The 56,245-nt window shown below is 71.5% G+C and carries 50 protein-coding genes and 2 pseudogenes (1 of these 52 cut by a window edge); 23 read left to right on the top strand and 29 right to left on the bottom strand.

All coding sequences use genetic code 11. The annotated features are described in order from the left end of the window. Positions 1-995, top strand: the 3' portion of a protein-coding gene (locus ACFVX6_RS04470) for a beta-galactosidase family protein (RefSeq protein WP_389687850.1). It extends 769 nt beyond the left edge of the window; only the last 995 of its 1,764 coding nucleotides appear in the window; the start codon falls outside the window, past its left edge; its stop codon occupies positions 993-995. Between the two features lie 120 nt (positions 996-1,115). Here the strand turns inward: ACFVX6_RS04470 and ACFVX6_RS04465 are convergent, their stop codons facing one another. The 3 genes from ACFVX6_RS04465 to ACFVX6_RS04455 form a co-directional block, all read right to left on the bottom strand. After that, positions 1,116-2,300, bottom strand: a complete 1,185-nt coding sequence (locus ACFVX6_RS04465) for a cytochrome P450 (protein ID WP_389687848.1) — start codon at positions 2,298-2,300, stop codon at positions 1,116-1,118. Then, a complete protein-coding gene (locus ACFVX6_RS04460) occupies positions 2,290-2,997 on the bottom strand; it encodes a tRNA-dependent cyclodipeptide synthase (RefSeq protein ID WP_389687846.1) in 708 nt (235 codons plus the stop codon). Before ACFVX6_RS04460 ends, ACFVX6_RS04465 begins: the two co-directional genes overlap by 11 nt. 262 nt (positions 2,998-3,259) lie before the next feature. After that, on the bottom strand, positions 3,260-4,888 hold the full coding sequence (locus ACFVX6_RS04455) for a carboxylesterase/lipase family protein (protein WP_389687844.1): 1,629 nt from the start codon (positions 4,886-4,888) through the stop codon (positions 3,260-3,262). Between the two features lie 296 nt (positions 4,889-5,184). Between ACFVX6_RS04455 and ACFVX6_RS04450 the strand changes: the two genes are divergently transcribed. The 5 genes from ACFVX6_RS04450 to ACFVX6_RS04430 all read left to right on the top strand — a co-directional run bounded on the left by ACFVX6_RS04450 (position 5,185) and on the right by ACFVX6_RS04430 (position 9,757). Then, positions 5,185-6,357 (top strand): ABC transporter substrate-binding protein, encoded by a 1,173-nt coding sequence (locus tag ACFVX6_RS04450; protein WP_389687842.1) that lies wholly within the window; start codon positions 5,185-5,187, stop codon positions 6,355-6,357. Position 6,358: 1 nt separating this feature from the next. Further along, entirely contained in the window at positions 6,359-7,237 is an 879-nt protein-coding gene (locus ACFVX6_RS04445; RefSeq protein ID WP_389687840.1) for a branched-chain amino acid ABC transporter permease, read from the top strand. Positions 7,238-7,365: 128 nt separating this feature from the next. Next, entirely contained in the window at positions 7,366-8,289 is a 924-nt protein-coding gene (locus ACFVX6_RS04440) for a branched-chain amino acid ABC transporter permease (RefSeq protein WP_389687838.1), read from the top strand. After that, positions 8,286-9,053, top strand: coding sequence for an ABC transporter ATP-binding protein (locus ACFVX6_RS04435; protein ID WP_389687836.1), 768 nt, complete (start codon positions 8,286-8,288; stop codon positions 9,051-9,053). Before ACFVX6_RS04440 ends, ACFVX6_RS04435 begins: the two co-directional genes overlap by 4 nt. Further along, complete coding sequence (locus tag ACFVX6_RS04430; protein ID WP_389687834.1) at positions 9,050-9,757, top strand: ABC transporter ATP-binding protein; 708 nt, start codon at positions 9,050-9,052, stop codon at positions 9,755-9,757. Before ACFVX6_RS04435 ends, ACFVX6_RS04430 begins: the two co-directional genes overlap by 4 nt. A gap of 90 nt (positions 9,758-9,847) precedes the next feature. Here the strand turns inward: ACFVX6_RS04430 and ACFVX6_RS04425 are convergent. The 13 genes and pseudogenes from ACFVX6_RS04425 to ACFVX6_RS04365 all read right to left on the bottom strand — a co-directional run bounded on the left by ACFVX6_RS04425 (position 9,848) and on the right by ACFVX6_RS04365 (position 23,778). Beyond that, a pseudogene (locus ACFVX6_RS04425) lies at positions 9,848-10,971 on the bottom strand (pectate lyase). A gap of 23 nt (positions 10,972-10,994) precedes the next feature. Further along, positions 10,995-12,125, bottom strand: a complete 1,131-nt coding sequence (locus ACFVX6_RS04420) for a pectinesterase family protein (RefSeq protein ID WP_389687832.1) — start codon at positions 12,123-12,125, stop codon at positions 10,995-10,997. Between the two features lie 52 nt (positions 12,126-12,177). Further along, positions 12,178-13,467: a polysaccharide lyase family 1 protein gene (locus ACFVX6_RS04415; protein ID WP_389687829.1), complete on the bottom strand. Its 1,290-nt coding sequence runs from the start codon at positions 13,465-13,467 to the stop codon at positions 12,178-12,180. 2 nt (positions 13,468-13,469) lie between these two features. Continuing rightward, positions 13,470-14,291: a rhamnogalacturonan acetylesterase gene (locus ACFVX6_RS04410; protein ID WP_389687825.1), complete on the bottom strand. Its 822-nt coding sequence runs from the start codon at positions 14,289-14,291 to the stop codon at positions 13,470-13,472. Beyond that, positions 14,288-15,628: an ABC transporter substrate-binding protein gene (locus ACFVX6_RS04405; protein ID WP_389687823.1), complete on the bottom strand. Its 1,341-nt coding sequence runs from the start codon at positions 15,626-15,628 to the stop codon at positions 14,288-14,290. The genes ACFVX6_RS04410 and ACFVX6_RS04405 overlap by 4 nt, the downstream gene beginning before the upstream one ends. A gap of 93 nt (positions 15,629-15,721) precedes the next feature. Then, complete coding sequence (locus ACFVX6_RS04400) at positions 15,722-16,561, bottom strand: PmoA family protein (RefSeq protein WP_389687821.1); 840 nt, start codon at positions 16,559-16,561, stop codon at positions 15,722-15,724. Continuing rightward, positions 16,558-17,733, bottom strand: coding sequence for a Gfo/Idh/MocA family protein (locus tag ACFVX6_RS04395; RefSeq protein ID WP_389687819.1), 1,176 nt, complete (start codon positions 17,731-17,733; stop codon positions 16,558-16,560). The genes ACFVX6_RS04400 and ACFVX6_RS04395 overlap by 4 nt, the downstream gene beginning before the upstream one ends. Next, a complete protein-coding gene (locus tag ACFVX6_RS04390) occupies positions 17,730-18,557 on the bottom strand; it encodes a carbohydrate ABC transporter permease (RefSeq protein WP_389687817.1) in 828 nt (275 codons plus the stop codon). Before ACFVX6_RS04390 ends, ACFVX6_RS04395 begins: the two co-directional genes overlap by 4 nt. Beyond that, positions 18,554-19,459 (bottom strand): carbohydrate ABC transporter permease, encoded by a 906-nt coding sequence (locus ACFVX6_RS04385; RefSeq protein ID WP_389687815.1) that lies wholly within the window; start codon positions 19,457-19,459, stop codon positions 18,554-18,556. Before ACFVX6_RS04385 ends, ACFVX6_RS04390 begins: the two co-directional genes overlap by 4 nt. A gap of 76 nt (positions 19,460-19,535) precedes the next feature. After that, a complete protein-coding gene (gene araD / locus ACFVX6_RS04380) occupies positions 19,536-21,257 on the bottom strand; it encodes an L-arabinonate dehydratase (protein ID WP_389687813.1) in 1,722 nt (573 codons plus the stop codon). Further along, complete coding sequence (locus ACFVX6_RS04375; protein WP_389687811.1) at positions 21,254-22,156, bottom strand: dihydrodipicolinate synthase family protein; 903 nt, start codon at positions 22,154-22,156, stop codon at positions 21,254-21,256. Before ACFVX6_RS04375 ends, araD begins: the two co-directional genes overlap by 4 nt. Before the next feature lie 2 nt (positions 22,157-22,158). Continuing rightward, positions 22,159-22,815: a GntR family transcriptional regulator gene (locus tag ACFVX6_RS04370; protein WP_389687809.1), complete on the bottom strand. Its 657-nt coding sequence runs from the start codon at positions 22,813-22,815 to the stop codon at positions 22,159-22,161. Between the two features lie 138 nt (positions 22,816-22,953). Further along, positions 22,954-23,778 (bottom strand): NAD-dependent epimerase/dehydratase family protein, encoded by an 825-nt coding sequence (locus ACFVX6_RS04365; RefSeq protein ID WP_389687807.1) that lies wholly within the window; start codon positions 23,776-23,778, stop codon positions 22,954-22,956. Between the two features lie 190 nt (positions 23,779-23,968). Here ACFVX6_RS04365 and ACFVX6_RS04360 point away from each other — a divergent pair, with 190 nt between their 5' ends. The 5 genes from ACFVX6_RS04360 (at position 23,969) to ACFVX6_RS04340 (ending at position 28,679) form a co-directional block, all read left to right on the top strand. Next, positions 23,969-25,150, top strand: coding sequence for a hypothetical protein (locus ACFVX6_RS04360; protein WP_389687805.1), 1,182 nt, complete (start codon positions 23,969-23,971; stop codon positions 25,148-25,150). Positions 25,151-25,535: 385 nt separating this feature from the next. Then, positions 25,536-27,119: a carbohydrate-binding protein gene (locus tag ACFVX6_RS04355; protein ID WP_389687803.1), complete on the top strand. Its 1,584-nt coding sequence runs from the start codon at positions 25,536-25,538 to the stop codon at positions 27,117-27,119. Positions 27,120-27,247: 128 nt separating this feature from the next. Further along, positions 27,248-27,667, top strand: coding sequence for an aspartate 1-decarboxylase (gene panD / locus ACFVX6_RS04350; protein WP_389687801.1), 420 nt, complete (start codon positions 27,248-27,250; stop codon positions 27,665-27,667). Between the two features lie 14 nt (positions 27,668-27,681). Continuing rightward, the gene (locus ACFVX6_RS04345) at positions 27,682-28,044 is read left to right on the top strand and encodes a GNAT family N-acetyltransferase (protein WP_389687799.1); all 363 of its coding nucleotides are present in this window, start codon (positions 27,682-27,684) and stop codon (positions 28,042-28,044) included. 8 nt (positions 28,045-28,052) lie between these two features. Then, complete coding sequence (locus tag ACFVX6_RS04340) at positions 28,053-28,679, top strand: aspartate/glutamate racemase family protein (protein WP_389687797.1); 627 nt, start codon at positions 28,053-28,055, stop codon at positions 28,677-28,679. A 307-nt stretch (positions 28,680-28,986) separates the two neighbouring features. Here the strand turns inward: ACFVX6_RS04340 and gndA are convergent, their stop codons facing one another. Further along, the gene (gene gndA / locus ACFVX6_RS04335; protein WP_389687795.1) at positions 28,987-30,432 is read right to left on the bottom strand and encodes an NADP-dependent phosphogluconate dehydrogenase; all 1,446 of its coding nucleotides are present in this window, start codon (positions 30,430-30,432) and stop codon (positions 28,987-28,989) included. Between the two features lie 206 nt (positions 30,433-30,638). On the opposite strand from gndA, the gene ACFVX6_RS04330 reads away from it, so the two are divergent. Next, on the top strand, positions 30,639-31,892 hold the full coding sequence (locus tag ACFVX6_RS04330) for a transglycosylase family protein (RefSeq protein ID WP_389687790.1): 1,254 nt from the start codon (positions 30,639-30,641) through the stop codon (positions 31,890-31,892). Positions 31,893-32,030: 138 nt separating this feature from the next. On the opposite strand, the pseudogene ACFVX6_RS04325 reads toward ACFVX6_RS04330, so the two are convergent. Next, a pseudogene (locus tag ACFVX6_RS04325) lies at positions 32,031-32,804 on the bottom strand (DMT family transporter); the annotation flags it as partial. A 201-nt stretch (positions 32,805-33,005) separates the two neighbouring features. Here ACFVX6_RS04325 and ACFVX6_RS04320 point away from each other — a divergent pair. Further along, entirely contained in the window at positions 33,006-34,493 is a 1,488-nt protein-coding gene (locus ACFVX6_RS04320; protein ID WP_389687785.1) for an SDR family NAD(P)-dependent oxidoreductase, read from the top strand. A gap of 80 nt (positions 34,494-34,573) precedes the next feature. Here ACFVX6_RS04320 and ACFVX6_RS04315 read toward each other — a convergent pair whose 3' ends face one another. Then, complete coding sequence (locus ACFVX6_RS04315; protein ID WP_389688007.1) at positions 34,574-34,936, bottom strand: hypothetical protein; 363 nt, start codon at positions 34,934-34,936, stop codon at positions 34,574-34,576. A gap of 312 nt (positions 34,937-35,248) precedes the next feature. Here ACFVX6_RS04315 and ACFVX6_RS04310 point away from each other — a divergent pair, with 312 nt between their 5' ends. Then, positions 35,249-35,425, top strand: coding sequence for a hypothetical protein (locus tag ACFVX6_RS04310; protein WP_250741880.1), 177 nt, complete (start codon positions 35,249-35,251; stop codon positions 35,423-35,425). Positions 35,426-35,700: 275 nt separating this feature from the next. Beyond that, positions 35,701-36,684 (top strand): NAD-dependent epimerase/dehydratase family protein, encoded by a 984-nt coding sequence (locus tag ACFVX6_RS04305; RefSeq protein ID WP_389687784.1) that lies wholly within the window; start codon positions 35,701-35,703, stop codon positions 36,682-36,684. Positions 36,685-36,812: 128 nt separating this feature from the next. Here the strand turns inward: ACFVX6_RS04305 and ACFVX6_RS04300 are convergent, their stop codons facing one another. The 3 genes from ACFVX6_RS04300 to ACFVX6_RS04290 are packed head-to-tail and all read right to left on the bottom strand — an operon-like array spanning position 36,813 to position 39,771. Further along, positions 36,813-38,249, bottom strand: a complete 1,437-nt coding sequence (locus ACFVX6_RS04300; RefSeq protein WP_389687782.1) for a lipase maturation factor family protein — start codon at positions 38,247-38,249, stop codon at positions 36,813-36,815. Then, positions 38,207-38,803: a DUF1990 family protein gene (locus ACFVX6_RS04295; RefSeq protein ID WP_389687780.1), complete on the bottom strand. Its 597-nt coding sequence runs from the start codon at positions 38,801-38,803 to the stop codon at positions 38,207-38,209. Before ACFVX6_RS04295 ends, ACFVX6_RS04300 begins: the two co-directional genes overlap by 43 nt. Beyond that, positions 38,800-39,771: a YndJ family protein gene (locus tag ACFVX6_RS04290; RefSeq protein ID WP_389687778.1), complete on the bottom strand. Its 972-nt coding sequence runs from the start codon at positions 39,769-39,771 to the stop codon at positions 38,800-38,802. The genes ACFVX6_RS04295 and ACFVX6_RS04290 overlap by 4 nt, the downstream gene beginning before the upstream one ends. Positions 39,772-39,944: 173 nt before the next feature. Between ACFVX6_RS04290 and ACFVX6_RS04285 the strand changes: the two genes are divergently transcribed. Both ACFVX6_RS04285 and ACFVX6_RS04280 read left to right on the top strand, forming a co-directional pair. After that, positions 39,945-41,246: a DUF6777 domain-containing protein gene (locus tag ACFVX6_RS04285; protein ID WP_389687776.1), complete on the top strand. Its 1,302-nt coding sequence runs from the start codon at positions 39,945-39,947 to the stop codon at positions 41,244-41,246. A gap of 7 nt (positions 41,247-41,253) precedes the next feature. Then, positions 41,254-43,317, top strand: a complete 2,064-nt coding sequence (locus ACFVX6_RS04280; protein ID WP_389687774.1) for a SpoIIE family protein phosphatase — start codon at positions 41,254-41,256, stop codon at positions 43,315-43,317. A 33-nt stretch (positions 43,318-43,350) separates the two neighbouring features. Here the strand turns inward: ACFVX6_RS04280 and ACFVX6_RS04275 are convergent, their stop codons facing one another. Beyond that, on the bottom strand, positions 43,351-43,704 hold the full coding sequence (locus ACFVX6_RS04275) for a hypothetical protein (RefSeq protein ID WP_389687772.1): 354 nt from the start codon (positions 43,702-43,704) through the stop codon (positions 43,351-43,353). Between the two features lie 147 nt (positions 43,705-43,851). Here ACFVX6_RS04275 and ACFVX6_RS04270 point away from each other — a divergent pair, with 147 nt between their 5' ends. Next, entirely contained in the window at positions 43,852-44,712 is an 861-nt protein-coding gene (locus ACFVX6_RS04270) for an Fpg/Nei family DNA glycosylase (RefSeq protein ID WP_389687771.1), read from the top strand. Between the two features lie 58 nt (positions 44,713-44,770). Further along, entirely contained in the window at positions 44,771-45,175 is a 405-nt protein-coding gene (locus ACFVX6_RS04265) for a hypothetical protein (protein WP_389687769.1), read from the top strand. A 59-nt stretch (positions 45,176-45,234) separates the two neighbouring features. Here ACFVX6_RS04265 and ACFVX6_RS04260 read toward each other — a convergent pair whose 3' ends face one another. The 3 genes from ACFVX6_RS04260 to ACFVX6_RS04250 all read right to left on the bottom strand — a co-directional run bounded on the left by ACFVX6_RS04260 (position 45,235) and on the right by ACFVX6_RS04250 (position 47,268). Then, the gene (locus tag ACFVX6_RS04260) at positions 45,235-45,699 is read right to left on the bottom strand and encodes a hypothetical protein (RefSeq protein ID WP_243341408.1); all 465 of its coding nucleotides are present in this window, start codon (positions 45,697-45,699) and stop codon (positions 45,235-45,237) included. 260 nt (positions 45,700-45,959) lie between these two features. Then, entirely contained in the window at positions 45,960-46,622 is a 663-nt protein-coding gene (locus ACFVX6_RS04255) for a class I SAM-dependent methyltransferase (RefSeq protein WP_389687767.1), read from the bottom strand. Between the two features lie 106 nt (positions 46,623-46,728). After that, entirely contained in the window at positions 46,729-47,268 is a 540-nt protein-coding gene (locus ACFVX6_RS04250; RefSeq protein WP_389687765.1) for a sigma-70 family RNA polymerase sigma factor, read from the bottom strand. Between the two features lie 294 nt (positions 47,269-47,562). On the opposite strand from ACFVX6_RS04250, the gene ACFVX6_RS04245 reads away from it, so the two are divergent. After that, complete coding sequence (locus ACFVX6_RS04245; RefSeq protein WP_389687763.1) at positions 47,563-48,780, top strand: CapA family protein; 1,218 nt, start codon at positions 47,563-47,565, stop codon at positions 48,778-48,780. A gap of 30 nt (positions 48,781-48,810) precedes the next feature. On the opposite strand, the gene ACFVX6_RS04240 is transcribed toward ACFVX6_RS04245, so the two are convergent. Next, the gene (locus ACFVX6_RS04240; RefSeq protein ID WP_389687761.1) at positions 48,811-49,530 is read right to left on the bottom strand and encodes a DUF4328 domain-containing protein; all 720 of its coding nucleotides are present in this window, start codon (positions 49,528-49,530) and stop codon (positions 48,811-48,813) included. 184 nt (positions 49,531-49,714) lie between these two features. Continuing rightward, a complete protein-coding gene (locus ACFVX6_RS04235; RefSeq protein WP_266902794.1) occupies positions 49,715-50,176 on the bottom strand; it encodes a universal stress protein in 462 nt (153 codons plus the stop codon). Between the two features lie 61 nt (positions 50,177-50,237). On the opposite strand from ACFVX6_RS04235, the gene lysX reads away from it, so the two are divergent. Together lysX and ACFVX6_RS04225 are read left to right on the top strand one after the other, a co-directional pair. Beyond that, complete coding sequence (gene lysX, locus ACFVX6_RS04230) at positions 50,238-53,552, top strand: bifunctional lysylphosphatidylglycerol synthetase/lysine--tRNA ligase LysX (RefSeq protein WP_389687759.1); 3,315 nt, start codon at positions 50,238-50,240, stop codon at positions 53,550-53,552. Between the two features lie 88 nt (positions 53,553-53,640). Then, positions 53,641-54,552: a polysaccharide deacetylase family protein gene (locus ACFVX6_RS04225; RefSeq protein WP_389687757.1), complete on the top strand. Its 912-nt coding sequence runs from the start codon at positions 53,641-53,643 to the stop codon at positions 54,550-54,552. A 55-nt stretch (positions 54,553-54,607) separates the two neighbouring features. Here the strand turns inward: ACFVX6_RS04225 and ACFVX6_RS04220 are convergent, their stop codons facing one another. Continuing rightward, a complete protein-coding gene (locus ACFVX6_RS04220; protein WP_274550628.1) occupies positions 54,608-55,297 on the bottom strand; it encodes a class F sortase in 690 nt (229 codons plus the stop codon). 352 nt (positions 55,298-55,649) lie between these two features. Here ACFVX6_RS04220 and ACFVX6_RS04215 point away from each other — a divergent pair, with 352 nt between their 5' ends. Next, on the top strand, positions 55,650-56,165 hold the full coding sequence (locus ACFVX6_RS04215; RefSeq protein WP_385368089.1) for a hypothetical protein: 516 nt from the start codon (positions 55,650-55,652) through the stop codon (positions 56,163-56,165). Positions 56,166-56,245: the final 80 nt, after the last annotated feature.

Here is a 56,245-nt window from a genome sequence, read left to right as displayed (position 1 = left end):
TCGACCGGCTGCTCGCCGCCGGTGCATCCGTGAACATCTACATGTTCCACGGCGGAACGAACTTCGGCTTCACCAACGGCGCGAACGACAAGGGAACGTACCGGCCCACGGTCACCTCGTACGACTACGACGCGCTCCTGGACGAGGCCGGCGATCCCACGGCCAAGTACGCGGCCTTCCGGGATGTCCTGGCGAAGTACGGCCCCGTCCCCGACGGTCCGGTGCCCGCACCCGGCGCGAAGCTCGACCACGGTCCCATCGAGCTCACCCACTGCGCACCCTTGTTGGAGTGCGCGGACCTCCTCGGTGGACCGGTGGAGGGCGACCGGCCGCTCACGATGGAGCAACTCGGCCAGGACTTCGGCTTCGTCCTGTACGAGACCCGGCTGGAGGCCCGCGGCCCGGCCGTCCTGTACGTCGAGGACGTGCGCGACCGCGCTCAGGTCTTCGTGGACGGAGAGCCCGTCGGCGTACTCGAACGCGAGAGCCACGAGCACGCCCTCGCCTTCACCGTGCCCCGCCCCGGAGCCCGGCTGTCCGTACTCGTCGAGAACCAGGGACGGGTCAACTACGGGCCGGGCATCCACGACCGCAAGGGACTCCTCGGCCGCGTCCTGCTCAACGGCCTGGCCACGGAACGGTGGACCAGCCGGGCCCTGCCCCTGGACGATCCCGCCGACCTCGCGGGTCTTCCCTTCGGGACCTTCGATCCGGCGGCGCCGCCGGTGGGCCCCGCCTTCCACCGCGGGTACGCCTCCATCGATGAGCCGGCCGACGGCTTCCTCGCCCTGCCCGGCTGGACCAAGGGCAGCGTATGGATCAACGGCTTCGCCCTCGGCCGGTACTGGTCCCGCGGCGCACAGGCCACCCTGTACGTCCCCGCCCCGGTGCTCCGGGCGGGCCGCAACGAGATCACCGTCCTGGAACTGCACGCCTCGGCCACCCGCACGGTGGAGCTGCGCGGCCGCCCCGAGCTGGGCCGCACCGAGGACTGACCGGCCGTCCGGTCCGCCGGCCGCCGGTCTGTCGGGATGGCGGGGTGTCGGTGTGTCGGTGCGCAGGGACGAGGGGCCCGCCCGGAAGGTCCGGCCGTGGCCCCTCGTCCCACCGCCCGGCTACCAGAGGACGGGGAGCCGCTCGGGGAGGCGCTTCATGAACCGGGTGCGCCAGACGAGCTGGTCGACCGGTACGGCGAGCTGGAGGCGGGGCATCTTCTCCAGGAGCACTTCGAGGGCGATCTCGGTGTGCCGCTTGCCGAGGGCGGTGGCGGGGCAGTAGTGCTGGCCGCCGCCGAAGGAGAGGTGGGTGGCCGCGTTCTGCCGGTCGATGTCGACGACGTGGGGATCGCCGAACACGGTCGGGTCCGTGTTGGCGGCCTCGACCAGGACGAGGAGGAGCTCCCCCTTCTTCACCTCGACGTCCCCGAGGGTGAGGTCCTCGAGGGCGAGGCGGGGCAGGCCGTCACCGATCGAGAGGTTGACCCGCAGGAGTTCGTCCACGGCGGCCGGGATCTTCTCCGGCGCCTTCCGCAACTGCTCCCACACGTCCGGGTTCTGGAGGAGGGAGAGGACCGCCATGGTCAGGAAGCCCATGGTGGAGATGACGCCGGCGCCGAACAGGGTGACCCCCACCGTGGCGAGCATCTCGTCGGTGAGGTGGGCGTATTCGGGGTCCGGGCGCAGGGCCGCCAGCTCGGCGACGAGCCCGGTGGTGGCGGGGTCGTCGAGGCGCTCGACCATGTAGGCGATGTCCCGGTCCCAGTTGAGCTTGGCACCGGTGATCGGGCAGGCCGAGTTCATGAACGCGATGTCGAGGCTGGACGCCAGGCGTGGGGCGTCGGCCTGCGGGATGCCGATGATGCGGCAGTGCAGGTTCTCGGCGTACGGGTTCGTGAACTGGCTGCGGAGGTCGACCGGCGCCCCGTGGGTCAGGAGGCCGTCGACGAGGGTGGAGGCGTGACCGCGCATCCAGTCGGTGAGGCCGTCGGTCTTGGGGTTGATCGCCTTCAGGACGGCCTTGCGCAGCCCGGCGCCGGTGATGTTGCCCATGTTGTTGACGACCTCGGGCGGGATCGTCAGTGCGTACTGGCGGGGCACCCCGGGAGCGGAGGTGTCCTTCAGGCTGAACCTGGGATCCTCGAGGACCTGCTTGCACAGCTCGTAGGAGGAGACGAGCCAGGCTTCGTCCCCGGCGATCGTGCGGACCCGCTTGACCGGCTCGTCACGCAACTCCTCCACCTGGTGGGGGAGCTGGTCGCCGCGCGCGGAGAACGGGAAGTCGAGGAGGGTCTCAGTGGACATCGGGGGCTCCTTCGGCGGGGGTGATGACGGCATGGCCCTGGTTGCGCGAGGCGCGCAGTCCGGAGCCGCGCGAATAGAGCAGTTCCGCCATCGGCAGGAGCTGGTGGTAGCAGTTGAGGGAGGACGGCACCCCGAGGATCGCGGGGGTGTCGAGGAAGAGCGGCGCTTCGGCGCAGACGTACTTCAGGCAGACGTCGCGCTGCCGGGTGGTGGCGGTCTTCCCGCCGAGCACTTTGGACGAGAGGAACGCGTCGACCAGGGAGTTGCAGGTGCTGCGGAATTCCGGGTCGGTGTCGAGCAGGTTGTACAGGTGGGCGTGGAGCGCGCGGTACGCGGGGATGTCGGTGAGGGCCGACATGGGCCGGGAGCGTAAACGCGTGCCGGTGGGATCGGCTTCGGCCGCCGCGTTGTTGACCTTGGCGCGGACGCCCCGGAGGTTCTTGACCGCCTTGCGCCGGGCTTCGTCGGGGTCGTAGCCCAGGGCCTCGTACATCTCGGCCACGTGCAGGTCGGTGTAGATGAGATCGACCTGCGCGAAGTTGCGCATGCCCCACAGAGCGAGGTCGATGACCCGCTGGGCGGAGAAGTAGCTGTTTCCCGGCGAGATGCCGATCACAGCGTGGTCGCCTTCGGTGTGGATCACCTGGCAGTGCGGGGTGTACGGCCGGACTGTGAAGACTTCGGTCAATGTCGTCAACAGGTGTAGGGTCCTTCGCGCCGCAAGTCCCATGGGGCCCTGTGCTCCGGGTGTGGCGGCGACGTGACGGAAAGGTACCGGAGCGGTGCGCACCGTCCTATGCCTTCCGGCCAGTAACTCACCTGCTGGACAGCACCGTTGCCCGGGGCTACGAGCAGGGAACGGACCTTCCGTCGGCTGGACGAGGTCCCGGCCCTCCCGGGCCGGTGGTACGTACGGGGGTCACCTCCCTCACCGAGGCGACCCCCGGGGAGATGACCGGTTACCGCCCTGCCGGATGGTGCAGGCGACGCCAGTAACCCGCGAGGTCGCCGACCGAGGTGGTGACCGAGTCGAGGGCCATCGTCGTGCGGGTGTCCTGGTCGTAGCGGCCCCATCGCGGCATGGGGTGGTGATTCGGGTCGCCGGTGCGGATGAAGGAGATCCACGCCGTGTGCATCGTCGAGGCGAGACCGTCGCGGACCCGGGGGTTCAGCCCCGCGAGGAAGGGCGCCTGCGACCACTTGTCGAAGTTGTCGAACACGAACGGCAGTTCCAGGCAGTGTGCGGCCGCAAGTCGACCGCCGTGCGCGGGCGTCGGAAGGTTGAACTGGTACGCCCAGACCGGACGTCCGCGGGCCGCGCGCCGTTCGGCCAGCGCCACGGCGGGCATGCGGAACAGGTCGTCGGTGATCAGGTCCATCAGTACGTCCACGGGGCGGGCGCCCGGCCGGGCCTCTGCGTACGCGGTGTACGCCTGCTCCGCCCGGTTCCCGAAGGTGTCCCGCGCCCGGGCCACCACCTGCTCCTTGGTCGCGGCGCCGTACGGCTCGCTCAGTGCGAAGGCGAAGTTGGCCTCCTCCCTGGTCCAGCCGATCAGGACGTCGATGTCCGCCCCGGCTCCGCCGAGCAGCAGGTCGGCGGGGTCGCGGTCCAGCGTGACCCCGTCGAGCACCGGCAGGAACGGGGTCGACCAGTAGCCCCACCGTCCGGTGCGCCCGAACATCTCGAAGGTGGCGGCGATCAGGCGCGGCCAGGGCACGGCCCGCAGTTCCGTCACGTTCTTGGCACCGAGGATGTCCAGGAAGGCGGCGGTGCGCTCGAGGGATTCGGTACGGGTGGGGATCTTCAGCCCGAGCGGTGGGCTCTGCAGGATGGCGCGCCGGAACAACGGGCGACCCTTGGGCCGGGCACCGGCCAGCGCCGCGACCGACAGTGCGCCGCCGGACTGGCCGGCGAGGGTGATGTCGTCGGGGTCCCCGCCGAACGCGGCGATGTTGTCGCGTACCCAGCGCAGCGCGGCGAGTTGATCGGTGAGCCAGAAGTTTCCGCCGGCGCCGTCCTCGCCGAAGTAGAGGTAACCCAGCGGCCCCAGGCGGTAGTTGACGGTCACGACGACGAGGTCACCGTTGCGTGAGAAGGTTTCGCCGGAGTAGTTGGGCATCGAGCCGGACCCGGAGATGAAGCCGCCGCCGTGGATCCACACCATCACCGGCCGCTTGGCGTCGTCGGTTCCGGGCGTCCAGACGTTGAGCGTGAGGCAGTCCTCGTCGAAGGGGGGCGAGCCGTGGGTGCCGAGCACCTGGTCGCCTCCCTCTCGGTAGGGCTGCGGGGCGCTCGGGCCGAAGGCGGTCGCGTCGCGCGTGCCCTGCCAGCCGGGGTGGGGCTGAGCCGGCCGCCATCGGAGGGCGCCGACCGGCGGCGCCGCGTAAGGCACGCCCTTGAACACGGCGAGACCGCCTTCCGTGGTCCCGCGCAGTCGGCCCGAGGGCAGTTCCACGACGGGCGAGGACTCGGCCGCCGCGCGCGGGGAGGCCTGCGCCGCGTGCCCGCCCGCCCCGGAGAGCAGTGCGGCGCCTGCCAACACCCCGCTGTTCTTGAGGACTTTGCGCCGTGATGGATCGTCGGTCATGGTGCTTCACTCCCTGACTGATCGTGGGCCCGTAGCCGGAATGTCTATAGCGCGAATTTGACGAGGGTCAGTATTGCGCCATGCGCAGGGCGTGGGTCAAGGGGTCCGGGGTGGGTGCGGGCACTTATCTTGCGCACTCTTGACGAGCGTCGTAAAAGCGCGATAGACACGTGTCACTTCGACCGGAGGCCAGGCCTGGACCTGAGCGCCGGATCTTCCGCGCCTGGGACTCTCCACGGCGGCCTCATCAGCAACATCCCGCCCTTCAGGGTCGGTTGACAACGTACGGAGTTCCCATGGCAGGTCGGTTTCGTCCCGTTGGTCTGGCCGTCGCATCGACGGCGCTCTTGCTGACCACCGCATGTGGTGGTGCGAGCCTCGGGACCGGTGAGGACAAGCAGAGCGGGCCCGTGAAGATCGGGCTCCTCGTCCCGCAGTCGGGGACCTACAAGGCGCTGGGCGACGACATGAAGCAGGGCTTCGAGCTCTATGTCGCGCAGCACGGCGGCAAGCTCGGCGGCCGTGAGGTGGAGATCGTCGTCGCGGACGAGGGGGAGACGGCGGACTCGGGCAAGGCCGCAGCAGAGAAGCTGGTCAAGCAGGACCGGGTGCTCGCGGTGAGCGGGGTGGTCAGCTCGGCCACCATCAACGGGGTCAAGGACCTGTTCGAGACCGGCAAGGTCCCGCTCGTCGGCTCGAACGCCTCGCCCACGACGCTCACCGGAACCAAGTACATCTGGCGCACCTCGTACGTCAACGACGAACCGGGCAAGGCACTCGGCAAGCACGTGGCCGAGCGGGCCGGCGGCCCGGTCTACCTGATCGCCGCGGGATACCAGGCGGGCAAGGACGAGGTGGAGGGCTTCAAGTCCACCTTCCTGCCGGCGGGCGGCACGATCGCGGGCGAGGAGGTCTACACGCCGTTCCCGGGGACCAAGAACTTCCAGCCGTACCTCGCGCAGATCGAGAAGTCCGGCGCGAAGGCCGTCTTCTGCTTCTACGCCGGCGGCGCGGCCGTCGACTTCGTCAAGCAGTACCGGGACTTCGGACTGGCCGGCAAGATCCCGCTCTACGCACCCGGCTTCCTCACCGAGGGCGGTGTGCTCAAGGGACAGGGAGACGCGGCCAACGGCATCCTCACGGCGCTCAACTACAGCGCGGACCTGGACAATCCCGCCAACAAGCAGTTCGCACCGGCGTACACGGCCGCCCACGGTACGGCCCCGACCACGTACGCGATGGCGTCATGGGACGCGGCGCAGGTCCTCGACAAGGCGATCAAGGCGGCCGGATCCACGGTGACCTCCGAGTCGGTCAACGCCGCCATCGCCCGGGTGGGGGACATCGACAGCCCGCGCGGCACCTGGCGGTTCAACAGCGGCGGGACGCCCGTCCAGCCCTGGTACCTGCGCGAGGTCAAGCAGGGTGCCAACACCGTCAGTTCCGAGCTCGGCAGACTGGGCGGCTGACATGTCCGGATGGTTGGACGGCAACTTCGTCAGCGTCATCGACGGGGTCGCCTTCGGTCTGCTGCTGTTCACGATCGCGGTCGGACTCTCCCTGGTCTTCGGCATGATGGACGTGCTCAACCTCGCGCACGGCACGCTCTACCTGGCCGGAGCCTACGTCGCCTACGCCCTGTCCGACGGCAGCCTGTCGGGGCTCCTCCTCGCACTGCTGGCGGGCGTCCTGGTGGGCACCATGGGCGGGGCCGCGCTCACCTTCCTCACCCAACCCCTGGCTCGCCGCGGACACCTGGACCAAGCCGTGCTGACGCTCGGCATCAGCTTCATCGTGGCGGACCTCCTCGCCGCGTCCTTCGGCGGAGACGTGCTGCCCACCGACCCGCCCACGGCCCTGCGCGGGACGGTCGACCTCCTCGGCCACTCCTATCCGGTCTACCGGCTGGTGTTCATCGCCGTCGCGGCCGGCCTCGCGCTCCTCGTGTACCTCGTCTTCGAGCGCAGTTCCCTCGGCGCCCTCGTCCGGGCCACCGTCGCCGACCGGGACATGGTCCGCGCGCTGGGTGTCGACATCCGCAAGGTGCTCTACGGAGTCTTCGCTTCCGGCGCCGCCCTTGCGGTGGTCGGCGGAGTCCTCGGAGCGCCGATCCTCGGCCCCGGGCCGGGCGTCGACGAGACCGTGCTCGTCCTCTCCCTCGTCGTCGTGGTCGTGGGGGGTCTCGGATCGGTGCGCGGCGCACTCGCCGGAGCGCTCCTGATCGGCCAGGTGCAGACGCTCGGGGTGGCGCTGCTCCCGGAGTACGCCCCCTTCCTCCTCTTCGGCACCATGCTGCTCGTCCTCGTGGTCCGCCCGCACGGCCTCGTCGCCTCGGCGGTGCGCGCATGAGCCCGTCCGCATCCACCGGTTCCGCATCCGCCGGTTCCCCATCCACCCGTTCCGCACCTGCCGGTTCGCCACCCGCCGACTCCGCATCCACCGGCTCCGCGACACGGCGGCGGCTGTGGGCAACCGCCGTGGCCGGCACGCTCGCCCTGGCCCCCTTCGTGCTCGGCCCTTACGCCGTCGGCACCCTGTCGCGGATCCTGGTGTTCGCCCTCCTCGTGCTGAGCGTGAACCTGCTCACCGGACTGACCGGGCTGCCGACCCTCGGCCAGTCCGCCTACTTCGGCGTCGGCGCCTATACGGCGGCGATCGTGGCGACGCGGCTCACCGACATCGGCCCCCTCCAACTCCTCATCGCCGCAGCCGTCTCCGCACTGGTGGCGGCAGGGACCGGATGGCTGGCCGTGAGAGCCCGGGGCGTGGTGTTCCTGATGCTCACGCTGGCCATCGGCGAGATCGTCTACAGCGCCGCCGTCAACTGGAAGTCCCTGACGAACGGCACCGACGGCATGTCGGGCATCCCGCCCGTCGTACCGCTACCCGGCATGCCCGCCCTGGAGCTCGACGGGCTGGTCTACTTCTACGTCCTGGCCGTGTTCCTGCTGCTCTACGCGGCGGTCTCCCGCCTGGGCTCGACCTCGTTCGCCCTTGCCCTGCGCGGCATCCGCGACAACGAGCCCCGCATGCGGGCGATCGGCTACCCCACCCAGCGGTACGCCCTGACCGTCTACTGCGGCGCCGGGGCGTTGGCCGGAGCCGCCGGGGCCCTGTGGGTCTCGGTCCAGCGGTTCGTCTCGCCCGGCGATGCCGGCTTCGAGATCGCCGCGCTGGCCCTACTGGCCGTCGTCATCGGAGGCTCCGGCTCGATGTGGGGGGCCTGCGCCGGCGCCGCACTGGTCTGGCTCACCCGCGACTACCTCGGAAACCTCGAAGCCGTCGCAGGCCGCGGACCGCTGTTGCTCGGATTGCTCTTCGTCATCGCCGTCTACACGCTGCCCCGAGGACTGGCCGGCGTACGCATCCCGCACAGGCTCACCCGGAAGAGGACGGCGTGACAGATCGCGACCTACTGGAACTGCGCCGGGTATCACGGCACTTCGGCTCCTTCCGAGCCCTGGACGAGGTCGACCTGACGGTGCGGGCAGGTGCCCGGCACGCGATCATCGGCCCGAACGGTGCGGGCAAGTCCACGCTGTTCGGCCTGATCTCGGGAACCTTGCCGACCACGGCCGGAACCATCCTCGTCGACGGACGGGACGTGACCCGGCTGCCCGTACACCGCAGGGTCGGGCTCGGCGTCGCGGCGACGTTCCAGCACTCCAGCCTCTTCCTGCGCGAGACCGTCCTGGAGAACGTGCTGCTCGCCGTGGTACGCCGCACCGGTTCCCGGGCCGGTTCCCGCGTCGGTTCCCGGGCTGCCTCCCGGGACGCGGCGATCGCGCAGGCGCACGAACTGCTCGACCGGGTGGGCCTGCCCACCCGGCACGGCCTCACGGCCGCCGAGCTCTCGCACGGCGAGCGGCGCCAACTGGAGGTCGCCGTGGCGCTGGGGACCGAACCCCGGCTGCTGCTCCTGGACGAGCCGGCCGCCGGCATGTCGCCGGCGGAGACGGCGCGGCTCACCGAACTGATAGCCGCCCTGCCCCGGGAGGTCACCGTCCTTCTCATCGAGCACGACCTCGACATGGTCTTCGAACTCGCCGACACGGTGACGGTCATGCACCTCGGCAAACACCTGAAGACCGGCTCCCCGGACGAGGTGCGCGCCTCCGCCGAAGTCCAGACCGCCTACCTGGGCACCATGGAGGTCACCTCGTGAACCCGCTCCTGCGCTTGCGCGGACTGCGCTCCGGCTACGCCGGGGGCGTCGTCCTCGGCGGTGTCGACCTCGACCTCGAGGAGGGCGGGACCGTCGCCCTCCTCGGCCGGAACGGAGTCGGGAAGACCACCCTCATCTCGACCGTCATGGGACTCGTCCGCCCCTACGAAGGCAGCGTCGTCCTCGACGGCCGGGAGCTGGCCGGAGCCCGTGTCGACGTGATCGCCCGGGCAGGGGTCGGCGTGGTCCCCCAGGGCCGCAGGGTGTTCGCCCCGCTGACCGTGGACGAACACCTGACGATCGCCTCGCGGAGCCCGGCGCGCGGCCCCTGGACCAGGGCCCGCATCCTCGACCTGCTGCCGCGGCTGGAGGAGCGGCTCGGTCACCGTGGCGACCAGCTTTCCGGAGGGGAGCAGCAGATGCTCGCGATCGCCCGGGCCCTGCTGGGCAATCCGCGCCTGCTGCTCCTCGACGAGCCGTCCGACGGCCTCGCGCCGGCGATCGTCTCCCAAGTGGGCCAGGTGATCCGCGAGGTGAGCGCGCAGGGCATGTCGGTCGTCCTCGTCGAACAGAACCTGGGGCTGGCCCTCTCCGTCGCACGGAGCGTGGCGGTGATGCAGAAGGGCGTCATCGTCCACCAGTCGGCGGCCGCGGAACTCGCGTCCCGTCCCGAGGACCTGCGGCGCCTGCTGGGCGTCGACTGACGCGGCCGGCTCCTCGTCCGCATGGCGGGGGAGGAGCCGGCCGCGGTGGTCCTGCCCACGGAGCCGGCCCGCTGCGAAGCGGCGCGGCCTTCAGTTCATGGTGGAGCCGATCGTCGTCGAACCGGTCGCCAGAACGTCGTCGCCGGGAGCGAACCGTCGGACTTCCTGGCACCGTACGCGCTGGTGGCGTCCGTGCCGAGGAAGGGCGGGGTCGCGACCCCCGAGTCCCAGTTGTTGGCCGCCGAGACGACCGAAGGGCCCCGCGTGGCGAGCCCCGAACCGTTGCTCACGGCGAGGTTCCGGGCCATCCGCGCCGCCCCGGTCGCGAAGTAGTATCCCCACTTCCCGTTGGCGTACGAGGTCGTACGGTTGAGGACGATGGCTCCCTTGTTGCTGTTCTCGGTGAACCCGTTTCCCGCGTTGCCCCAGGCCGCCGAGTTGTTGACGACATGGGCGACGACCTCGCCGTCGCCACCCAGCTTGTAGCCGTTGCCGTCTCCCGCGAAGGCGGAGTCGGACCACCGGTTCTTGCCGTTCCCGTATGACCAGGTGTGTTCGATCGTCACGGGGCTGGACCAGGACCACAGGTCGATGCCGTCGTCGGAGTTGTTGAAGAGTCGTGCCCCGGTGATCAGGTTTCCGGTGCCCGAACCGAATTTCACGGCGAGCCCGTCGGCGTTCTCACCGTGATTGGCGGCGTCGTAATGACCGTACGAGTCAAGGTTCCTGACGGTGTTGTTGTTCGTGTCGTCGCCGGTGAGCGTGAAGCCGGAGTCGCCGCCGTTGATCGTCCTGATGTCCGACCACTCGGTGCCGGTGCAGGAGGTGCAGACGACGGCGCTGTCGGGGGAGTTCTGGAACGTGATGCCGGAGACGGTCCAGTAGTCGGCGGTCAGTTTGAAGATCCAGGACCCGGCGGGCAGGTTCGAGCCGTCGATCTTCACCGTCTCGGAGCCGTAGGGCTGGAGCCGGATGCGGCTGCCGGCGGTGCCATTGGCGGTGGACTGGAGAACGGCCGTCGGGTAGTAGGTGCCGCCGCGGACCTGGATGACCGTGCCGGGCGTGGCGTTCTTGACCGCGGCGGCCAGCGCGGTCGAGGTGGCGACGACGACGGTGGCGGCATGGGCGGGGGCCGCCAGCGCTCCGAGGCCGGCGGTGGTGGTGAGGAGGGACAGGGCGATTGAAGCGCTGCGCTTGGTTCCGTTGCGAGACATGACGTGCGGGTCCTCTCGTGTGTTCAGGAACAGGCGGGCACGGGACGCCAGTCGGCCAGATAGCACTCGCGCGTCGCCGACTCGGCCTCCAACGAGGTGAGTTGAGGACGGTTCTGTGGAATCTCGGTCTGCGCACCCGGACCGGTGTTGCGGTACTCGGCGAAGCGCTGGGCCTGCCACGGATGGGCGTCGCGCATGTTCGCGTACGGTGCGGTGGAGTCGATGCCCGGACCGAGCACGCTGCCGCGGACGACGAGCGACGGCCAGGCGGTCGGGTCCGAGCCCGGAACCCAGGGCCGGGCCAGCTTGTAGAAGCCGTCCGGTGCCTCACTGGTCACCCGGCAGCGGACGGCCAGCAGACCGTACGGGTTGACGCGGGTGGTGGAGGGGGCGAAGACGAAGCCGTACGGGGCGCCCGCCAGATCGGCGCGCAGCAGAGTACGGAAGTGGCAGTGTTCGAACACGGCGCGGGCCCTGCCGAAGACGAAGTCGACGTCGCCCTCGACGTAACAGTGGGCGAAGTACTGGCGGGCGACGGTGGCCAACGCCATCGAGTCGGTGTAGAGGGTGTCCTGATGTCCGAGGAACCGGCAGTGGAAGAAGGCGGACCGGTCGCCCTGGACCTTGATCGCGACTGCCTGCGTCCCGGGATTCCCGGGGAGGTCGGTGCGCAGGAAGTCGTTCGCGAAGGTGATCCACTGTGCCGTGAATCCGTCCGCCTGGACGGTTGTGGTCGCCGAACCGGTCGTGCCGTACGTGCCGCCGTCGGGCCGTGCCGTGCCGGCCGCGTTGTCGTACACGACGACGACGTCACGGGGGATCTCGCTCGCGCCGATCCAGGTCATGGCGGTGCGGGCCGGGCTGACGGCGACGGTCTCCCGGTACGTGCCGGGTGCGAGGACCAGCGTCCAGCCGGGACCGTCCGCCGCGTTCACCGCGGCCTGGACGGTGGTGTGGTCTCCGAGGCCGCCCGGGTGGACGTACAGGGTGCGCTCGGTGAGCCGGGCAGCGGGCGAACCGAACCGGCCGAACGGGCCGCCCCCGGGGAGGGCTGCGGCGCGGCCGCCGGCCAGGGCGAGCGCGAACGCCGCTCCGGCACCGGCGGAGAGCAGGGAACGGCGGCCGAGAACGGCCCGTGAGTGGTGCGAGGGCATGGGGAAGCTCCTTCGCTGCAAAAAGGGGGGAGAGGAAGAGGCGTCCGGAACGTCAGCAGAGTCGGCCCGCGCCGGCGCGGCGGTCGACGAGGGCGGGCACGGCCTGCGGCACGTCGACCCGGGTGCGCAGGGACGGCGTCCAGCCCGCGTCGGCGCGCAGGATCTCTCCGGGGAACTGGGCGTTGTGGACCGCGAGGAGGTCGAGCGGCGCACCGTTGACGAGGTTGCCCGCAGTGGTGACCGGGGCGTCCTTCCACTTCTTGAGGATCGTGCCGGCCTGGACGCCCTCGGCGAGCGTGAAGGAGTTCTTCTCGGCGACGAGCTGGGACTCGATTCCGATGCCCAGGCTGTAGGCGTAGTCCGCACCGGGCACCACGAAGTGGTTGTTGTAGGCGTCGACCTTGCCGAAGCGGACCCGCGGCGCCCGTTCGACGACGTTCTTGAAGAGATTGTGGTGGAGGGTGGTACGCAGTTTGCCGCGGTCGGTGGCACCCGCGCTGTCGCTGTTGCCGATCATCAGGGTCTTGTCGTGGTCGGCGAAGACGTTCCAGGAGACGGTGACCAGGTCGGCGCCGCGCACGATGTCCAGTTCGCCGTCGTGTTGCTGGTAGGGCTCGCCGTAGTACGAGGGCAGGGAACTGTCCGGGTGGGCCCCGTCGGTGAACGTGTTGTGGTCGATCCACACATGGGTGGAGCCGTACGCGACCACGCTGTCGTACTCGGAGTTCCACGCCCCCGTCGCCCCGTCCGTCGGGTCCCACTGCGGGAAGCAGTCGAGCGGGCTCTCCACGGTCAGGTTGCGGACGACGACGTTGTCGACGCCCTGGATCTGAAGGCTGCCGCCGGTGATGCCGGCGTTCCTGCCGACGCCGACGATCGTCGTGTTGGCGGGGACGTACGCCTTGATGGCCTTCCCCTGCGCCTTGGCCGAGGCGGCGCGCAGATCCTCCTGCTCCCCGCTGACCTCGGTGTCGTGTCCCCAGACCGCGGGGTCGTAGGCGGCGAGGTACGCCTCGAAGTCGTACCCGGGAGCCTCGAAGGCCGCGCAGCCGGCGGCCGTGGCGTTCAGCGTGCCCACGACCTTGACGATCCGCGGCTCGGTTCCCGCGACGGCGAGCGCCGCACGCAACTCCTCCCAGGTGGTGACGGTGAAGACGCGGGAGGCAGCGGCCGCGGCGCCGCCGCTGGTTCCCGTACCGTCGGACGCCCAGCCGTCACCGGCCGGAAGAACCTGACGGGCGAGGTCGGGCGCCGCGGGTCCGGCGTGCGCGGCGGTCGTGGGACCGGTGAGGCTCAGGACGAGGGCGGTGGCGCCCACCGCCCATGTTCGTGTGGGTCGCATGCTCAGCTCTCCTCGGAATCGGGCCAGGTGATCCATTGCGCGGGGACTTCCTCTTCGGTGCGGCGGGTGTCGCCCGTTGCGAGGGCGCGGGTGTGGAGGAGCCCGGTGGCGACCATCCGGGCCACGGCGATCGCGCCCGGCGGGTTGAAGTGGGTGTTGTCCTGCTCGGTCGCCGTCCAGTTGAAGTACGTCTTCGTGGTCTCCGGGCCGAGCTCCTGCCAGAGGGCCAGGGACTGCTCCTGGACATCGATGACGGCGACGTCCTCCTCCGCGGCCACCTGCCGCATCGCGGCCGGATACTCCCCGTGGGTGCGCAGAGCGGTGCCCTCGGCGTCGAACCTGCGGCGCTCGACGGAGGTGGCGAGGACCGGCAGGGCTCCGCACGCACGCGCGCCGTCGACGAACCGGCCCAGGTTGTCCTGATAGGTGGTCCAGGGCTCGGTGTAGCGCGTCGGGTCCGTGGTCTTCTGGTCGTTGTGGCCGAACTGGATCAGCAGGAGGTCTCCGGGCCGGATCACGTCCAGGATCGCGGTCAGCCGGCCCTCGTCGATGAAGCTCTTGGTGCTGCGGCCGTTGACCGCGTGGTTCGCGACCGTCACGCCCCGGTGCAGGAAGAAGGGCAGGGCCATGCCCCAGCCGGTCTCCGGGGCGGCGTCGGCGTACTTCTGCGCTGCCGTGGAGTCACCGGCGATGTAGAGGGTGCGCCCGCGCCCTCTTCCTCGGGGGACGGCCGCGGCGGGGGTCGCGGTCACGGCGGGGGTCGCGGCCAGGGCGAGCGCGAGCCCTGCCCCGGCCGTGACCGCCCGGCGGCGGGTGAGGGTCACTTCTTCTGGGTCTTCCACTCGGCCTGCGCCGTGTTCAGCTGCTCGGCGAGGCTGTCCAGGAACTCCTTCGACGTGGACTTGCCGAGCAGGACCTTCTGGAACGCGGGCTCGTTGTCGGCCTTGGAGATGGTGTTCCAGTCGGGCAGGTAGTACGGCAGCTGCACGATCGTGGCCTTGCCGCTGAAGAGGGCCTCGGCGGCGAGCTTGGTCGGCTCGGCCTTCTGGATCCAGGGGTCCTGGGCCGCCTCGGTGTTGGCCGGGATCGCGCCCGCCGACTCGTTCCACTTGCTGTTGGAGGCGTGCGAGGCGGCGAACTCGATGAACTTCCAGGCAGCCGACTTGTTCTTGCTCGACGAGAAGAGGGCGAGGCCGTCGACCGGGTGGGAGACCTGCACGCGGGTGCCGTCGTCGGTGGTCGGGTTCGGGACGCCCCGGAACTTCTCCGTACCGAGTGCCTTCACATGGTCCTTGTACGAGCCCAGGTTGTGGCTCACCATGCCGATCTCGCCGCTGTCCCACTGGGCGACCATCTTGGTGAAGTCGTTGTTGACGTCGGCCGCCGGGGTGTTGTTCTTGAACAGCCCCACGTACTTCTCCAACGCGGCGACGTTCCTGGGGTCGTTGACCGTGGTCCTGTCACCGTCCCAGAAGCCGGTGACCCCGCTCTGGCCGTACATGGCGTCCAGCGCCTGGGCGATGGATCCCGCACCGCCGCGGATGGTGTAGCCGAACTTGTTCGCGTCCTTCCGGGTCAGCTTGTCGGCCGCCGCGTAGAACGCGGACCAGGTGTCGGGCGCCGGCAGGCCGGCCGCCGCGAACAGGTCGGTGCGGTAGTAGAGGACACCGTTGCTGGCGGAGGTGGGAACGGTGAAGAGCTTGTCCTTGCCCCCCGCCGACTTCACGCTCTCGACCATTCCCGCGTTGAGCTTGCCCTTGAGCGCGCTGCCGTCGACGCGGGCGTCGAGCGGCTCCAAGGCGTTCTGCACGGCGATCCCGGCGAGCATCGCCGCTCCGACGCCGCCGACATCCGGCAGGCCGCCGCCCTGGATGGCCGTGTCGTACTTGGACTGCACCTCCGTCGAGGCGATCCCGACGTAGTTCACCTTGATCTCGGGGTTCTGCTTCTCGAAGTCCGCGATGATCGCCTTCCAGACGTCGGTGCGGACACCGCCGTTGTTGTCCCAGAAGGTGATCTCTCCCTTGCCCGAACCCTCGCCGCCCTTGTCGCCCGCTGCGCCGCTGCCGTCGTCTCCGCAGGCGGTGGCGGTCAGGACGAGCACGCTGGTCAGGGCGAGGGCGCAGACAGCTCTGCGTCGTCCTTGACGGAAACTGGTCATCGTCGGCTCTCTTCTCTCAGGGTCTCTCGGGGGTGTGTGAAGGGGGACGGGGTGATGCGGAGCGGGGTGATCACGGCCGGGGCGCGGTACGGCTCATGCCGCGACCGCCTTGGACACCAGCGCCGCGGCCTCTGCCCGCCCCAGACGGCCGTCGGCCACCACGGTGACCACCCGCCGTACGACGCTCGCTCCGGCCGCGACGGCCAGCCGCCGGTCAGGGGCGAGGGAGGAACCCACGCCCGGATACTCGGCGGCGCGCAGGAACCACGGGTCGCGCCGGGTCTCCTCGGTCGCGCCGGCGAAGACCAGGGTCCAGCCCCGGCCGGACAGAGCGACCCACTCGGAACGGGAGCCGTGCGCGGCCTCCTCGCCGTCAGCGTCCGCGCTGAAGACGACCGGGTCCGCAGCCTCTTTGGGGGCGCGCCAGAAGAAGCCGCCGTAGGCCGCGCCCGGCCGTCCGTTGGTGGCCGGGCTGCCGAAGGACAGGTCCTGTCCCGACGCCTCGGTGAGCGAGAAGGTGAAGTCCAGGGCCCAGGCCGAGTCGCTCAGTGCCGCCGTCACCACGGTCCGGCGCTCGCGCAGGAGCACCCGGCCACCGGCCGTCCAGCTCAGCTCCTCCACGAACCCGTCCCGGTCGAGGCGGGTGAAGCCGTCGTGCCGCTGCACGCCGTGGTTGTCGAGCGCGGTCGGCCCCCGGTCGCGTACGAAGGTGCGCCCGCCCCAGAAGTTGTGGCCCGCCACATCGGGCACGGCCACGCCCGCGCCGAGGTGGTGCGGGTGGTCCTCGGGCATCAGCTCGGTGACGGGGACCCCCGCCAAGGTGGTGACCGGATGCAGGTAGGGCCGGGGAGAGTGGTCCCGCGCCAGGACCGGGCCGGCCGTGTAGTGCGCCACCGGGCGGCCGGCGCAGCGCAGGACGAGCGTCGCGTTCATCGGGTCTCCGCCCTGGTCGGCAGCGTCCAGGGGGCGCCCAGTTCGGAGTAGAGGTCGAGCGTGTGGGCACTCCTGTCGACGAGTGCGTCGATCCCGTCGACGACCCGGCGCGGCGTGTCCCGGCCCGGCTCGGTGTGCCAGTACGCGGCCGGCAGCGCCACGGGATCGGGCGCCAGCCGGATCGCCTCCACGACCCGCATGAACGCGCCGGTCTCCTCGGGCGGTACGTACAGTCCCTCGCCGTCCGTCACATGGCCGACGAGGTTCTCCAGGAGATCGGTCCGGCCGTGGACGGTCTCCTCCGGACCGTGCCCGGCCCGTTGGAGCAGCACCCGGTCCTGCCGGTACCAGAAGGTGATGCGGCCCCGGCTGCCGTGAACCACCACGTACGGCTCGGAGTTCGTCTCGGCGCACAGGGTCGCCGCGACGGTGAGCCGGGTGCCGGCCGTGGTCACGATCCGGACGCAGGAGGTGTCGTCGGACTCGATGGCGTTGGCGCGCAGGAGCTCGGCCTCGATGGACTCGACGTCCTCGGCCCGCGTGCTCCCGGCGAGGGCCAGCGTGGTGGCGACGGCGTGGGCCAGCGGGTTGGTCAGGGCCCCGTCGACGACGTCGACGCCGTGCAGGCGCCGGCGACCGGCCCAGGGCGCACGCCGGAAGTACGCCTCGTCACGGACCCACGCGCCGGCCGCGCCGACCCCGAGGAGTTCGCCGATCTCGCCCTCCTCGATGAGCCGCCTGATGGCCGCGACGGCATGCGAGCCGAGGGACTGGAAGCCGATCTGGCAGGAAACGCCGGCCGCCGCGACCGCGTCCGCCATCCGGCGGAACTCCGCGTACGACGGTGCCGGGGGCTTCTCCAGGAGGATGTGCGCGCCGTGGCGGGCGGCGGTCAGGGCCAGATCGGTGTGGGTCTGGATCGGCGTACACAGCACGGCGATCCCGGCCCCGGTCGAGGCCAGCAGCGAGTCGAGGTCCGAGGACTGCTCCGGGGCGCCGAACCCCTCCAACTCGCCGGCGGTGAGCGGCTGCAGCTCGCAGACGCCGACGAGGCGGACCAGGCCGAGGTGTTCGAGCCGATGGATGTTGAGCAGGTGCGAACGGCCGTGGCCGCGTGCGCCCGCCAGGACCACGGGCACGGGGGTGCGTAGGGTGCCGGAGGCGTTGCTCATCCCTTCACCGCCCCTGCGCTGAAGCCGGTGACCAGCCACCTCTGGATGAAGGCGAACACGATCACGACGGGCACCGCCGCGATCACTCCACCCGCGGCGAGCGCGCCCAGGTCGACGCTATCCGCGCCCATGAGGGTGTTCAGGCCGACCGGGATGGTCTGCTTCTCCTGGCTGCTGAGGAACATCAGCGCGAAGAGGAAGTGGTTCCAGGCGTGGACGAAGGCGAAGGAGCCGACGGCGACCAGACCGGGCCGCAGGAGCGGCAGGACGACGATGCGGAACGCGCCGAAGCGGTTGCAGCCGTCCACCCAGGCGGCCTCCTCCAGCGAGTACGGCACGTTCTTGATGAAGCCGCTGATGAGGATCATGGACAAGGGGAGCTGGAAGACCGTCTCCGCGATGATGACGCTGCCCAGCGAGTTGATCATCCGCAGACTGGCGAAGGTCTGGAACAGCGGTACGAGCAGCAGCGCGCCCGGCACGAACTGGGAGCACAGCAGGGCCAGCATGAAGCCCTGCTTGATCCGGAAGTCGAAGCGGGCCAGCGCGTAGCCCCCGGCGAGCGCGATCACCGTGGTCATCACCAGGGTCGCGAGGCCGATGAGCAGACTGTTCTGGAAGAAGGTGGCGAAGCCCCGCTCGGTCCACACCTTCTCGAAGTGCTCGGTGGTCATGGGCCACGGCACCAGTGCGGTGGAGCCTGCCGGCCGCAGTGCGAAGAGCAGGATCCAGTAGAAGGGGATCAGGGTGAAGAGAAGATAGATGCCGAGCGGCAGGTAGATCTGCCACCGGGGGACCTCGTCCCAGGCGCGTCGCCGTCTCATTTGCTGTCGCCTCCGAACTTGCTCAGGCGCAGATAGACCATCGAGCAGAAGAGAAGGATGGTGAACGCCACCGTCGTGAGGGCGGAGGCGTATCCGAAGTTGTGGGCGTCGACACTGGTGTTGGCGATGTAGAGGGGCAGCGTGGTCGTCTCGCCCGCGGGGCCGCCGCCGGTGAGCGTGTAGAGGAGATCCACGTTGTTGAACTCCCACACCGCCCGCAGCAGGGTGGACAGGATGATCGCGTCCCTGAGGTGCGGAAGCGTGATGTGGAGGAACTGCCGCAGCCGGCCGGCCCCGTCGACCTCGGCGGCCTCGTACAGATCCTTAGGTACGGACTGGAGGTCGGCGAGGATGAGGATCGCGAAGAAGGGGACGCCGCGCCACAGGTCGGCGACGACCACCGCGGAGAAGACCGTGGAGGTGTCGGACAGCCAGGACGTGCCGTACTCGCCGATTCCCATGTCCGGGAGGTAACGGGTCACCCCGGTCTGGGAGTTGTAGAGCAGCACCCAGATGGCCGACGTCAGCACCCCGGAGACCGCCCACGGGGAGAACACCAGCGCCCGCCCCAGGGCGCGGCCCGCGAACGTCTGGTTGACGATCAGCGCGAGGGCCAGGCCGAACAGGAGCTGCAGGCTCACCTCGACGGCGACCCACTTCGCGCTGAAGGTCAGCGTCCCCCAGAAGTGCGGGTCGTCGGTGAAGATCCGCGTGAAGTTGTCGAAGCCGGCGAAGCCGTTCCGCCAGGGCTTGGTGGGGTTGTAGTCCTGAAGGCTGTAGTAGAAGACGCTGAGCACGGGATAGGCGATGAAGCCCAGCATCAGCAGCGCGGCGGGGGCGATCAGCAGGTACGGCAGTCGGCGGGGGGTTGCTCCCGTGCGGCGGGTCACAGCTGAGGCCATGACGGTGGCTCCGTTCTCGGTGTTTCGGGCAGGCGGACGCGCCGGTCGTGCCGGTCGTGCCGGTCGCGCGAAGGAATCAGCCCGCGTAGGGGTCGGGAGTCGCCCCGGGCCGGGCCAGGAACTCGAAGTCGCATCCGGTGTCGGCCTGGGTGATCTGCTCGGTGTAGAGCGCCCCGTAGCCGCGCTCGTAGCGGACCGGCGGCGGGGTCCATGCCTCTCGTCGGCGCACCAACTCGTCCTCGGCGAGGTGCAGATGAAGGGTGCGCGTCTCGACGTCGAGGGTGATCGTGTCGCCCGTGCGGACGAGGGCGAGCGGCCCGCCGACGTACGACTCGGGCGCCACGTGGAGCACGCACGCGCCGTAACTCGTGCCGCTCATACGGGCGTCGGAGATCCGAACCATGTCCCGTACGCCCTGCTCCAGCAGGTACTTGGGGATCGGCAGCATCCCGTACTCCGGCATCCCCGGTCCGCCCTTCGGCCCGGAGCCCCGCAGCACGAGCACATGGTCCGCGGTGATCCCGAGGGCCGGGTCGTCGATGGTCCGCTGCATCGTGCGGTAGTCGTCGAACACCACTGCCGGGCCGGTGTGCTTCAGCAGGTGCGGTTCGGCCGCGATGTGCTTGATGACCGCGCCGTCCGGGCAGAGGTTCCCGCGCAGCACCGCGACCCCACCCTCGGGCGCGAGCGGCCGTTCGCGCTCCCGGATCACCTCGTCGTTGTGCACGCGGGCGCCGTCGAGCTGTTCCCGCAGCGTGTCGTGGGAGACGGTCGGCCGGTCGAGGTGCAGCACGTCGGTGAGCCGGGAGAGGAATGCGGGCATGCCGCCGGCGAAGTGGAAGTCCTCCATGAGGAACCGCCCGCCGGGGCGGAGGTCGGCCAGCACCGGAACGGTCCGCGCGATGCGGTCGAAGTCGTCCAGCGTGAGCTTCACCCCCGAACGGCCGGCCATGGCGATCAGATGGATGACCGCGTTCGTCGACCCGCCGAGCGCCAGGACGGCGGCGACCGCATCCTCGTACGCCTCCCGGCTCAAGATCGTGGACAGCCGCCGGTCCTGCCGTACGAGCTCCACGATCCGCATCCCCGAGGCGGCCGCCATCCGGTCGTGGCCCGAGTCGACCGCCGGGATCGAGGAGGCGCCCGGCACGGTCACTCCGAGGGTCTCGGCGGCGGCGGTCAGCGTGGACGCCGTGCCCATCGTCATGCAGTGGCCGGGGGAGCGGGCCAGCCCGCTCTCCAGCTCGGCCATTTCGCAGTCCCCGATCAGGCCCGCCCGCTTGTCGTCCCAGTACTTCCACATGTCGGTGCCGGAACCGAGAGTCTCGCCCCGCCAGTGGCCCGGCAGCATCGGCCCGGCCGGCACGAAGACGGTCGGCAGATCCACCGAGGCCGCGCCCATCAGCAGCGCCGGGGTCGACTTGTCGCAGCCGCCGAGGAGAACCGCGCCGTCGACCGGATAGGAGCGCAGCAGCTCCTCCGTCTCCATCGCGAGGAGGTTGCGGTAGAGCATCGGCGTCGGCTTCTGGAAGGTCTCGGAGAGAGTGGACACCGGGAATTCGAGCGGGAAGCCACCGGCTTGCCACACACCCCGCTTCACGGCCTGCGCGCGGTCCCGGAGATGGACGTGGCAGGGATTGATGTCGGACCAGGTGTTGAGGACCGCCACCACCGGCTTGCCCATGTGCTCCTCGGGGAGGTAGCCGAGCTGGCGCGTGCGGGCGCGGTGGCTGAACGAGCGCAGTCCGTCCGTCCCGTACCACTGGTGGCTGCGCAACTGGTCGGGTCGCCGGCTCATGTCCGCCATCCGGCGGCTATCGCGGCAACCTCGGCGCGGGCGGATACGGGCAGCTCGCGGCTGGGCGGGCGGATGTCGCGCCGGCACAGACCGAGCGAGGCGAGGGCTTCCTTGACGACGGTGACGTTGTCGGCGCTGCCGTTGGCGGCCCGCAACTCCTCGAAGCGGCGGATCCGCTCCCACACCTTCATGGCGCCCTGGTAGTCGCCGGCCCGCAGGGCGGACAGCATCTCCAGGGAGAGTGCGGGGCAGACGTTGACCAGGCCGGAGGTGAAGCCCGTCGCACCTCCCGCGAAGTAGGACGGGGCGTACGGTTCGGCGAGTCCCGCCACCCAGACGAAGCGCTCCAGCCCCGCGTCACGGGCGAAGCCGGCGAACCGGGCCGCGTCCGGGACGGCGTACTTCACGCCGACCACGTTCGGACAGGCGTCGCCCAGCTCCGCGAGCCGCACGCCGCTCAGCTGCGGGTTGCGGATGTAGGGGACGATGCCGAGTTCGGGCACGGCCTCGGCGATGGCCCGGTGGTAGTCGACCCAGCCGTCCTCGGAGACGTACGGGTGCACGGGCTGGTGCACCATCAGCATCGGTGCTCCGCTGGCGCGTGCGTGCCGGGCCGCCGCGACCGCCGTCGGCACGTCGTGACCCACACCGACCAGGACCGCGGCGTTCTCGCCCGCCTCCTCGATCGTCAACTCCGTCACCCGGAAGCGTTCTTCGGGTGTCAGGGCATAGAACTCGCCGGTGTTCCCGTTCGGAGTGAGCGTGCGCACCCCGCCGTCGATCAGGCGGCGAAGCAGCGTGCGGTGCGCGTCGGTGTCCAGATCGCCCGCGGCGGTGAAGGGCGTGACCGGGATGGCCACGACATCGGCGAGTGCGGTCCTCAGGGTCTCGAACGTCATGGTCACTCGCTGTCCTGGGGGTGGGCGTCCTGGGGGAAGGCGCGCTGGACGAAGGAGGCGATGTGGTCGTGGACGGCCCGGCCGGCCAGGTCCGCGTCGCCGGCGGCGGCGAGGCGCAGGATCTCCTCGTGTTCGGCGGCCTCGCGCTCCCAGGAAGGGACGGCGGCCCAGGCGACGGTGGAGACGAGGGCGGCCTGGTCGCGGACCTCGTCGAGCATCCGGCCGAGCAAAGGGTTGCCGCAGGGCAGGTAGAGGGCCCGGTGGAACTCCCGGTTGGCGAGCGAGCGTTCCGCCGGATCCTCGGCTCCGGCGGCCCGCCGCAGCGCCTCGTGCGCGGCGTCGAGCGGAGCGCGTGCGGCCACCGTGCGGCGGACCGCCTCGGGTTCCAGGAGCAGTCGTACGTCGTACACCTCTCGGGCCATGTCGGCGTCCACCATGCGCACGGTGACGCCCTTGTACTGGCTCACCACGACGAGCCCGGTGCCCGCGAGGGTCTTGAGCGCCTCGCGGACCGGGGTCTTGGACACCCCGAAGTGGGCGGCGAGTTCGGTTTCGACCAGGGCCTGACCGGGACTCAGGGTTCCGGTGAGGATGTCGTGCTTGATCGCCTCCAGGACGTACTGGGTGCGGGATGGGATGGGGCTCGGGGCGAAGGCCATGACGCACTCTCAGATCTCGTGTATCGCGTCTCATATATGATGTACGAAGAGCAATGACGAGAAGCTAAGCCGCAGTTGGTGTTTCGTCAATGCTTCGCGCACGAGTCGTGGAAAGCGCTTACTGCGCGGCCTCGACCGTCAGTGCGGCCAGCGCGGTGGGTCGGTGCAGAAGCGGCCGCCCAGGTACAGGCCGTCCGGGTCGCCCTCGCCCGGGACTCCCTGCTGGGCGATGAGCCGCTGCGCGAACCGCTCCGAATCGTCCTGCGGTTCGTAACCGATGGCCCGTGCCGAGGAAAGGTCCCACCACACCCGGGTGTTGGCGGAGGAGCCGTACACGACCGTGTGCCCGACGCCCTCGGCGCTGAGCGCCGCGTGGAGGAGCCGTGCGCAGTCGGCGGGGCTCAGCCACATCGACAGCATCCGGACCGTGGTCGGCTCGGGGAAGCACGAGCCGACCCGCACCGATACGGTCTCGATGCCGTGAAGGTCCCAGTAGAGCTGGGCCAGATCCTCGCCGAAGCACTTGGACAAGCCGTAGAAGCTGTCGGGCCGGCGCGGGGTGTCGACGGGGATCAGCGGGTCGTCCCCGCTCGGTTGCGGGGTGAAGCCGACGGCGTGGTTGCTGGAGGCGAAGACGATGCGGCGCACCCCCTCCTCGCGGGCTGCCTCGTAGAGGTGGTGCAGGCCGGTGACGTTGGCGGCCAGTACCCTTTCGAAGGTGGACTCCAGGGATATCCCCGCGAGATGGATGATCGCGTCGACACCCCGGACGGCCTCCCGCAGCGCCTCGCGGTCGGCGAGGTCGGCGACGATCGCGTCCGGTGCGCCGTCGACCGGCACCAGGTCGAGCAGCCGGAGCCGGTATCCGTAACCGGGCAGCAGCTCCCGCATCAGGGTGCCGACACCCCCGGCCGCGCCGGTGAGCAGAACGGTCTGGGGCGTACGCGTGTGTGAGGTCTCCATGCGGAGAACGTAGTCACATACGTGAACGCGAGGAAGGGCGTTTCTGAAGATCGCCGACGGTGGGCGCCCAGGCGGGGGCAATGCTTGACGATGTCTCGAGCGGGTGCCTACTGTTCGCAACGTTCATGGCCATGACCAGAGTTCATAGGTCTGAACATTCCCGAATCCACACACAGGCGGTGAGGTTCCGATGGTGACGGCGACCGGATACGCGTACCCCTGGGACTTCGCCGGTGATCCCGCAGCCGCCGAGCGGGCGCGCGAGGTCGGCGTGGAGACCGTGGCCGTCGCGGCGAACTACCACAGCACCCGAGCCGCCACCCCGCTCCACCCGCGCCACCGGCTGGTGGACGCCGAGTACGCCGCCTGCTACCTCCCGGTCCGCCCCGCCGCCTGGCGAGGCGTGAGACTGGTGCCCCGGGTTCCCCGCTGGACGGAACCCGACTCCTTCACCGTGGCCCGGAAGGCTCTCGTCACGGCGGGGCTACGGGTCGCCGCATGGACCGTCCTCACCCACAACAGCGCGCTGGGGCGCGAGAATCCGGACCTCGTACGGCGCAATGCCTTCGGTGAGCCGTACCCCTACGCCCTGTGCCCGCAGGCACCCCAGGTCGCCGACTACTGCGCGACCCTCGTGCGCGAGGTCGCCTTGCTCGGTGAGGCCGACGGCCTGATCCTGGAAGCCGCCGGGCCGCTGGGAGTGGATCACGGCGGCCATCATGACAAGACCGAGTTCGCCCAGTGGACCCCCGTCCAGCGGCAGTTGCTCTCCCTGTGCTTCTGTGCCTCCTGCCTTCGCCTCCAGCGGGCGTCGGGCCTCGATCCCGAACGCGTCGCAGCTCAGGTCCGTGCGGCGCTCGGGTCGACGGAGCCGCCGCCGAAGAGTCCCGAGGAAGCCCTCGGGGCGCATGTGGCCACCGCGTTGCGAGCGTGCGCAGACGCATCCGCTTCCGCCCTGCACGCCCGCCTGGTCGCCACCGCGCGAACCGCCGTGCCCGGCATCCGCATCACCGTGCACGGCTCCGTGTCCCCCTGGGCCACCGGGGCCTTCGCGCCCGTCGGGTCAACCGTGACCGAGGGCATCGACGCGGTGGTCGCCAATTGCTGGGCGGTCGACTCCGAGGCCGACTCCGACTCCGCCTCCGGCGGAGGTGTGGTTGCCGCCCTCCGTGATCTGGCTCCACCCGCCACCGCCGTCGGCGGCTACTTCCGTCCCGAGACCCTGCCCGCTGACGAGGAGGGCCTCGGCGCACTGGCCGCCCGACAGGTGGCCGCCGGCCTGAGCGAGGCGCACCTCTACCACCTCGGCCTGGTCCCGCCGGCGGGCCTCGACCGGTTGCGCAACCTCGTCGCCGCCCTGCGGAGCGCGTGAGCCGTAGGAACTCGGGCGGGCGCGGGGTGCCGTACGGGCGACCCCGCGCGGGCCGGGCGCGCCGACCCGCGGAATCGTTCCCGCTCGCCGCAGGAGACTGCCCGGCCCACGGGCTTCCTGCTCAACGAGAAGGAATGCGCATTGACGTGAGCATGTCATCTCCGTAGGGTAGTAAGCGCTTTCTGTATCTCATCGAGAGAACCGCATGCCATGTCCTGTGAAGGGGCTGCGGAGGGGCGCAAGGGCCAGTGAACAGCCTCATTCTTCACCTTCATTGACGCCCGGGGTCATCCCCTGTGGAGCAAGCGCTTTCTGTTTCTCGGTCGAGAGCCGCGCACTGTCATGCCTGTATGCAGGCGACCACGGAGAAGGAACGAGACCCCCCATGAATCCGAGATCCTCCCTGTCCTTACTTGCCTGCGCCGCCTTGGCGGTCGGCGCGTTCGTGGCGCTGCCCGGTGGCACGGCCGCAGCCGCCCCCGTCCGCTACGAGGCCGAGAGCTCGCCCGCGTTCTGCACCGGCACCATCGACTCCGACTGGGCCGGCTACTCCGGCAGCGGTTTCTGCAACGGGACCAACGCGGTCGGTGCCTACGCTCAGTTCACGGTCAACGCCCCCACCTCGGGTACGGCGACGCTGAAGGTCCGCTTCGCCAACGGGACCACCACCGCAAGGCCGGCGGCCGTCACGGTGAACGGCTCGGCGGCCGCATCGGCAGCGTTCGAGAGCACCGGCACCTGGGCGACATGGGCGACGAACACGCTCGCGGTGCCCCTTGTGCCGGGCAGCAACACCATCCGGCTCAGCCCCACCGCCTCTGCCGGCCTGCCCAACATCGACTCCCTCGACGTCGAGGCGGACGACAGCACCCCGCCACCGACGGGCACCGCGCTGTACGTGGCGCCGAACGGCAGCGACAGTGCAGCCGGGACGCAATCGGCCCCGACGACGCTCACCTCGGCGATCAGTCGCGTGCCAGCCGGTGGAACGATCTATCTGCGCGGCGGGACGTACCGCTACTCCCAGACGATCACCATCCCGCAGGGCAGGAACGGGACGTCGAGTGCCCGCACGCAGCTGTCCGCCTACCCGGGCGAGCAGCCGGTGCTGAACTTCTCGGCCATGACCGAGGACCCGGCGAACCGAGGGCTCGCCGTGAACGGGTCGTACTGGCACGTCAAGGGCATCGTCGTCGAACGCGCCGGCGACAACGGGATCTTCGTCGGCGGCAGCAACAACGTCTTCGAGCGCACGGTGACGCGCTTCAACCGGGACACCGGGCTGCAGCTCTCGCGGATGGCCTCCACCACCCCGCGCGACCAGTGGCCCTCCAACAACCTCGTTCTGAGCGCGGAGTCGCACGACAACGCCGATTCCGACGGTGAGGACGCCGACGGCTTCGCGGCGAAGCTGACCGTCGGTCCCGGGAACGTCTTCCGTTACGCCGTGTCCCACAACAACATCGACGACGGCTGGGACCTCTACACCAAGACCGACACCGGCCCCATCGGTCCGGTCACCATCGAGGATTCTCTCGCCTACGGCAACGGCACCCTCTCCGACGGCACCGTGAACTCCAACGGTGACCGCAACGGCTACAAGTTGGGCGGAGAGGACATCAAGGTCGACCACGTCGTCCGGCGCAGCATCGCCTACCGCAACGGCAATCACGGGTTCACCTACAACAGCAACCCCGGCACCATGTCGGTGTCGGACAACGTCAGCATCGACAACGCCCAGCGCAACTACTCGTTCGACGACGGCACCTCTGTGTTCCGCAACAACGTCTCGTGCCGCAGCGGCAGCGGAACGAACGACAGGACCATCGGCGACGCCGACAGCTCGAACCAGTTCTGGTCCGGCTCCAACGGATCCCGGTGCTCCTCCCGTGCCGGTGCCCTGGGCTGGTCCTTCGCCGCCGACGGCCGGCTCGCCGTCACTTTCGGCGGCGCGCCGGCATCTCCCTAGCTCATCGCGTCACAGGCCCGGGTGGGCGGTGGTGGGGGGCTGACCGGACATGCGAATCGTTGTAGGCTCCGCAGACCGCCCTTGACCTGCGTGAAGCAGGCAGGGAGCAGACATATCGGGAGTTTTGCATGCTTCGCACCATGTTCAAGTCCAAGATCCATCGGGCCACCGTCACCCAGGCCGACCTGCACTACGTCGGGTCCGTGACCATCGACGCCGATCTCCTCGACGCGGCGGACCTGCTGCCCGGCGAGCTCGTGCACATCGTGGACATCACCAACGGGGCGCGGCTGGAGACGTACGTCATCAAGGGCGAGCGCGGCTCGGGGGTCATCGGGATCAACGGGGCTGCCGCGCACCTCGTGCACCCCGGTGACCTGGTCATCCTCATCAGCTACGGGCAGATGGAAGACGCCGAGGCGCGCGCGTTCGAGCCGCGCGTCGTCCACGTCGACGGCGACAACCGCATCATCGAGCTGGGTGCGGATCCTTCCGCCCCGGTTCCGGGAACGGACCAGGAGCGCAGCCCCCACGCGGTGGCTGTCTGAGGGGAGTCGGGACGATGTCGCAGACCGGGTCGAGCGAAGCGATCAAGCTCGTGGACGACCGCGCGGCCGGGCGGCTGCTGGCCGTCGAGGACGGGGCGGTGGTGGGCTACATCGCCTACTTCGTGCTCGCCGAGGCCCCCCACGCCCTCGTGGCGGTCCACACCGTCGTCGAGCCGGGGCACGAGGGCCGCGGGATCGCCGGGAACCTGGTGAGGACCTTCTACGGGATCGCGGCCGACGAGGGCGTACCCGTCGTCCCACTCTGCCCGTATGCCGCCGGCTGGGCCGCCAAACACCCCGAGCAGGCGCCCGAGGCGCCGGCCGGGGTGGTGGCCGCGGCCAAGGCGCAGCTCGACTCGGACTCCGACCTGTGGTGACGCCGTCCGTGCCGGGCCTGACCCTGCTGCACACCTCGCCCGTGCACGTGCCGGTCTTCGACGCCCTGCGCGACCGGCACCACTCGGGCGCCGTCCTGCGCCACCTGGTGGTGCCGGAGCTGCTGGAACGGGCCCGTGCGCTGGGGCCCGCGTCGCAGGCTCCGGCCGTGCGGGAGCTGCTGGCGGGCTCCGAGGGGCCCGTCCTGGTCACCTGCTCCTCGATCGGGGCCGTCGCCGAGGCGCTGGCCGGGGAGCTCGGAGTCCCGGTGCTGCGCGTCGACCGCCCGCTGGCGGCCGCCGCGGTCCGTACCGGGGCGCGGATCCTCGTACTGGCCACGGTGGAGTCGACGCTGGCCCCGACGGCGGAGCTGCTGGAGGAGGAGGCCGTGCGCGCGGGCCGGCCGGTGTCGGTCCGTACCCGGGTGGTCGACGGGGCCTGGGACCGCTTCGCGGCGGGCGACGAAGCCGGCTGCCTCCGGCTCGTGGCCGAGGCGGCTGACGCGGTCGCCGGCACCGACACGGATGTCATCGTCCTCGCCCAGGTATCCATGGCGGGCGCGCAGGCCCTGGTCACCACCGCCGTGCCGGTCCTGTCCAGCCCCGCGTCCGGCCTCGCGGCCGCTCTGGGGCAGTAGTCCGGCGGGCGCCGGAACCGGGACCGGGGGAGGCTGGAGGTATGACACAGCCTCCCGTCCCCGACCCGGTCCCGCTGCCGAATCCTTTCCCCGATCCGGCGCCGCTGCCCCGGCCCGAGCCGCCGACACCGGGTCCGGTGCCCGAACCCGACCCGGTTCCGCCGCCGCCCGGCCCCGCTCCGTCGCCCGCTCCGCAGCCGCTGAGCTGATGCGGAGCGGCTGACGCGGAGTCGCCGAGCTGACGCGCAGCCGCCGGGTCGACGCGGACGGCCGCGTCGGCCCGTACGGTTGCGTCAGGCCGTACGCGTCAGGCCGTACGGACTTCGGAGCGGTCTCCGCTCCACAGCGTGTGGTACGAGCCCTCGCGGTCGGTGCGCCGGTAGGTGTGCGCCCCGAAGAAGTCGCGCTGGCCCTGGGTCAGGGCCGCCGGGAGCCGCTCCGAGCGCAGGGCGTCGTAGTACGCCAGCGAGGCCGCGAAGGCCGGCACCGGGATGCCCTGGCGGACCGCCGCCACCAGCACCTCGCGCCAGTCCTCCTGCGCGGCGCCGATCTCGTCGGCGAAGCCGGCGTCCGCCAGCAGGCTCGGCAGCTCCGGCCGGGCGTCGTACGCGGCCCGGATCCGGTCCAGGAACGCGGCGCGGATGATGCAGCCGCCGCGCCACAGCGAGGCCACGGCGCCCGGGTCCACGCCCCAGCCGTACTCCTCGCTGCCGGCCTGGATCTGGTGGAAGCCCTGCGTGTAGGAGACGATCTTCGAGGCGTACAGGGCCTGCTCCACCCGGGCCGCGAAGGCGTCCGCCGCCGCGGCGGACAGCGGCGCGGCCTGCGGTCCCGCAAGACCTCGCGCGGCCGTACGCAGCTCGCCGTGGCCCGAAACCGCGCGGGCGAAGACCGCCTCGGCGATCCCGGACACCGGCACGCCCAGGTCCAGGGCGATCTGCACGGTCCAGCGGCCGGTGCCCTTCTGCTCGGCGGCGTCGGCGACCACGTCCACGAACGGCAGACCGGTCGCGGCGTCCGTGTGCGCGAGCACCTCGGCGGTGATCTCGATCAGGTACGAGTCCAGCCGGCCCTTGTTCCAGGCGCGGAAGGTCTCGGCGATCTTCGCGGGGGAGTAGCCGGCCACTTCGCGCAGCAGGTGGTAGGCCTCGGCGATCAGCTGCATGTCGGCGTACTCGATGCCGTTGTGCACCATCTTCACGAAGTGCCCGGCGCCGTCGGGGCCCACGTGCGAGGTGCAGGGCGTGCCGTCGGCGGCCTTGGCGGAGATCTTCTCCAGCAGCGGGCCGAGCGAGGCGTACGACTCCTCGGAACCACCGGGCATGATGCTGGGGCCGAGCAGCGCGCCCTCCTCGCCGCCCGAGATGCCGACGCCCACGAAGTGCAGGCCCTGCTCGCGCAGCTCCTTCTCGCGGCGGCGGGTGTCCTCGAAGTGGGCGTTCCCGCCGTCGATGATCACGTCGCCCGGCTCCAGCAGCGGCGCGAACTCGCGGATCACCGCGTCGGTCGGCTCGCCGGCCTTCACCATGATGATCAGACGGCGCGGGCGCTCCAGCGCGTCCACGAACTCCTTCGCGCTCCCGGCGGCCACGAAGGAGCCCTCGTGGCCGAACTCCTCCACGAGCGCCGTGGTCTTGGCGGTGGTGCGGTTGTGGACGGCGACGGTGAACCCGTTGCGGGCGAAGTTGCGGGCGAGGTTGCTGCCCATCACCGCGAGTCCGGTGACTCCGATCTGGGCCGTGCTGCTGGTCATGTGCGTGCGCTCCTGAGTGCGTCGACAGTGCATTCGATGTGCGGAGGAATGCAGGAACCCGACGCTACCCCGACGGAGATCCTTACCGGCGACCTACATTCGGCGGGAAATCAACTTCCGCTCGAATGCGTCGTGTTGTGCGCCTTGTCATGCTCCGGTCGTGGCGTTAGGTTGCGAGGCTCCTGATGTCTTCGATGGGGGCTCCCATGGGTGTACGGGGCCGGCACCGCCGGTATCAGCCGAGCAGCATCAACCGTGCCTCGCTCGTCGTCACCGCGGGCGGAGCCGGGATCGCGCTGCCCCTGATCGGAGCGGGAGCGGCGCACGCCGCCTCGGTGGACACCTGGAACAAGGTCGCCGCCTGCGAATCCACGAGCAACTGGCACATCAACACCGGCAACGGCTACTACGGCGGACTCCAGTTCAGCCAGAGCACCTGGCGCGCCTTCGGCGGAACCGCGTACGCAGCTCGCGCCGATCTGGCCACCAAGGAACAGCAGATCGCCGTGGCCGAGAAGGTGCTGAAGGGTCAGGGGCCGCAAGCCTGGCCGGTCTGCGGGAAGCAGGCCGGACTCAGCCGCAGCGGCCCCGCGCCCGCTCTCGGCGCTCAGGGCAAGGCGACGGGTCCCGCGAAGGCGGCGGCTCCGAAGGCCGTGGCACCGGCCGCTCCCAAGGCGGCTCCGCAGGCCGCCCCCCAGGGCACGACGCCCCGCCCGACCGGGACTTCCGTCCTGCCCAACCCCTACGTCGTCGCCCCCGGCGACTCGCTGTCGGCGATCGCCACCGAGCAGCACGTCGAGGGCGGCTGGCAGTCCCTGTACGAGACCAACCGGGCCGTCGTGGGCGGCGATCCGGACCTGATCTTCCCCGGGCAGCGACTCACCCTGCGCGTGACCGCGGCACCGGCCGCGCCGCCCGCGCCGAACCCGGAGAAGCCGCCGCGCACGGCCGAACCCGTGAAGCCCGTGGCACCGGCGAAGCCCGCCGAGCAGGCCGGTAGGAAACCGGCCGAAAAACCTGCCGAGAAGCCCGCGGAAAAGCCCCAGGCCCCCTCAGGAGCCTTCAGCGCGCCGGTCGACGCGGGCCTGGGCACCGCCTACCACGTCGCGGGCTCGTCCTGGTCGAGCGGTTACCACACGGGCGTCGACTTCCCGGTGGCCACCGGCACCACCGTCAAGGCCGTCAGCAGCGGGCAGATCGTCTCAGCGGGCTGGGCCGGTGCGTACGGGTACCAGGTCGTCATCCGGCACGCCGACGGCCGGTACTCCCAGTACGCGCACCTCTCGGCGCTCTCGGTCAAAGCCGGCGCGGCGGTCACCGGCGGACAGCGGATCGGCCGTTCCGGCTCTACGGGCAACGTGACCGGGCCGCACCTGCACTTCGAGATGCGCACGGGACCCGGCTACGGCACCGACATCGACCCGCTGAAGTACCTGCGGGCCCACGGAGTGGCCATCTGAAACCGGGGCCGCGGCGGAAGCCGGGGTCTCGGCCACAGCCGGCGCCACAGCCGGCGCCGGTCCCGACGGGACGGGCACCCGCCCGTCCCGGGGCGCGAGGGTGAGCAGGACGAGCCCGGTCGCCGCCGCGGCCGCGCTCACCAGCGCCGCGGCGACGCCGACCGCCCCGTAGCGGAAGCCCTCGTCGAACAGCGCGATGCCGACCGCCGCCGCGACCACCGGGTTGGCCACCGTCACGGTGGCCAGCGGGGCGGTCAGCCCGGCGCCGCGGTAGGCCGCCTGCGACAGCAGCAGTCCGGTGGTGGCCAGCGCGGCGATCGCGGTCAGCTCCGGCCACAGGGTGACCAGCGCGTCCGGGGCGAAGCTCTCCGCCACAGCCTTCGTGAACACCGACGCCATCCCGAAGGCGGCCCCGGCCGCCGTGGCCAGCAGCACGCTGTGCGCGGTGACCCGCCGCACCCGGCGAGCGGCCAGGAACAGCACGGACACCAGGGCCCCGGTCGCCGCCAGGAGCATGCTCTGCTCCCCGCCCGACAGGGACTGCTCGGGCCGCCCGCCCCCGCCCGTCAGGGCCAGCAGCCCGGCCAGCCCGGCCGTGGCCAGGACGGCCCCGCGCCAGGCCGCGGCCCCCGCCCGACGCCGTACGAACACGGCCGCCATCGGGAGCGCGAAGACGATGGTGAGGGCCCCGAGCGGCTGCACCACGCTCAGCGGCCCGTACGCGAGCGCCACCACGTGCAGCAGGGCCCCGAGGCCGTTCAGCGCGATCGCGGCGTACCAGGCGGGCCGGCGCACCGGCGCGTAGGACCCGCCCGTCACACCGGACGCGACCCGCTCCTGGACGATCGCTCCGGCCGCATACGCCACGGCGGACACCAGGCACAGCAGGACCGAAAAGGCTAGGGCACTCATAAAAGTCACAATGCCCGAGTCGGGAGAGGTATTCCTCCCCCTAGAGGCGGGGACGGGTACGCCCTGGGGCGTACTCCGAACGCAGTAGCCGGGAGCGGGGGAGTGCGTTTGTCTTCCCGCGCGAGGGATCCGTACACTAGCCCTTTTGGGGACTTCCGCAGCCGGCGGACGCGGACGACTGATCAAGGAACGACAGCGGGTATGACGGTGACCGAAGACAGCCAGGAGCAGGGCCACGCCTTCGGGCCGGGTATCGACCCCGACCGCCTGGCCCTCTGCCTGAGCGTGCTCGACGAGCTCGACAAGATCGACGTCGACCACCCGGACGCGATCACCGTGCGCCGCGCCACCGCCGGTCTGTACCGGACGGTCAAGCAGCGCCGCCGTCAGGACCGCCGCGCCGCCAAGACGGCCAACGACAAGGCCGTCACCGAGGCGACCGCGACCGGCTCCGCCGAACGCATCGACGACGAGACCGAGGGCCTGCTGCCCTCCTCGGTCACGGAGGCCGGACGGATCGCCGGAATCCTCCAGCGACCTCGCTCCTGCTACGTCTGCAAGGCGCGCTACGTCGAGGTCGACTACTTCTACCACCAGCTCTGCCAGGACTGCGCCACCGTGAACCGGACCAAGCGGGAGGCCCGCGCCGACCTCACCGGCAAGCGCGCGCTGCTCACCGGCGGCCGCGCGAAGATCGGCATGTACATCGCGCTGCGGCTGCTGCGCGACGGCGCCCACACCACGATCACCACCCGCTTCCCCAAGGACGCCATCCGCCGCTTCAAGGCGATGGAGGACTCGGCGCACTGGATGCACCGCCTGGAGGTCGTGGGCATCGACCTGCGCGATCCGGCCCAGGCCGTGGAGCTCGCCGACCAGGTGGCCGCGGCCGGTCCGCTCGACATCCTGATCAACAACGCGACGCAGACCGTACGCCGCCTGCCGTCCGCCTACGCGGCGCTGGTCGAGGCGGAGGGCGCCCCGCTGCCGGCCGGCGAGCTTCCCGCCCACCACGTCATCGGCGCCTTCAACTCCGGCGCGGTCGACGGCCTGGCGGCCCTGCCCATCGGCGTGAGCGGGCTCGAGGCGCAGAAGGTCGCCGACCTGGCCCTGGTCGCGGGCAATGCCAGCCTGGAGCGGCACCTCGCCGGAACCGCCATCGACGCGGGCGGCCTGCTGCCCGATGTCGTCGACAGCAACACCTGGGTGCAGACCATCGACCAGATCTCCCCGGTGGAGCTGCTCGAGACCCAGCTGTGCAACTACACCTCGCCGTTCATCCTGATCAGCGCGCTCCGGCCTGCCATGGCCGAGGCGGCCCGGAAGTCGGACGGCGGGCGGGCGTACATCGTGAACGTATCCGCGATGGAGGGCGTCTTCAGCCGCGGCTACAAGGGTGCGGGACACCCGAACACCAACGCGGCCAAGGCCGCCATGAACATGGTGACGCGGACCAGCGGCCAGGAGATGTTCCAGACCGACCGGATCCTGATGACCTCGGTCGACACGGGCTGGATCACCGACGAGCGCCCGCACTTCGACAAGCTCCGCCTCGCCGAGGAGGGCTTCCACGCCCCCCTCGACCTGGTCGACGGCGCGGCCCGGGTCTACGACCCGATCGTCCGCGGCGAGCTCGGCGAGGACCTGTACGGCGTCTTCCTCAAGGACTACGCACCCGCCAACTGGTAGGCCGCACGTCTTCGCGGTCGCCCCGCGTCAACCGAGCGCCCCCGGTCCCTCTCCCAAGAGCGGCCGGGGGCGTTCCGCGTTCAGGCCGTGCGGCCGTAGGCCCCCGCCGCGACCAGTTCCAGCACCGGGCGCCAGTCCTCCAGCACGCCCGCGTCCGGGCCTGCGGAGCGGCCCGCTTCGGCCGCGTGACCGAGGGACTCCGCGTCGGGGTCGGGCCCGGGGGCCGGTGCGCCGGGCCCGTGGAGCCGTAGGAGCCGGGCCACCCGCTCGCCCAGCAGGGGGCGGATCGTCTCCGCCGGGTGGTCGATCAGCAGCCCCGCGACCTGCAGTTCCTTGTCGAAGGGGTGCGAACGGCGCAGCAGCGCGGCGACCCGCAGGCCATGGCCGTCGCCGTGCCCGTTCCGCAGCAGGTCCATCAGTTCCCCGACGCTTCCGACGACCACCGGCACCTCGGACTTCGCCACTGTCGTTCCTTCCGTCGCCCGACCGTGTATCACCCGTATGGCGCCGTCGAGCAGATCAGCCGTATGCGACGCGCCGACGTGCAAGGTGATGAACTCGTGGCGAAAGCAAGCTGTCCGGAGTGGATTTTACTATTCCATCGAGCGGGGGTGCGCTCATATGTGTACTCTGATCGCCATGAGAGCCCCACACGGGCCCTCGCTCCACCAAGGCGCCACCGCGTCCGGAAACCTTCTCTTCCCGCACCGGCGCGCGGTTCGCCCGCCGGGTTACGCGACACAAAGGAGTGCGCGGTGACACCAGAACTGACGACCACAGACCAGGCGCCCAGGGAACGGACGGGGTCGCGGAGCAGCAAGCGCCCCGAGACGCTCGGCAACCTGGAGGTCTGGGCCCGGTCCGCTCCCATCCGCCTCGCCGGCTACGAGGACGACCTCGCGGAGCCGCACATCCTGCCCGGCATCGACTAGACGCGTACGGTGAGGTCCGCCCGTCGCCCCGGGGTGATTGCCCGGGACGGCGGGCGGCGGCGTGCGGTGGTCAGTGCTTCACCCTGAGACGCCCCTGAGGCTCCCCTGATATCGCGATGTCTCCCGGCTCCTGACGGACCGCCAGGGGTCGCCCGTGAGGTCCTCGACCACGCCCGACGGGGCCCGTAAGTTCCCGCGACCGGTACGCCGTGGGCGTCATCGCTGTGGGCGATCAAGGGTTCCGCGCACCACCGGTCCGGGGCAGGCTGACCTGCATGAAGCTACTGATGCTGGGTGGAACCGAATTCGTCGGGCGCGCGATCACCGAAGACGCCCTGGACCGCGGCTGGGACGTCACGGTCTTCCACCGCGGGCACCACGCGCCCCCGCCCGGCACCACGGCCGTGCACGGGGACCGCACCGCCCCCGGAGGCCTGGACGCCCTCGCCGAAGGGGAGTGGGACCTCGTCGTCGACACCTGGGGCGGCGCCCCCACCGCCGTGCGCGACAGCGCCCGCCTGCTGGCCGGCCGTGTCGGACGGTACGTGTACATATCCAGCCGGTCCGTGCACGCCTACCCCGCCCCCGCGTGCATGGGCGAGGACGGCCCGCTCGTCGACGGCTCGCCCGACGCGGACTCCGTCGCCTACGCCGAGGACAAGCGCGGCGCCGAGATCGCAGCCGTGGACGCCTTCGGCGACCGTGCCCTGTTGGTCCGCGCCGGGCTCATCCTCGGCCCGTACGAGAACGTGGGCCGGCTGCCCTGGTGGCTGAACCGCACGGCGCGCGGCGGCCCGCTGCCCGCCCCCGGGCCGAGTGACCTCCCGCTCCAGTACGTGGACGTGCGCGATCTCGCGCACTGGACCCTGGACGCCGCCGAGGCCGGGCACGGCGGCCCCTACAACCTGGTCTCCCCGACCGGCCACGCCACGATGGGCAGCTTCCTGGAAGCCTGCGCGAAGGTGACCGGCGGCGGCGTCGAGCTCCGCTGGACCGATCCGTCCCGGATCGAGGAGGCGGGCGTACAGCCCTGGACCGAACTGCCGGCCTGGGTGCCCGAGGGCGAGATGCACGACTACATGTACGGCGCGGACGTGACCAAGGCGCTCGCGGCGGGCCTGAAGTGCCGCCCGGTCGAGGAGACCGTCGCCGACACCTGGGCCTGGCTCCAGGAGCTCGGTGGGGTCGCCCCGCAGCGCCCCGACCGGCCCTCCCCGGGCATGAGCGCGGAACAGGAGGCGGCGCTCCTGGGCCCCTGACCGGCCCACGCCCCGGACGAGCGCAACGGCAAGACAACCGCCCGGGCAACGACCCCTCCCCCTCGCCCCGTTGTCCCGGCGCCCCGGGGTGATCCGGGGCAGGGGAACAAGGCCTGGCGCGCCGGTTTCTAGCGGCCGTCACGGCCGGTGTGCTCCAGCCGTGTCGGGGGCAGGTATTCCCGCACGAAGGTGCGGTGCCACCACGCACCCGTCTCGCGCAGCTCCCGCCACGTGGTGAACCGGTAGCGGTACAGCCGCGCCCGGACGTAGCGCGGCGGCTCGTCCGGGAAGGGGTTGTGGCGGAGCAGCTTCAGGGTGTCCCGGTCGCCCGACAGCAGCCGCTCCACGAACGGCCCGAACCAGTCGCGGGCGTAGCCGGGGGAGAGCGCCGCGAACCACATGAGCCAGTCGAGGCGCAGGTGGTACGGGGCGAACTGGCGCGGGATCCGGCGGACGTCACCCGGCTTGCCCCTGAATCCGTACTCCCGCCACGCGCCGTCCTCCCGGGGCTGCCGGTCCGCGGTGCCCTCCACCACCACCTCCTCGCGGATCCGGCCCACCGTGCCGAACGCCCCGTAGGTGTTGACCAGGTGGAGGGGGTCGAAGGACCGGTTCATGACCTGGCCGCGCGAGACCATGTTGGCCGCCGGATGCCGGCTCAGCACGAGCACCAGCGCGGTGAGCGCGCACACCAGCACCACGTACCAGAGCGGCCCCTGCCGGGAGGCGGCCGGCGGCGGGCCGTCCGCGAGTGCGCTGAAGTCGAAGGCGGGCAGGGCCGCCGTGATCGTGATCCAGTTCAGCCAGGCGAAGTTCCCCGAGACCACCAGCCACAGCTGGGTCGCCACGATGATCCCGGCGGCGTACGAGGCCACCGGCTGCGGGGTGAACAGCAGGACGGGCACGACCAGTTGGGTCACGTGGTTGGCGGCGCACTCCACCCGGTGCAGCGGCTTCGGCAGATGGTGGAAGAACCAGCTCAGCGGGCCGGGCATCGGCTGCGTCTCGTGATGGAAGTACAGGCAGGTGAGCCGCCGCCAGCAGGGGTCGCCCCGCATCTTGATGAGCCCCGCGCCGAACTCCACCCGGAAGACCACCCAGCGCAGCAGCCACAGCACCAGCACCGGCGGCCCGGCCCGCGCGTTGCCGAGGAAGACGGCCAGGAAGCCGACCTCCAACAGCAGGGACTCCCAGCCGAAGGAGTACCAGGTCTGCCCGACGTTCACGATCGACAGGTACAGCAGCCACAGCAGCGCCCACATCGCCATCGCCGCGCCCAGCGGCACCGCGTCCCCCGCCCCCGCGGCGAGCGCCGCCGCCAGGGCCGCTCCCGTCCAGGCGCAGGAGGCGAAGAACCGGTCGGAATAGTGCAGGTGGAACAGGCTCGGGGCGCGCCGGAAGGGCACGTACCGCAGGTGGCGCGGCACGGGCAGCATGCCGTGCGCCCCGATCAGTGCCCGGAACTGCAGGGCGGCCCCGGCGAAGGCGACGAGGTAGACACCGGCCAGGGCCCGCTGGAAGATCAGCCGTCCCAGCCAGTATCCGGGCGCCGTGAACCAGTCCATCCCCTCCAGTATCGGGCCGGCCGGGCGCCCGTGGCGAGCCGCCGCACGTACCGCCCGAGCCGCCGGGCGTAGGCCTGCTGGAGGAGGGGTACGACCGGGCCCGCCAGGCGGGTGTACCAGCTTGCCGGGCGGCTGAAGGCGGTCACCTCGAACCACACCGAGCCGTCGGCCTCCATGTCCACCACGAAGGACTCCTCGCCGCACTCGGGATGTCCGCTCAGCGTCCCGTACGCGAAACCGGTCCGCCGGGGCCCGTACGCGGTCCAGATCACCTCGCACGGGGCGTCGATCCGCGCCGGGCCGATCCCGATCCCGACCACGACCCGGTCGCCGGGCCGGACGGGGAGCGCTCCGGCCGCGACGAGCATCCCCGAGGCGCGGTGCGCGCGGAAGGTGGTGACGGCGGCCCCGGCGGCGTCCAGCGCCGCCTGCCCGTGCCCGATCCGGGTGCGGTGGTGGGTGAAGTTGTACCCGGCTGGCAGCGGCCGCCGGGCCGTGGCGCCCCGGTCGGGGTAGTTGAAGGTGCTGCGGGCTTCGCTGATCAGGCGGGTCATGCCGGGATCTCCGTTCGGTGGGGCAGGGCGGCGGGTGCCGGCGCAGGTGCGGGCGGAGCGACCGATGTGGTCAGGCGGCGCCAGGCCAGAAGTGAGCAGAGGCCGAAGCCGAGGGCGTTGCCGAGGCCGTGGGTCGCGGCCATCCAGGTCAGGGTGGGGTGCACGATCCCGGTGGCCTCGCCGAGCGCCCACCACAGGGCGAGCAGCATGGTGGCCACCAGAACGACCGCCGAGCACGCGAGCAGCGCACCGGTGATCCGGTCCCGGCCGCGGGCCCCGGGGCGGACCTCCCGCCAGGTCAGCAGGGCCACCGCCCACATGCCGCCGGTCAGCGTCACCGCGCCCACCAGCTCGGCCCAGTCGTCGATGAAGTAGCCGAGGAGCACGAGCGCGGTCCCGGCCGGGACGCTGTACGCCGCCCAGCGCGCGAGGGCTCCGGCGGGGGAGGCCCGGCACACCAGACCGGCGACCAGGGCCGCGGTGAAACCGGCGAAGTGGAAGTGCGGCACGGTCAGGGCCAGGACGTCGAGGTCGAAGCCGAAGAGCCGGTGTCCGGCGCGTTCGGCGACCAGGGCGGTCCCGGCGACCGAGGGCGCCACCAGTGCGGTGAGCACGGCCACCTCGGCGGGGCCGGGACCCCGCCCGGCCGCACCGGTTCGGGTCAGGCTCCGCGCCGACCGGGCCGACGCCCGTACCGCCGGAACCGCGGCCCGTACCGCCCGTACCGCGGCCCGTACCGCCGGAACCGCGCCCCGTACCGCCAGGGCCAGCGTGGCCGCCGCGTAGACCGTCGCGAGCACCGTGGCCGGGGCTCCGCGGGGCAGCCACAGGCAGACCGCGCCGGGGGCCGCGAACAGCGGCCAGAGCCGGGCCGTCCGCCCGAACCGGACCGGATCGATCAGGCGCAGGCCGGCCGGGACGACGTAGAGCATGCCCAAGGTGACGATCAGATTCACCAGTACGGTCACCGCGGATCCCCCTCCGGGAACGAACGCCTTGAACGCGTTCAACTCACAGTCGTGAGCCTAGACGCTCTCTTGAACATGTTCAAGAGAGCGTCGGGGGCGCGATCTCCGGTTGCGGGCACCCCGTACATACGGCAGACAAGAGGGAGCAACCGGGGCGAAAAGGGAGATGCAACGTGTACGCACCGACACCCCGTCAGGCGCCGCGTCGTCACGCACCGGCCCGTGCGGCCCTCTTCACCGTCCTCGGACTCCTCGCCGCGGCCTGCGGGGCCGCCGGCGACGAGGGACGGACCAAGGGCCCCGCCGCCGAGAGCCAGGACGTCCACCTCCAGCCCGTGGCCTCGGCAGGCCCCGACCCCTTCACCACCTCCTCCGCCACCGCCGAATCGGCCCCCGTCCAGCCCCCGCTGCCCAACGCGACCGGCCAGGGCATCCGCACCGTCAACGCGGCCACCCCCGGCCTGTACGGCGGAACCCAGCGGCTCGGCAGCTGCGACGTGGAGGCGCAGGTCCAGTCCCTGACCGACGACGACGCCAAGGCACGCGCCTTCGCCGAGGCCTCCCAGGTGGAGCAGGAGAAGATCCCCGACTTCCTGCGCGGCCTCACCCCCGTCGTGCTGCGCGCCGACACCCGGGTGACCAACCACGGCTTCGTCGGCGGCAGCCCCAACGCCTTCCAGTCCGTCCTCCAGGCCGGCACCGCCGTCCTCGTCGACGACCACGGAATGCCCCGCGTCCGCTGCGCCTGCGGGAACCCGCTGCTCGCTCCGCGCGCCGCCAAGGGCGCACCGGTGCTCAAGGGAGAACCCTGGAGCGGCTACCAGCCCGCTCAGGTCGTGGTCATCGAGCCGACCATGCAGGTGATCAACAACCTGGTCATCGTCAACATCGCCGACAACACCTGGATCGAGCGCACGGCCGGAGACGACGGAGCCCAGGACCGCACCCCGCAGACGCCGCCCCCGTTCGACCCGGCCGACGGGATCCCCACCGGGCCCGCGACCCCGCCCGGCACCTCGCCGACCGACCCGTGCCGGACCCCGGAGAGCAACAGCCTCGCCCGCACCGAGCCGCCCACCGGCCCGCCCGCCCCCGGCCGCAGCCCCGCCCCGAACGCGTCCGACTGCCCGCCGAGCGCCCCGCAGACGGCTCCCCAGACCCCCAACACCCCGACGGCCCCCGACCAGCCCTCGAACGGCATCCCCTCCGGCCCGCCCACGGCCCCGCCGCCTGCCACCGACCAGCCCTCCGACGTACCCACCGACCTCCCCTCCGACCTGCCCGGGCAGGCTCCGAGCGACCCGGGGACCCTGGTGGGCCCCGACGGGGCGTCGCCGCTGCCGAGCGATCCGTACGCGGACCCGTACGCGGACCCGTACGCGAACCCCGACGCGGACCCGTACGCCGACCCCTACTCCGTCCCCGAGCAGCAGCCCTCGGCCCCGTACGACGGCCAGTACCTGGAGAGCGCCTGACCGGCCCGTGTGTCATGGTGGACCGGTGCCGACCGCCGTATCACTGCCGGAGGACTGGCCCGCACATCCGGACCGGTCGCTCTCGCTGAACCGCATGGGCAGTTTCGACTGGGACCTGGTCACCGGTCTCATGCACATGGACTCGGCAGCCCTCGAGGTCTTCGACACGACCCCCGAGGAGTACGACGGCCGGCCCGGGTCCCTCTCGCCGCGCGTCCCGCCCTCCGAGGGTGCCCGCCTCGACGCACTGGTCTCCTCGGCCCTCAAGAGCGGGGTCGACAGCTACGGCGCCTACTTCCGCATCCGCTGCCACGACGGCACGCTGCGCTGGACGCACACCCAGGGCCGGGTCATGCGCGGCGCGGACGGCCGCCCGTTCCGGATCATCGGCATCGTCCGCGACGCCACCGAGGAGCTCAGTCATTCGGCGGAGCGGCTCGGGCTGGACGAGGAGCGGCGCCGCCAGACGTCCGTGGTCGAGAGCACCACCGCAGCACTGGCGCACGCCCGGACCGTTCAGGACGTCATCGACGCGCTCGGCGACGCCCACGGCCTGGAACGGCTCGGTTCCATGGGCATGGTGATGGGACTGGTCGAAGCCGGCCGGATCCACCTCGTCGCCGAGGGCCCCGCGGGCAGCTTCGTTCCCGGGACCCGCTACACCCGCATCGACGAGCAGTACCCGATGAGCGAGGTGGTGCGCTCGCTCCAGCCGCGGTTCCTGGACTCCGCGGCCGAGTTCGCCGCCGGGTACCCCGGGCTCTGGGCGAAGATCTCGTCCATGCACATCTCGGCGGCCGCCTACCTGCCGCTGATCGCCCAGGCCCGCCCGATCGGCGCGATCGGCCTGCTCTACCAGGACAAGGACGGCTTCAGCCAGGAGGAGCGGAACCTGCTCGTCGCGCTCGGCAGCAGCATCGCCCAGAGCCTCCAGCGGGCGATGCTGCTGGAGCAGGAGCACGATCTGGCGGAAGGGCTCCAGCAGGCGATGCTGCCGCGCCGGATCCCCTCGGTGCCGGGCGCCGAGATCGCCGTACGGTACCGCTCGGCCAAGATGGGCCAGGACATCGGCGGCGACTGGTACGACGTCATCCCGCTGCCCGGCGGCCGGGTCGGCGCGGTCATCGGCGACGTCCAGGGCCACGACACCCACGCCGCCGCGGTCATGGGCCAGCTGCGGATCGTGCTGCGCGCCTACGCCGCCGAAGGGCACTCGCCGGCCACCGTCATGGCCCGGGCCTCCGTCTTCCTGCACGAGCTGGACACCGACCGCTTCGCCACGTGCACGTACGCCGAGGCCGACCTCTCGACCGGGGTGCTGCAACTGGTCCGGGCCGGCCACATCGACCCCCTGCTGCGCACCCGGGACGGGGGCTGCGAACGCCTCGAACTGGAGGGCGGGATGCCGCTGGGGCTGTCCGCGGAGTTCGGGCTGCTGGAGTATCCGGTGACCACGGTCGAGCTGGGACCGGGGGAAACGCTTCTGCTGTGCACGGACGGCCTGGTGGAGCAGCCCGGAGCCGACCTCGACGACGGTGTCCGGCTCCTCGCCTCCCTCGTCCGCACCGGACCGGCCGACCTGGCCCTGCTCGCCGACCGGCTGTGCGAGGTCGTGGACGACCGGGGCGGCGACGACGACATGGCGCTGCTGCTGCTCCGTCGCGAGGCCGAGGAGGCCCAGCAGGCCGGCGGCAGGCTCCAGCAACACGTGGCGCCCGGCGATCCGGAGGCCCTCGTATCGGCCCGCCACATGATCGGCGCGGCGGTGCGGGCGTGGGGCGCACGGGACCGGGCGGACGAGATCGAGCTGGTCGCCGACGAGCTCATCGTCAACGCCCTCATGCACACCGACGGTCCCGCCATCGTGACGCTGCGGGTCCTGACCGGCCCCGAACGCCGCCTCCGCGTGGAGGTCGAGGACCGCTCCAGCGCCCTGCCCCGACGCAGGGAGGCGGGCGACTCCGGGGTCTCGGGACGCGGTCTGATGCTGGTGGACCGGCTGGCGGACGTCTGGGGCGTGGAATCGCGGGGGAGCGGCAAGTGCGTGTGGTGCGAGTTCACGATGCCGTGAGCCACCGGCCGCCAGCCACCAGCCGCTGCTGCCTCAGCGGAACTCGTGCACCACCTGGATCGCGCCGACGATGTGCGCGTTGAAGTCGTCCAACTCCTCGGCCGGAACCCACAGCTCGAGGATCGTTCGTCCCCCGGCCTGCTGGACGGGGTACCGGCTCAGGAACTCGGACTCGACCTCGAATCGGGTGACGAAGCCGACGCCGCTGTGCTTCACGTTCCAGTCCCTCGCGATCTTGATCGCGTAGTCCTCGTTGAGGACCGGGTAGAAGATCGGCTGCTCGGGAAGCCGAGGCGGCCAAGCGCGCCAGTTCAGCTCGCGGACCAGGTCCAGCTCCTTGGGGCCGGTGGGGCGCCACAGGGTCGTCGTTGCTCGCCGGCCGGTCATGTGAATCGCCTTCTGGACGTCGGAGGCCGCTGTTACGGCTGGTCGGAGACCGGACAGTACCGGCGCCGGGGACCCGACAGCCACACGGTTTCCGCACCGGGAGGTCCACGGCTCGCGCTTCGCGCGGCGGCGCGGCAGGCTGGGGGCATGCCCGAGCTGCCCGAAGTCGAGGCCCTGAGGGAGTTCCTCGACGAACACCTCGCCGGGCGGGTGGTCGAGCGCGTCCTCCCGCTCGCGGTGAGCGTGCTCAAGACGTACGACCCGCCCCTGACCGCACTCGAAGGGCAGCGGGCCGGGGCCACGGCCAGGTACGGCAAGTTCCTCGCCCTGCGCATCGGCGAACTGCACCTCGTCACCCACCTCGCCCGGGCCGGCTGGCTGCGCTGGATCGACACCGTTCCCGACCGGCCGCCGCGCCCCGGCAAGGGGCCGCTCGCGCTGCGCCTCGTCCTGGAGGGCGGCGGCGGGTTCGACCTCACCGAGGCGGGGACCCAGAAGCGGCTCGCCGTGTACGTGGTCCGCGATCCGCAGGAGGTCCCGGGCATCGCCCGGCTCGGCCCGGACCCGCTCGCCGAGGCCTTCGACCGCGAGGCCTTCGGTGTGCTGCTCGCCGGGGAACGGCGGCAGATCAAGGGGGTGTTGCGCGACCAGAGCGTCATCGCGGGGATCGGCAACGCCTACAGCGACGAGATCCTCCACCACGCCAAGGTCTCGCCCTTCAAACTGGCGGCCTCCTTCGACGAGGCGCAGGTGGACCAGCTGTACGCGGCCGTCGAGGAGACCCTGCGCACGGCCGTCGAGCGGGCGCACGGGGTGGCCGCCGGACGGCTCAAGGCCGAGAAGAAGAGCGGGATGCGGGTCCACGGCCGCGCGGGCGAGCCCTGCCCGGTGTGCGGGGACACCGTCCGGTCGGTCTCCTTCGCCGACTCCTCGCTCCAGTACTGCGCGACCTGCCAGACCGGAGGGAAACCGCTCGCCGACCGGAGGCTGTCGAAGCTGCTGAAGTAGGCCCGGGGGCCTGCCGGGGACGGGCCCGGCCGGCCCGACTCCGGTTAGACTCCGGCCCATGCCCGAGGAGCAGCAGCCGCAGCCGCCCCGGCGGGAGGTCGTCACCGGGGTCCCGCGCGGCAGCCGCAGGACGCCCCCCGCACACACGCCGGCCCGGTCCGAGATCTCCGAGCAGACCACCCTGGGCGCCACCTACGTACGGGCCCTCATGCGCAGCCAACTGCGCGCCGGACTCGCCGCCCTGGCCGCGCTCGTCCTCCTGGTGGGCCTGCTGCCGCTGCTGTTCCTGCTCCCGCGGGTCGCGTCGGGCCCGCTGGTCTGGGTCGCGCTCGGGGTGCTGGTGTACCCGGTGCTGTGGTGCGTCGCCCGGGCGTACGTGATCCGGGCCGAGCGCAACGAGGCCGATTTCACCGGGCTGGTCACCGACCCGACGGAGCCGCCGGGACCACGCCGGCCGGAGTAGCGGCTCGGCGTGGCGGGCCGGCGCAGCGAGCCGGGCGCGCCACTGCGGGCCGCTCACGCTCAGAACAGGTGCATTGCCAAATGGCCCAACGGCAGGCCGAGTTGCCAAGCCGGGGTCCAGACCCTGGCGTTCTCGTCCAGGCCCGGCGGGGTGTCGGCGTGACCGTGGCGTCCCGGGTCGAGGTTGGTGGCGAACAGCTCCGTGTGGTCCAGCCAGCGCCAGGCGGCCCGGGCCAGTTCCAGGTCGGGGTCCTCGCCCCGGCCGCGCTCGCGGGCCTCCTCGCCCAGCGCGAGGAACCGGGTGTGGACCCAGTCGCGCCAGGGGTGACCGTACGCCGTCAGCGACATCCACTCGTCGAGCTGCGAGACGACCCGGATCCCGGAGAGTTCGCCGGCGGCGTCCGAGAGGTAGATGGTCAGCGCGAGCGTGTCGCGTCCGGCGCGGAACTCCAGGGTGCTGACCGGGATCAGCCGGCCCGTGCGCAGCAGTTCGTCGGCGATGTACTCCGCGTAGAGCCATGCCATGGGCACCGCGAGCCCACCGTCACTGGTGCCGTTCGTACCCTCGGGCTGCACCGTTCCACCTTCTCCCGCATGCGTAGAGTCTTCCCACCGTCAGCGTCGAGCCTTCCTTGCGCGGCTCGCGGAGCGGGGGATGTTTACTCAACTTGAACGCTCCGGTGCCGGTTTCGATGCGGTTCGTGTCCGCTTCGCGGGTGTTCAGGCCATTCTTTGACGCATTCGCCGCACCTCGGGCCGCAGCGCCTCCCCCCGGGGGAGGCCGGTCAGACCGTGGCGATCACGGCGTAGCGCTCGTCGGTCACCGCGCGTCCCCACAAGGCCGCGTTGTCCCCGAGGGGCTCGACGCGCAGGGCGGTCACGAGCGGGCGTACGGCGGCGGCGAGTTCGTCGGCGCCGACGCCGCCCGCCCAGGGCAGGGTCTCCGCACCGGGTACGTACGGTGCTGCGCTCGCGCCGGACTCGCGCCAGCGGCCCTCGACGAGGACGAGGGTGCCGCCGGGGCGCAGCCGGCCGATCCAGTCGCCGAGCGCGGCCCCGGGGGAGGCCAGGGTCCACACCAGGTGGCGGGAGAGCAGGACGTCGAACCGCTGGTCTCCGGTGGGCACGGCGGCGGCGTCGCCGACCAGGAACCGGCCGGTCAGGCCGGCGGCGGCCAGTTTCGCCCGAGCGTGCCCGACCATCTGCGGGGAGAGGTCCACGCCGGTGACCCGGTGCCCGGCTTCGGCTGCCAGCAGGGACAGCGACCCGGTGCCGCAGCCCACGTCGAGGACGTCGAGCGGTCCGGCCGGCAGCCAGGAGCCGAGGAGGTCCGCCCAGGCGTCACGGGTCTCCGGGGCCCGCAGGCCGTGGTCCGGCTCCTCGTCGAACCGGGACGCGGCCGTGTCCCAGTAGGCGGTGATGGCAGCGGTGTTCGTGGAGTTCGGCATCTCGCGAGTCTCCCAGCGGGCACTGACAACGGAGCGGGCACTGACAGCGCAGCCGGCGCTGACAACGCTCCCGGCGCTGACAACACCCCAGGACACCGGCCCGCCCTCAGGCGCCGAGTCCGTACCCGTAGCCCTGGAGGCCCTTCCGCAGGGCGCGCAGGGCGTAGTACGTACGGGATTTGACCGTCCCCGCCGGAATGCCGAGCTCGGCCGCGGCCTCGGCCACCGAGCGGTCCTGGAAGTAGACCTGCACCAGCACGTCCCGGTGCTCCGGCCCCAGTGATCCCACGGCCCGTCGTACGTCTATGGCCGTCACCGAGCCCGCCACCGCGTCCCCCGGCGCGGGTGCCTGGTCCAGCCCCTCCGGGTCCACCTCCAGGGGCCTGGACAGGCGCGCCCGCCGGGCGTCGATGGCGAGCCGCCGGGCCACCGTGAACAGCCAGGGCCGCAGGGACTCGTAGGAGGTGCCCAGGACCTCCGGGTGCTGCCAGAGCCGCAGGAGCGTCTCCTGTACGAGGTCCTCCGCGCGCTGGGCGTCCCCGGCCGTGAGGCCCAGCAGAAAACCGAACAGGGCCCGTCCGTGTTCGCGCTGGAGTTCGGCCAGCGCCTCGGGGTCGGTGCGTCGGAGGGTGGGGGCAAGGGGCACGGGAGGCTCCTTCCGGGGGTCGGTGCGGGGGGCGGTCGGGGTCGACGGATCCACCCTGACCTGCACCGGGCCGCCCGGGAACCGTCCCGTCCGGACGGTGCGCCCAAGTACCCGGGTCGTCCGGTGGGCGGCCGCGCGGGGCGGTGAACGGTCGAACGGCACGCCGAACGGCCATTGGAGTGAGTGCGCGGCCGGCCGACGGAGCCGTTTCTTGACTTCAGGCGTCTCTTTCTATGGATTGACTGAAGATCAGGTAGTCGTATAAATCGAGCTCATCAAGGAGAGCCGGGACAGATGACCGCGCGCACCCGCCACGCCCTCGCACTCCTGACCGCCGTCGTACTGTCGGCCGTAGCCGGCTGCTCCGCCGGCGGGGACCCCGCGCCGGCCCGCCTGGCCGGCTCCCCGTCCGCCCAAGTGCCCTCGGGCGCTCCCGGATCCACCACGGCCCCCGCCGCGAAGGGCTTCACCCTGGTCGCGAGCGGCGACGTGCTGCCCCACGAGTCGGTCATCCGGCGGGCGGCCTCCGACGCGGCGGACGGTGACGGCCACGACTTCCGGCCGATGTTCTCCGCGGTCAAACCGATCGTCTCGGCCGCCGACCTGGCCCTCTGCCACATGGAGACCATCTACGGTCCGGACGGCGGCCCGTTCACCGGCTACCCCGCCTTCCAGTCCCCTCCCGAGGTCGCCGACGGCCTCAAGGACGCCGGGTACGACGGCTGTTCCACGGCCTCGAACCACACCCTCGACGGCGGCGGCGCCGGTCTGAAGCGCACCCTCGACCGGTTCGACAAGGTCGGTCTGAAGCACGCGGGTTCGGCCCGTACGGAGGCCGAGGCGGGCACCGTGACGATGTACTCCGCGGGCTCCGCGAAGGTCGCGCACCTCGCGTACACGTACGACACCAACGGCTACCCGATGCCCGAGGGCCAGCCCTGGGCGGTCAACCTGATGGAGCAGGAGAAGATCGTCGCGGACTCCCGGGCGGCCCGTAAGGCGGGCGCCGACGTGGTCCTCGTCAGCCTCCACTGGGGCACGGAATGGCAGACCGAACCGGACGAGAAGCAGCTCGCGCTCGGCAAGGCGCTGACCGCCTCGCAGACCGGCGGCCGCCCCGACGTGGACATGATCCTCGGCACGCACGCCCACATCCCGCAGGCGTACGAGAAGGTCAACGGGACCTGGATCGTCTACGGCATGGGCGACCAGGTCGCCGGCGAGATGTTCAACTACAGCGGCGCCCGCGACATGCGCGGCAACTACGGCTCCATCGGCCGCTTCACCTTCGCCCCGCCGGCCGCCCCCGGGCAGCGCTGGCAGGTCACCAAGGCCGAGTTCGTCCCGCAGATGATGGACCTCGGAGCGGGCCGGGTCGTCAACCTCCCGGCCGCCCTCGCCCAGTCACCGGGCCGCGAGTCCACCCAGGATTACGAGAACGCCCGCGACGAGATCAGCGAGGCCGTCCTCAGCCGCGGCGCGGCCAAGGACGGACTGACGATGGCGAAGTAGGCAGCCGCCCGGCCTTGGCCCGAAGAGCCGTCAGACGGCGGCGTTCGGGCCCTGGGCGGCCTTGACGCCCTGGAGCGCGGTCAGCTTGCGCACGAAGAGGACGGCCAGAACGGCGGCCACGACCATGGTCAGGTCCGCCGCCATGCCGAAGACGCAGGCGTCGCGGACCGCTTCGGCGCCTATCGCGTTCGCGTACTTCCACGCGGAGATCCGGCCGAGGACCTGGCCGCCCGCGAACGCCAGCCACCACGCGACCACCGGGGCGCCCGAAACCTGGCGGTACGAGCCGTCGGGGGCGAACTGCGTGCTGGCGTCCCAGGTCTCCCGCGCCGTCCGGTACGGGAAGAAGAGGTTCGCGATCGGGACGAACCACCCGCCGATGGCCCAGCCGGCGGACTGGCTGAAGCCGTCGGGGCGGAACACCTCGGCATTGCAGCGGACCCGGTGGAACCACATGATGAAGACCACGACCGTTGCCAGCATCGTGACGGACTGGGCGAATCCGACCAGGGTGTTGAGGGAGTCGGTCAGGGCGATCTCGTCGTGCTGGGTACCCGGCGGATCGGTGAGCACCGCCTTCATCTGCTGCCACCTGGTCAGCTGCGCCCCGACCGAGAGCAGATCGACGACCCCACCCACGGCGAGCAGGACGGTCGCGGCCGTCGCCGGCCCCTGCGGGGAGCGCAGCGTCCGGACGGGCGGGGACGGCGGAAACGGCGACGGCGACGGACCGGGCGCGATCGAGGACATGACGGAGTACCCCCCACGGGAACATGGACGACGACGTGTGACAGGGAAGCGGGCCGGCCGACAGGCCGCCCGAGCTGCCCGAACATACGTCAGTCCCGAGCCCCCCGTCTACGGTGATCAGATTGCGTGGGCAAACAGCCGCCAGGGGGCAGGGTGGTGCCGGGAAAACCGCGACGGCCGACCGCTACGGAACCACGGTGACCGGCCAGCGCCCCGCCTTCACCAGGCGGATCGCCACCGAGCCCACGATCCGGTGTCCGGCCTGCTCCGAGGCCCCGACCACCACCGCGTCCGCCATCAGCTCCTCCGCCGCGCTCACCAGCCCGGCGTACGCGTCCCCGCGGAAGGTGTGGAACTGCCAGCGGACGTCGTAGACGCCCTTCAGCCGCTCCGCGGACTCCCGGATCTCGGCCACCAGCCCCTCCGCGATCTCCTCGGTGGCCTCCGACACCGGAGCCCCCAGCGAGGCCCCGGCCGGCATCACCGGCTGGACGTACACCAGCGCCAGCAGCGCGTTCTGCCGCCGGGCCAGCCCCGCCGCGTAGGCGGCCGCGCGGAGCGAGGACTGCGACCCGTCCACTCCGGCGAGGATCACCTTCGGACCGTCCGTACCGCGCTCGAATCCCGTACCCACGTGCTCCGTCACCCTTCAAAGGCTAGACCCGCTCACCGCGCGGAGGGGCGCGGCCCTCCCTACAGTGCGAACCATGAGTGCCACCGTGGAGGAGACGCGCGGGACGCGCGGCAGCCGCAGCCGCTTCCTGAACCGGGTGCCCGATGCCTTCGGAGCGTTCTTCGGCACGCTCGGGCTGTTCTGCGCCCTGCTGGCGCTCTCCCCGACGCTGCGCCGCCTGCTGCGGCCGGTCGTGCGCTTCCTCGACGCCATCGTCGTGCCGGTCAGCGCCAACCTCGCCTACGCCGTGTTCCTCTTCCTCCTCGCCGCCGCACTCGGCATGCGCAAGAAGGTCGCCTGGTGGATCGTCGTCACCTATTTGGCCCTACTGGTCCTGGTCGACGTGCTGACCGTGGCCGAAGAGGACTACTGGGTGGGCTTCTCCTCCATGGCCCTCGCGGTCGCCGCCCTCGCGATCCTGATCGCCGCGCGCAAGGAGTTCAACGCCGCCTCCCGGCCCGGGGCCCTGTGGCGGGCCATGCTCGTGCTCGGCCTCGGCCTGCTCGCGGCCGTCTTCCTCGGCTGGGGCCTGGTCGCGCTGTTCCCGGGAACCCTGCCCAAGGGGCAGTGGCTGGACTGGTCCGCCAAGCAGGTCTTCGGCGGGCTGTTCTCGGCCCGGCAGTTCGACGGCCGCCCGGCGAGGCCCCTGTACTTCCTGCTCGGCCTCTTCGGCGCCCTCGCCCTGCTGAACGCGGCCGCCACCCTCTTCCGCTCCCAGCGGCTGACCGCCGCCCTGCACGGGGACGAGGAACCCCGCATCCGGGCGCTGCTGGGCGCCTACGGGCGCAACGACTCCCTCGGCTACTTCGCCACCCGGCGGGACAAGGCCGTCGTGTTCGCCCCGAACGGCAAGGCCGCCGTCACCTACCGGGTCGAGGCCGGCGTCTGCCTCGGCAGCGGCGACCCCGTCGGTGACCCGGCCGCATGGACCCCCGCCATCGACGCCTGGCTCGCCGTCGCCCGGCGCTACGGCTGGCAGCCCGCCGTCATGGGCGCCTCCGAGGACGGCGCGACCGCGTACGCCCGCTCCGGACTCGGAGCCCTCCAGCTCGGCGACGAGGCCATCCTGCACGTCGCCCACTTCGACCTCGACGGCCGCGACATGCGCGTCACCCGTCAGGCCGTCAACCGCGTCAAGCGCACCGGAGCCAGCACCGTCATCCGCCGCCACTCCGCCCTCTCCGAGGACGAGATGCAGATGATCGTGGACCGGGCCGACAAATGGCGCGACACCGAGACCGAACGCGGCTTCTCCATGGCCCTCGACCGGCTCGGGGACTCCGCCGACGGGGACTGCCTGCTCGTGGAGGCCTTCGACGACAAGGGCGAGCTGATCGCCCTGCTCTCCTTCGTGCCCTGGGGCAAGGACGGCATCTCCCTCGACCTGATGCGCCGGGACCGGGCCGCCCCCAACGGGGTCATGGAGTTCATGGTCGCCGAGCTCTGCGCGGCCGCCCCGAGCCTGGGCGTGCGCCGCATCTCCCTCAACTTCGCCGTCTTCCGCTCCGCCTTCGAAGAGGGCGGCCGGATCGGCGCCGGTCCCGTCCTCAAGGTGTGGCGCAAACTGCTGCTCTTCTTCTCCCGCTGGTGGCAGCTGGAGGCGCTGTACCGCTCGAACGTCAAGTACGGCCCCGAGTGGTACCCGCGGTTCCTCTGCTTCCAGGACGCCGGCTCGCTCGCCCGGGTCAGCCTCGCCTCCGGCATCGCCGAGGGGTTCGTCTCCGTGCCGAGCATGCGCACCCTGTGGGGCAACGGCCACCCCCGCGGGCTCACCGCCCCCGCCACCACCGCGGGCCTGCCGCCCATCGAGTCCCTCGGGCTGGAATCCGTGGGGGAGGAGGGCACCGAGGGCGCACGGGCCGAGCGGCTGCCCGAACAGGTCCGGGTCCGGCACGACAAGCTGGAGCGGATCCGGGCCGCCGGCACCGACCCGTACCCCGTCGGCATCCCGCAGCGCACCCACACCGTCGCCGAACTCAAGGCCGCGCACCCCGGCTACCCGCCCGGCACCCGCACCGGCTCGCCCGTCACCGTCGCCGGACGCGTGATGGTCGTACGCGACCTCGGCGGCGTGGTGTTCGCCGTCCTGCGGGACTGGTCGGGAGACGTCCAGCTGATGTTCACCCGGGACGAGGCCGGCGCCGCCGTGCTCGGCACCTTCACCTCCCAGGTGGACTTCGGCGACCACGTCGTCGCGAGCGGCGAGGTCGGAGCCAGCAAGAGCGGCGAACTGTCCGTGGTCGTCGACTCCTGGCAGCTCACCGGCAAGTGCCTGCGCCCGCTGCCCGACAAGCGCAAGGGCCTCGCCGACCCGGAGGCCAAGGTCCGCCGGCGCTACCTCGACCTGGTCGCCAGCCCCGAGGCGCGCGACGTCGTACGGGCCCGCTCCAGCGCCGTCCAGGCCCTGCGGCAGGGGCTGCTGGACCGGGGCTACCTGGAGGTCGAGACCCCGATGCTCCAGCAGATCCACGGCGGGGCCAACGCCCGCCCGTTCCGCACCCACATCAACGCCTACGACCTCGACCTGTACCTGCGCATCGCACCCGAGCTGTACCTGAAGCGGCTGTGCGTGGGCGGCATGGAGAAGGTCTTCGAGATGGGCCGCACCTTCCGCAACGAGGGCGTCTCCTACAAGCACAACCCCGAGTTCACGATGCTGGAGGCCTACCAGGCCTTCGCCGACTACGACGTGATGCTCGACCTGGCGCGCGAGCTGATCCAGGGCGCCGCCACGGCCGCCTTCGGCTCGCCCGTCGCGCACAAGGCCGGACCGGACGGAAAGCTCGTCGTCCACGACATCTCCGGACCCTGGCCGGTCAAGACGATGTACGGGGCGATCAGCGAGGCACTGGGCGAGGAGGTCGACGCCGACACCGAGGAACACGTCCTGCGACGACTGTGCGACCGCGCGGCCGTGCCGCACACGCCCGACAACACCCGGGGCGACGTGGTCCTGGAGATGTACGAGCGGCTCGTGGAGGAGCGGACCAAGCTGCCCACCTTCTACAAGGACTTCCCGACCGACGTCTCCCCGCTCACCCGGCAGCACCGCAAGGACCCCAGGCTCGCGGAGCGCTGGGACCTGGTGGCCTTCGGCACCGAACTGGGCACCGCCTACTCGGAACTGACCGACCCCGTCGAGCAGCGGCGCAGGCTGACCGCGCAATCGCTGCTGGCGGCGGGCGGGGATCCGGAGGCGATGGAACTCGACAACGACTTCCTGGACGCACTGGAGTACGCGATGCCGCCGACCGGCGGGCTGGGCATCGGGGTCGACCGCCTCGTCATGTTCCTCACGGGGTTGACGATCCGGGAGACGCTGCCGTTCCCGCTGGTGAGGCGGGGCTGACCGGCAGGACTACGCCGAGCGGGTGAGCGCGCGGGGGTGCGTCCGCGCCTCTCGACATCTGCGGCGATGTCGTTGATACGTAGTAGTAATGAAAAATGACGAGCCGACAGTAGGGCGACGCGTGCTCCTGCGCTCCGCCGTCTTCCTCGGAGTCGCCGCCGCCGCAGGGCTGCTGACCGGCGGCGAAACCGATCTGCCGACATCGGGCGCAGGGACCCCCGCCGCAGGTGGCGGCCCCGGGGCGGCACCCGGCGGGGCCGCAGGGCCCGGCCCCCTCGCCGGAGCCCCCGGCGGACTGCCGCAGTTCCCGCGCGGATCCCCGTACCGGCTCGAGCCGATGACCTCCGAAGGGGCCCCGGAGCGCGTACCCGCGGCGAAGCCCGCCGTACGGACCCGGCCGATCCTGGAACTGCCCGCCGGTGCGAGCACGGCGAGCGCCATGACCCTCACCTTCGACGACGGTCCCGACCCCCGCTACACCCCGGGCATCCTGGACACCCTTGCGCGCCACGGCGTCCGGGCCATGTTCTTCGTCTGCGGGGAGATGGCCGTGGAGAACCAGGACCTGCTGCGCAGGATGGTGGCCGAGGGACACGTCATCGGCAACCACACCTGGACCCATCCGCAGCTCACCAAGATCAGCCGGCCGGCGATGGCCTCCGAGATCGGCCGCACGAGCGAGGTCGTACAGCACGCCATCGGCACCGCTCCGCAGTGGTTCCGGGCGCCCTACGGGGCGTGGAACCGGGCCGCCTTCGAGATCGGCGCGGAGCTCGGCATGGAACCGCTCGCCTGGACCGTGGACACCCTGGACTGGAAGGAGCCGGGCACCGCGACGATCGTGTCGCGGGTCCTCAAACAGGCCGCACCCGGGGTGATCGTGCTGAACCACGACGCGGGCGGCAACCGCTCGCAGAGCGTGCAGGCGCTGGCGAGCTACCTGCCGCAACTGCTCGGACGGGGATTCCGGATGACGCTGCCGGAGCTGCCGCCGCACTGAAGGGGCCCTACCCCGCGCGGCGGCGGCACGGTCCGCCGCCGCGCGGCTCGGTTGGTCAGCGGGCCTCCACCATCCGCGCGAACACGACGACGTTGCCGTCGTAGCCGCGCCCCTTCGAGTAGCCGCCTCCGCAGGTGATCACCCGGAGTTCCGCGTGCCCGGTGTCCCCGTACACCCGGGATCCGGGGAAGGTGTTCTTGGAGAAGACCTCCACGCCGTACACCTCGAACACCGCCGTGCGGCCGTCGTAGCGCGCCACCTCGATGCGGCTGCCCTTCTGGACAGAGCCCAGCCCGTAGAAGACCGCGGGGCCCTGCGCGTTGTCCACGTGGCCCACGATCACCGACGAACCCTGCTGGCCCGGCGAGATGCCGTTGAGGTACCAGCCGGCCAGGTTCTTGTCCTGCGGGGGCGGCGCGTCGATCCAGCCCTGCGCGTCCAGTCCGACCGTCATCACCGGTGCGTCCACGCTGATCGACGGGATCCGGATGCGCTGGACCGACGAGTGGTCCAGCACCTCCATGTCCGGCGGCGGCACGGGCGGCTCGGAGGGTGCCTGGTCGGCCTGTGGCCCGACCGCCGACCCGGCCGGCGCACTCACTGCCGCCGCTGCGGCCGGCTGCGGGGGTCCGTCACCGGCCTCGGCTCCGTTGCGCATCATGGCGAGGCCGGTGAGCATGACCAGCGCGATCGCACCCCAGGGGGAGCGTCTCCTCGGTGGCCTCTCACTCTCGTCCTCGAGCATGGTTCTCCCTTCCCGACGCGGGGGTCCCGACCCGCGTTCTTGTCCCACCCCTTCACGCCCTACTTCACGCACGCTAAGGCGGTGCGTGCGGGACGGCGATCGGGGAAGGGCGAACGGGTGGTGGGGCCGGAAGGGGTGCGCCCATCCAGGTAATCGTCACATAAATGCCTGACGGGTCGTGACCTGCGGATCCGTCAGTGAACGCGTCCGCGCATCGGCGTGTCGCTCAACCTTGCGGCCCAAAGGCGGAAATGCGCTGGTTGCGGACCGAGCCGAGGGTTCGTGATGGGAGGCGTTCTCGTCGATCTGCCCGGGCCACCGCTCCGGGGCGCTTCCCGCTGGAGGTTCCACCATGCGTGTTCTCCGCGCTCTTACCGTGACCGCGGCGGCCACTTGCGCCGCCATCGCCCTCAGTGCCCCCTTCGCCTCCGCGAACCCTGCGGGCGGTCCGCCCTCGGGAGGAAACGGCGGGCCCAGCAATGTCACGGTCAACCCGTACTCCGTGCACCAGGGCTCCACGATGCAGGTCAGTGCGGCCGGTTGCCACCACGGCGGCATCGTCTTCTCGCACGGCAACTTTCCGCAGACGAACCTGTCCGCCGGCTCCATCGGCTTCGCGACGGTCCGGATCTTCAACCACGCCTCGCCGGGCCACCACACCCTGTCGGTCAAGTGCCACGACAACAGCCTGGTCGCCACGCACCGCTTCACGATCCTGGACGGTCGCGGCGCCCAGGGCGGCATCGGCGGCTCCCTCGGCCCGTCCACCACCGAGACCGCCATCGGCGCGAGCCTCGTCGGTGCGGCGGCCCTCGGTGCCGGTGCCCACGTGATGCGCCGCCGGCGCCCGATCCGCGGCCGGGCCTGACCGGCCGACCTCCCCGGTCGGCCCGGACAACCGCCGGTCGCCCCGTGTCCTGGCCAGGACACGGGGCGACCGGCGGTTGT

Source organism: Streptomyces sp. NPDC058289, assembly GCF_042880975.1.
In the GTDB taxonomy this organism is placed as follows: domain Bacteria; phylum Actinomycetota; class Actinomycetes; order Streptomycetales; family Streptomycetaceae; genus Streptomyces; species Streptomyces stoeckheimensis.
This window is presented reverse-complemented; position numbering and strand designations above follow the sequence as displayed.

Coding starts and splice junctions, on each gene's coding strand:
- ACFVX6_RS04330 (WP_389687790.1), top strand. CDS start 30,639: ATGGGTGTACGGGGCCGGCACCGCCGGTATCAGCCGAGCAGCATCAAC.
- ACFVX6_RS04275 (WP_389687772.1), bottom strand. CDS start 43,704: ATGACCGGCCGGCGAGCAACGACGACCCTGTGGCGCCCCACCGGCCCC.
- ACFVX6_RS04345 (WP_389687799.1), top strand. CDS start 27,682: ATGTCGCAGACCGGGTCGAGCGAAGCGATCAAGCTCGTGGACGACCGC.
- ACFVX6_RS04375 (WP_389687811.1), bottom strand. CDS start 22,156: ATGACGTTCGAGACCCTGAGGACCGCACTCGCCGATGTCGTGGCCATC.
- ACFVX6_RS04415 (WP_389687829.1), bottom strand. CDS start 13,467: ATGCGACCCACACGAACATGGGCGGTGGGCGCCACCGCCCTCGTCCTG.
- araD (WP_389687813.1), bottom strand. CDS start 21,257: ATGAGCCGGCGACCCGACCAGTTGCGCAGCCACCAGTGGTACGGGACG.
- ACFVX6_RS04465 (WP_389687848.1), bottom strand. CDS start 2,300: ATGTCCACTGAGACCCTCCTCGACTTCCCGTTCTCCGCGCGCGGCGAC.
- ACFVX6_RS04245 (WP_389687763.1), top strand. CDS start 47,563: ATGACCGCGCGCACCCGCCACGCCCTCGCACTCCTGACCGCCGTCGTA.
- ACFVX6_RS04320 (WP_389687785.1), top strand. CDS start 33,006: ATGACGGTGACCGAAGACAGCCAGGAGCAGGGCCACGCCTTCGGGCCG.
- gndA (WP_389687795.1), bottom strand. CDS start 30,432: ATGACCAGCAGCACGGCCCAGATCGGAGTCACCGGACTCGCGGTGATG.
- ACFVX6_RS04365 (WP_389687807.1), bottom strand. CDS start 23,778: ATGGAGACCTCACACACGCGTACGCCCCAGACCGTTCTGCTCACCGGC.
- lysX (WP_389687759.1), top strand. CDS start 50,238: ATGAGTGCCACCGTGGAGGAGACGCGCGGGACGCGCGGCAGCCGCAGC.
- ACFVX6_RS04385 (WP_389687815.1), bottom strand. CDS start 19,459: ATGGCCTCAGCTGTGACCCGCCGCACGGGAGCAACCCCCCGCCGACTG.
- ACFVX6_RS04240 (WP_389687761.1), bottom strand. CDS start 49,530: ATGTCCTCGATCGCGCCCGGTCCGTCGCCGTCGCCGTTTCCGCCGTCC.
- ACFVX6_RS04360 (WP_389687805.1), top strand. CDS start 23,969: ATGGTGACGGCGACCGGATACGCGTACCCCTGGGACTTCGCCGGTGAT.
- ACFVX6_RS04300 (WP_389687782.1), bottom strand. CDS start 38,249: ATGGACTGGTTCACGGCGCCCGGATACTGGCTGGGACGGCTGATCTTC.
- ACFVX6_RS04355 (WP_389687803.1), top strand. CDS start 25,536: ATGAATCCGAGATCCTCCCTGTCCTTACTTGCCTGCGCCGCCTTGGCG.
- ACFVX6_RS04420 (WP_389687832.1), bottom strand. CDS start 12,125: ATGCCCTCGCACCACTCACGGGCCGTTCTCGGCCGCCGTTCCCTGCTC.
- ACFVX6_RS04265 (WP_389687769.1), top strand. CDS start 44,771: ATGCCCGAGGAGCAGCAGCCGCAGCCGCCCCGGCGGGAGGTCGTCACC.
- ACFVX6_RS04305 (WP_389687784.1), top strand. CDS start 35,701: ATGAAGCTACTGATGCTGGGTGGAACCGAATTCGTCGGGCGCGCGATC.
- ACFVX6_RS04270 (WP_389687771.1), top strand. CDS start 43,852: ATGCCCGAGCTGCCCGAAGTCGAGGCCCTGAGGGAGTTCCTCGACGAA.
- ACFVX6_RS04405 (WP_389687823.1), bottom strand. CDS start 15,628: ATGACCAGTTTCCGTCAAGGACGACGCAGAGCTGTCTGCGCCCTCGCC.
- ACFVX6_RS04220 (WP_274550628.1), bottom strand. CDS start 55,297: ATGCTCGAGGACGAGAGTGAGAGGCCACCGAGGAGACGCTCCCCCTGG.
- ACFVX6_RS04215 (WP_385368089.1), top strand. CDS start 55,650: ATGCGTGTTCTCCGCGCTCTTACCGTGACCGCGGCGGCCACTTGCGCC.
- ACFVX6_RS04450 (WP_389687842.1), top strand. CDS start 5,185: ATGGCAGGTCGGTTTCGTCCCGTTGGTCTGGCCGTCGCATCGACGGCG.
- ACFVX6_RS04370 (WP_389687809.1), bottom strand. CDS start 22,815: ATGGCCTTCGCCCCGAGCCCCATCCCATCCCGCACCCAGTACGTCCTG.
- ACFVX6_RS04390 (WP_389687817.1), bottom strand. CDS start 18,557: ATGAGACGGCGACGCGCCTGGGACGAGGTCCCCCGGTGGCAGATCTAC.
- ACFVX6_RS04455 (WP_389687844.1), bottom strand. CDS start 4,888: ATGACCGACGATCCATCACGGCGCAAAGTCCTCAAGAACAGCGGGGTG.
- ACFVX6_RS04395 (WP_389687819.1), bottom strand. CDS start 17,733: ATGAGCAACGCCTCCGGCACCCTACGCACCCCCGTGCCCGTGGTCCTG.
- ACFVX6_RS04225 (WP_389687757.1), top strand. CDS start 53,641: ATGAAAAATGACGAGCCGACAGTAGGGCGACGCGTGCTCCTGCGCTCC.
- ACFVX6_RS04400 (WP_389687821.1), bottom strand. CDS start 16,561: ATGAACGCGACGCTCGTCCTGCGCTGCGCCGGCCGCCCGGTGGCGCAC.
- ACFVX6_RS04445 (WP_389687840.1), top strand. CDS start 6,359: ATGTCCGGATGGTTGGACGGCAACTTCGTCAGCGTCATCGACGGGGTC.
- ACFVX6_RS04260 (WP_243341408.1), bottom strand. CDS start 45,699: ATGGCATGGCTCTACGCGGAGTACATCGCCGACGAACTGCTGCGCACG.
- ACFVX6_RS04255 (WP_389687767.1), bottom strand. CDS start 46,622: ATGCCGAACTCCACGAACACCGCTGCCATCACCGCCTACTGGGACACG.
- ACFVX6_RS04295 (WP_389687780.1), bottom strand. CDS start 38,803: ATGACCCGCCTGATCAGCGAAGCCCGCAGCACCTTCAACTACCCCGAC.
- panD (WP_389687801.1), top strand. CDS start 27,248: ATGCTTCGCACCATGTTCAAGTCCAAGATCCATCGGGCCACCGTCACC.